We start from the raw sequence: 55,100 nt of genomic DNA, 5'->3' as shown, positions 1-55,100 counted from the left end.
GCGGCCACGCCCGCGCCCAGCAAGAAGCCGCGCGCGTCCACACCGGCCACCAGGTCCGCGTCCGGCGCGCAGGCGGCGAAGCAGTCCAGCACCGCGCGGAAGCCGTCGGCGTCCGCGAAAACCGGCGTCAGATCGGCGAAACGCACACCCGGGGTCGGGAAGTCGTCGTGCCAGCGGGTCAGCCGCTGCACCGCGTCCGAAGCGCGCGCACTGCGCTCCCCGGCGACCTCGGCGGTCTCTGCCATCTCGTGCTTGCTCATCTGCACCTACTCCTCGTCACCAACGCCGCCACGGCCCTCACCGTTTCAGTACCCAGCGATCCATATTCCATCCCGCACCCGCGCGGGTCGGGCTGGCGATGCCGTTCTCCATGCCGTCGCCGAACGCAATGGTGCGCGGGGTGGCGAACAGCGGGATGGCGGGCATCTCACTCCACAGCAGATTCTCCTGCTCGGTCAGCAGGTTCAGCACGGTGGCCGAATCCTGCTCACCGGCAAGCTGATCCGCGATGGCATCGTAGCGACCATTGCCGAAGCGGCCGTAATTCAAACCCTGCGCTGTGTGCAAGGCCGCAATCGCGTCGGCGCCGGTGAGCGAACCCGACGGGCCGGGCATGGCGGCGGTGCCGCCGAGCACGGCGTCCACCTTGCCCTCGGCCAGCTGGGCGGCGGCGAAATCGGGCGCGCCCGCGTCGACCACATTGATGCCGGCCGCCTTGCAGGACTCCGCGATCATCGACACGGTCTGGGCGCGCCGCTCATCGGGGGCCACGTAGCCGATGCGCACGGTCGGGTTCTGCACGCCCGAGGCTTTGAGCGCCTGTCCCGCCGCCGCGGCGTCCGCGTTCTTGTAGCGGTCGGACGCACCGGTGACCGCCGAGTAGTACAGCGAGTCCTGTTGCAGGGTGCGGGAATTCAGCGGTCCCGAACCGAGCGCGGAGTCGGCGTCGAAGCCCGGATGCCCGAGCTTGTCGAACAGTGACTGCCGGGGCGTGCACAGCGCGAGCGCGCGGCGGGCGTCGGTGGAGCTGAAGACGCCGCCGGTGCTCAGGGTCAGCGTTTCGGCGCCGCGGCCGGGCACACTGCCCCCGCTGAAGCCGTCCAGGCTCACCTCGCCGAGGGATCCGGCGCCGATGTCGAGGACGCCGATCGCGCCGTCGCCGACCTTCTTCTTCAGGTCGGAGTTCTTGTCCCACACCACGATGCGCGGCGTCTTGGCGGCATTGCCCCACCACTTGTCGTTCTTGACCAGGACCAGGCCGTCGTCCTTGCTGAACGACTCGACCCGGTACGGGCCCGAGGACGGCAGCGCGGACAGATCCAGCTTGCCCGGGGTGAGAATCCAGCCGGTGTTCCAGAAGTCGGCGACGCGCTCCATGACGGCCTGATCACCGGTCGTGATGGCCTGCACCAGATTCGGCACCTTGGCCGCCGTGGCGACCACGTGCGCGGGCATGATCTCGGTGGCATTGAACAGCGTCTTCCACGCCGAATAATGCTTGCCCGGACGGAAAGTCACCGTCGCGTCCTTGGACCCGGCCTGGCATTCCACCCGCTCGATATCGCGATAGCCGAGCGTGGAGGCGGCATCGAACATCGGAATCGGGCCGCCCGGACCGGCTTTGGTGAACCGGCCCGAGCGCGCCGCCCAGGCCAGCACCAGATCGTCGCACGAGGTGGGGGTGCCGTCGGAGTAGACGCCGTCCGGATTCAGCCGGTACTGGATGGTCTGCGACTCCCCCGGCACCTCCTTGGCGGTGCCGGTATCGGTGTCGGCCACCGGCTGCCCGTCCGGGCCGGTGTAGAAGAACCCGGTCAGCACGCGCGAGAACACCGCCGCCGCACCGCTATTGGCGCCCAGCGTGCTGCCGCCGTTGTAGCTGGCGACCGCCGTGTCCACGCCGTAGCCGATGGAGGGCACCTGGTTCTTGCCCGCACAACCGGCCAGCGCACCGGCGCCCAGCACCCCCGCCGCGGCCACGATCAGGCCGCGGCGGAGCAGGGCGCGGGGGCCGGCGGTCCGGCCGATCGATTCGTTGTCTCGCCGTCCCACCGTTGTCGACCCCCTGCGCATGCTCAGTGCCTTCTCTTGTGTCGTTTCCCGCTCGGCCGGGCGCCCGGTCGGGGACCGCCGCCGTCCCGGGTGCGTGGACCGTGGCTCTCCCGTCCGGCCGCGAAACCATCGAAGGAGGCGCTCTTCTCGAAGGAGGGGCGGCTGGCGGCGCCGGCACGCTGGGCGCCGACCTCACCCGCGCGGGCGCTGGCCGCGCCGGAGCGGCGGGCCATCACCTTGCGGGTGTGCTCGGCCACCGGGCCGAACCGCTCCTTGATCGATACCAGCAGCGGCACCGCGAAGAAGATCGAGGAGTAGGCGCCGACGATCATGCCGACCAGCTGCACCAGAGCCAGGTCCTTGAGGGTGCCCACGCCCAGCAGCCACACCGCGACCACCAGCATGCCGATGATCGGCAGGATGCCGATGATGGTGGTGTTGATCGACCGCATCAGCGTCTGATTGGCCGCCAGGTTGGCCTTCTCCGCATAGGTGTGCTTGCGCAGATGCAGCACGCCCTGAGTGTTCTCCTCGACCTTGTCGAAGACGACCACGTTGTCGTAGAGCACGAAGCCCAGAATCGTCAGCAGGCCGATGACCGCCGCGGGCGTCACCTCGAAGCCGACGAGCGAGTAGATGCCCGCGGTGACGACCAGGTTGAAGAACAGCGAGCCGATGGCCGCGATCGACATATCGCGTTCGAAGCGAATCGCGATGTACACCATGGTCAATGCCACGAACACCGCCAGCGCGATCAAGGCCTTCTGGGTGATCTGGCCACCCCAGGTCTCACTGATCTCCGCCACCGAGATGGCATTCGGATTCGGCTGGCCGTTCTTGTCCTTCGGCTGGAACGCCTCGTACAGCGCATTGGTCAGCGTGGTCGACTGCTGGTCGTCCAGCGACTCCGAGCGGATCTGAATGGCCGCCGCCGCACCGGAACCCACCTTCTGCACGGTCACCGGATCGTGGCCGAGCGCGGACTTGTACACCTCCTCCACCTGGGAGGTGGTGACATTGTCCGCGGCGGGCAGCTGGATGCGGGAACCGCCGGCGAAGTCGATGCCCAGGGTGAAACCCTTGATCGCGATGCTCGCGATGGCGATGACCACGAACAGGGCGCTCAAGGCGTAGAAGAACTTCCGGCGTCCGACGATCTCGAAACCGCCGGTGCCGGTGTAGAGCCGCTCGAACACACTGTGCTGCGGCGTGCTGCGATCCGATTCGAAATCGAGCTCGGAATCGATATCCAGCGCGGTGCCACTGGACTTGCGCATGATCACGCCTCCTTCACCAGGACGCCGGCCGCCGCCTTGCGTTCACGGGCAATCTGAGCAACGGCGCCGAGGCCGTTCACCGACGGCTTCGCCCAGAACGGCGAGCGCGAGGCCATCAGCATGAGCGGTCCGGTGACCAGGTAGAGCACGACGACGTCGAGCACGGTGGTGACGCCGAGAGTGAAGGCGAAGCCCTTCACCTGGCCCGCGGCCAGCAGGTACAGCACCGCGGAGGCGATCAGGCTGACCGTCTTGCCGGACAGGTTGGTGCGCTGGGCGCGCGCCCAGCCGCGCGGCACGGCCGAGCGGAAGCTGCGGCCCTCGCGCATCTCGTCCTTGATGCGTTCGAAGAACACCACGAACGAGTCGGCCGTCATGCCGATGCCGATGATCAGACCGGCGATACCGGCCAGGTCGAGGGTGAATCCGATCCACCTGCCCAGCAGCACGATGATCGCGTACACCGCCGCGCCCGCCGCGAGCAGCGAGAAACCGGCCAGGAAGCCGAGCATGCGGTAGTAGAGCAGGCAGTACAGCAGCACCGCGATCAGGCCGATGGCGCCCGCGATCAGGCCCGCGCGCAGCGAGGACAGGCCGAGGGTCGCCGAGACCGTCTCGGCCTCGGAGGTGGCGAAGGACAGCGGCAGCGAACCGTACTTGAGGGTGTTCGCCAGTTCCTTGGCCGTGGTCTTGTTGATGCCGGTGCCGGAGATGGCGGTGCTGCCGCCGTACTGGCCGGCCTGCTGCACCACCGGCGCGCTCACGACCTTGGAGTCGAGCACGAAGGCCAGCTGCTGGTTGTAGTACTCGGTGGTCAGCTTGCCCCAGGTGTCGGCGCCGCCGGACTTGAACTCGACGCTGACCATCCACTTGGATTCCTGCGCGTTGAAATCGCCGGTGGCGTTCTTGATTTCCTGGCCGTCGAGCTTGGAGACGTCGAGCAGGTAGACCTCGGTGCCCTCGGTATTGCAGGTGACCAGCGGCAGGTTCGGGTCGTCGTTGCCTTCCAGGGGATCCGGCTTGGAGCAGTCCATGCTCATCATGGCGATCTGCTGGATCGACGGATCGGTGCTCTGCCGCAACGCCTTCGCGGCCGCGATGTCCTGCGCTTGCTGCTGCTGCGGGTTCTGCGGCTGGTTGGCCGGGGTGGTCGGCGCGGCCGGTTCGGTGGTCGGAGCCGGTTCCGTTCCCGGCGCCGGCTCGGTGGTCGGAGCCGGTTCGGTGGTCGGGGCCGGTTCGGTCGGCTGCTGCGCCGGGAACACGCGGTTCTGCACGGCCGGGGCCTCGCCCGTGGTGGGCGGGGTCTGGGTCTCCGCGCCGGGCGCGGTGGTGTCGGCCGGCGGCACGGTGGCATTGGCGGGCGGGGCCGGTTGCTGCTGTTGCTGGTTGACCGGCTGGCCGTTCACCACCTGCGGCGGGATCGACTGCAGCACCGGGCGCACGTAGAGCTTGGCGGTGCTGGCCAGCGACTTGGCCTGTCCGCCGTCCTCACCCGGGACCGTGATCACCAGGTTCTCGCCCTCGATGACGACCTCGGACCCGGAGACGCCGAGGCCGTTGACGCGGCGCTCGATAATGTCCTGCGCCTGGCGCAGACTGTCCTGGCTCGGCTTGCCGCCGTCGACGGTGCGGGCGGTCAGCGTGACGCGGGTACCGCCCTGCAGGTCGATGCCGAGCTTGGGGGTCGCGGATTTGTCACCGGTGAAGAACACCAGGCCGAACATCACGGCCACCAGTGCGGCGTAGACGCCGAGCAGGCGCAGTTGGCGCGCCTTTCCCTGGGAAGGTGGCACAGTACTTATCTCCTAGGCGGAATCGAGGGGAGCGAGCGGGCACACCGCAGCGCCGTCGGCCGCCGGTGTGCCCGGCGGCGGACGGCGCTGGATGTGTCAGTCCTTGGACAGGCGCGTGGTGTCGTCGGCGGCGTCCGAGACGGCGTCGGCGACGCCGTTGGCGGCGGGCTCCGCGGCGGGGGCGGTCGTCGTGTCCTCGGTGGTGGTGGTCTCGACGTCGTCGGTGCGCACCTCACGGATCGCGGCGCGCGACCAGGTGGTCACGACCTCCTCGGCGATCTCGAGGTCCACGGTGGTGTCATCGACGTCCACCACGGTGCCGTACAGCCCCGACGTGGTGACGACCCGGTCGCCGGTCTTCAGGCTTTCCTGCATCTCCGTAACCTTGGCCATCTCGCGCTTCTGGCGGCGGACACCGAGGAACATCGGGATGAGCAGAGCAACCAGCAGCAGCGGCAGCAGAAGGTCCATCGTCGAAGTCAGCCCCTAGTCAATGGTCGGATGGGTGCGTGTCCCCCACAGTCTGCCAGCAATCCACCGAACAGGACGCGCCGACTCTCTATCCGACCGTTCCTCAGCATTCAATTGCGGCCCGAACGGTCTTGACCGCTGGCGTGTGTGCTTGCTGCCGCACCCGGCCGGCCTCCCGTGGGGACCAGGGGTGGGGCAGAGCTTTCCACACTCCATGCGCACTGGGGTCGACACTGCCACCAGGCTCGATAGTTGGCCCGTCACGCTCCTCTGTGCGTGACGGGGACCGGTCGAGTGACGCGACAGTTTAAACCCGAGTCCGCGTCGCCCGATCGCTACCGCCGCCCCGTGATGGACGGTGACCATGCGACCGGGAGTCTTGGTTTGTTTCTGCAATGGGGCGCGCCAGCACTTTCCACCAACCTTGCTGGTGTAGGCCGGATCGACCGCCACAACGGCTAGGTCGCGGCGTGCGGCCATGCCGCGCAGCCGTTCTCGGAACCTCGAGGTGGGAATGCCTGTGACAGCGCGTCGGAATCGTTTGCCGCGCTTACCTCGTCCTAAGGTTTCGCGACCCGTCTCGCGGGCTTCGGCGAAGTCGAGGTTCTCGATCACGATAGCCGCGCATCCGAAGTGTTCGGCGATGTCGAGAAGCGTAGTGATAGCGGCTCGCAGATGGCCGTCGCGCTGCGAAGCCGACAACCCACGTATCGCAACATCGATCGTGCCCGGCGCGCCGATCGGGTTCCCAGAGGTGTCGAGCACGCACGTGGCAAGGTGGCCATCGTTGAGGTCCACCCCCAGCACCCGCCCGGTACGGATCGTCGCGAGCGGGACAGATTGAGCTGGCTCGACGGCCCAGGACGCAGCCAGATACCACCGTTGCTTTCGCGGATCGTAGGAAATGTCATATCGGACAGCGCGATTCCCTTGGATACGGTCGCTCCACTCATCGAACCGATAGTTGAATTCCACTGGCGCCGCGATAGTCAGATGGGTACCGAACCGATCTGTCAACCCAGCGGGAACCTTGATCCGCAGCTGCTGGGTCTCAGGTGAGACGCGGATGGTTTCGTTCCCTCCGATCTTGCCTGTTTCACCGTCCGCGGCCAGAAATAGGCGAGCAGCATCCCACTCCTGCTGCCATTGATGCTCGGTGAGATCGGCGGTGTCGAGATGGTTGCGGCTGCGCCACAACCGTTTTCCACCCATTACGATCGACGGACACCCCGCCTCCAACCGCTGATGCGCTCTTTCGGCTTTGTCTCGCAACGCTGTCAGGCGACGAGTCTTCTGAAATCGTTCGGCGTCATCTCGGTAACCGGTGATTCTCCTGTCACGTTCGCCTGGGGCGAGTGCGCATCGCGCCGCGAGTGTCTGGATGGCCGAATCCAGGCTCCGCGCTCGCGCAGTGAGTGCGCGCATACCCAATTGGTACTGATCCTCCACCGCACGGGTGATCGTTCCGGCCCATCGTGACGAGGTATCTGCGGTGATAACGCGCTTACGCTCGGTCCGGTAGGCGACTTGCTGCCTGCGGTCCAGGTGCCCCTGTTCTATTCGTGCGGTCAGCTCGTGGCGATACAACCGGCCGTTGTACTCGCCAATCGCGGTCAGAACTGCGGCTTCCTCAGACGTGACGTGCAATCGAGTGCGGATGCTGACGGCCCCAGGCGCAGCGACAACGAACGGTTCCCTATGCCGACCCGACTTTGTCACCGCTCGACCCTAACTCAGTGCCCGAAAACATGTTCGATCGAAGGCGACAGTGGTCAGGAAACGCCCGATTCGTGTGCCACAGTGGCGTGTTGGCGCACAGGCGCCCTAGCCAGGCGCGTCTGAGGCACGTTCAGCCGCTTCCTGCCCATCCTCCTGATCCGGCGCGAAGGGCCACTCCTCGAACCACTCGCACTTGCCCTCCCCGTCGAACCGCAGCACCCAAAGGTCCCGCCACCTGCCCGGATCCTCGTCCTCGTACTCCACGAACACCCGCACGACCGCGGTGTTCCCGTCCACCGCGAGCACTTCCGACATCATCCGGAACCGCTCGTCGGCCCCCTTCCGCCCGGCTTCCCAGAACCCCCGCAACGCCTCGATCCCCACAATCGGCTTCGCCCAGGGCGAAACCAGATACCGGGCCTTGTCCGCGAACAACTCCCCCACCGCCGCGGTCCCGGCCGTTCGCCAAGCCCGTTCGTACGCACCGACCCACCGCGCGACACCCTCGCGATCCATACCCCGACGCTACGCTCGCCGATCACCGAACCGCGCCCACCCAGCCGTTCGCAGCCCCGAAATCACTCGGGCCGAAACCGCGTGGAGCGCGGCGGGCACGACGGTGATCCAGCACGGCGAACACGAGGGTCGCCAGCGCCGCCGCGACGGCTGCGCCCGATTACCGCGATCCGCTGCGTAGAACCACTCAGATTCCGGTGGAGGCAGCGCGGCGCGGTCGGGCTCACCGGTTGCGGCGCCTCGACCGGACGACGAGGCCGACACACACGGCGGCCGCCACGAGAAGGAAGGCGGTCGCAATCAGCACCGCGTAGCCGACGAACCTGCTCGGGATGCCGAATCCATCGGCTGCCGGGACCCCGGATTCGCCCGGTTCCGGGGCGATGGCGGTCATGCCCGGCGGCACGGTCAGGGCGGATCCGGCCGGGCGGTTGCCGGCGCCGCACGAGGTGTGGATGCGGTCGCCGGCACGTTCACCGAAGATGACGTAGCGCCGGCCGACCTCGCCGCTCCAGCCGCAAGCGGTCGATTGGGCGGTGGCAACGCCTTGCAGGCGGGCCGCCGAGCCCTTGTACACGGTGTCGACCTCGATGGTGAAGACCCCGCCGCCGTAGTCGTCGAGCTCCTCGACGCTCCGCACGGTTCCGATGAAGACCGTGTCCGACTGCGCGAAAGCCTCGGCGTCGGACGGCCGCGGACAGTGGCTGCAAGCACAGGCTGTAGGCGGTTGCGCCACAACGGAAATCGCAACCGTGAGCAGTGCTGCGACAGCCAGGCGGCATATCCACTTCATATGAATCAGTAGACCGTGTAGGACTCGCGGGACAGGTGGAAGCCGTGGCGGGCGAAGGGGTCCACGCACTCCAGGTAGGCGGGCTGAATGGTGCAGACGACGTTGCCGGCCTGGACGGTTTTGCCGTAGTCGATGATTCGGCCCTGGGTGGGGTCGAAGGGGCGGTCGGTGTGGCAGCGGATTTCGGCGTGGGTGCCGTCCCATTGGGAGAAGACGTCGCCGTAGGCGCCGGAGCAGGTCGCGGGGCGGTCCGGGGTGGCGTAGGTGTATTCGAGGATTTGGCAGACCACGCCTCGGTCGCTGGTGGCGCAGATGATATTGCCGCTGGGGGTGCGGAATTGGCCGGTGTCGCCGGCCTGGGCGGGAGCCGCGGCGGCGGTCAGAGCGGCCATGGCGGCGCCGGCGAGTATTGGAAACAGGCGTGACTTCATGGTGGTCCCCCCACTGTGAGTCCGGCGGCCAGCCGGACGGCATCCGGTTCCGGATGCCATTTCCATATCGCGCCCGGTGTCGCGGGCGGTAACGGCGGCGTCGCCGACTGAGCAATTTCGGTCATGCCGGGACGGCCGCGGGTCGGGAAGACTCGAAGGGTGCAGACAGGACGGGATCGGCTTCGGGAGTTGCTGGACGCGGTGCTCGACGAGGACAACGCCACGCTCGGTGACATGGCGGCGGATGCCTACGCCTCGCCGTTCCACTTCTCGCGGCAGTTCGCGCGGGGTACCGGGGAGACGCCGGTGGCGCTGCGGCGGCGGGTGCTGCTGGAGCGGGCCGCGTGGGAATTGAGCGGCGGCAAGAGCGTGACCGAGGTGGCGTTCGCCGCCGGATACGACTCGGTGGAGGGGTTCAGCCGGGCGTTCAGCCGGGCGTTCGGGCATCCGCCCAGCGGGACCACGAATGAGCGGAAGCAGCGCTGGCTGCCCGCTGTGAACGGAGTGCATTTCCATCCGCCGATGTCGTTGTGGGTGGAGAGCGAGCCGAGAGGACGGGCGGATATGGATCCCACGGCGGTCATGGTGCACAACGAATTGGAGGACACGCGGGAATTGCTCACCGCGGCAGCGGGGCTCGACGAGGAGCAGTATCGCCGGGTGCAGGCGGCGGGGTTGACGGTGTTGCCGTGGGACGGTGCCGAGGAATCCATCGCGGCCGTATTGCACCGGCACGTGCGGACGCGGGAGTTGTGGCTGGCCTCGATCGACGGGGCGGATACCCCGCCCGAAGGCGAGGACGATCCGGAGAGCCTGATCCTGCGCTTCAACGCCGTCGCGCCGCGCTGGCTGGAGGTAGTGCGGGAGATCGATCGGCGCGGCGGGTGGAGCGACACCCTCATCGACGCGCTGTGCGAACCGCCGGAGAGCTTCGTGCTCGGCAGCGTGATCGCGCACGTACTCACTTTTTCCGCGCACCGGCGACTGCTCGTCCGGCACTGGTTGCGCACCGAATCACCGGATATCGCAGAAAAACTCGGTTACGGAGACCCGATCATGTGGCTCCGCCAGAGAGGATGAGATGACCTTCGCCACCTATTACACCGCCGCCAGCCTGGACGGCTTCCTCGTCGACTCCGACAACTCCCTGGAGTGGCTGCTGCACCGCGAGAACGACGAGCGGGGACCGATGGGCCTGGCTCCGTTCGTCGACAGCATCGGTGCGATCGCCATGGGCGCCAACACCTATCAGTGGATCATCGACCACGACCCGGACACCTGGGCGTACGACGTCCCGGTCTGGGTGTTCACCCATCGCGAACTCACCGCCGCTCCCGGTCGCGATATCCGGTTCACCACCGATCCGGTGACCACCGTGTACGAGCAGATGGCGGCCGCCGCCGGGGACAAGAACCTCTGGGTCATGGGCGGCGGCGATCTGGCCGGGCAATTCGCCGATCACGGCCTGCTCGACGAGCTCGTCGTCTGGTTCGCGCCGGTCACCCTCGGCGCCGGGGCACCCCTGCTACCCCGGCGTCGCGAGTTGAAACTCACCGAGGTCGCGATGAACGGTGAATTCGCCTGCGCCCGTTATCAAGTGCTCCCGGCCTGACCGGGGCCGCGGGGTCCGGGACGCGCGGTCGGCCGCCGACTCTGCCGACCGCGCGCTCCCTGCTCAGGCCGACTGCACCCCGTAGGTGTAGTCGTCGAGCGGGAAGCTGGACGCCTCGCGGTGGGCATTGAGCGTGCTGGTGGGGCGGAGCAGCGCCGCCTCGCCGTGCTGGTTGAAGTAGTAGCTGCGGGCGGTGGCGCACTGGCCGCCGTAGAAGACCGACGAGCCGAGCTTGTCGGTGACGCGGTCCAGGAACTGGGCATTGGCCGACTCGGTGACCTCGAAGACCTGCTCACCGCGACGGAACATCTCACCGAAGAGGCGGCCGATGTGCTTCATCTGCGCCTCGATGGTGGTGAAGTAGGACAGGCCGCTGTAGGAGTAGGGGCTGTTGAGCGAGACGAAGTTGGGGAACTTCGGGATGGTCACGCCCTCGTAGGCCTGGAAGCGGTTGTCGCGCCAGAACTTTCCGAGATTGACCCCGTCGCGGCCGATGATCTCGATGGCCGGGAAGTTGACGTCCCACAGGTTGAACCCGGTGGCCAGCACGAGGGTGTCGATCTCGGTCTTGTGGCCGTCGGCGGTCACGATGCCGTCGGGCTCGATGTGATCGATGGAATTGGTCTCCAGCCGCACGTGCGGCTCGTTGAACGTCTTGAAGTACAGGTTCGAGAAGGTGGGCCGCTTGCAGCCGAAATCGTAATCGGGCGTGAGCTTCTCGCGGGTCTCCTTGTCCCGCACCGAGGCCCGCAGATGCGCCTTGGCCAGCACGCCGGCCGCCTTGTTGAGCGGCTTGGCCTCCTTGAAGTGCAGCACGCCGACCACCATGAGCGCTTCCAGCAGCGAGGTGTTGACCAGGCGGGCGGCCTTCTGCGTCACCGGAACTCGCGCGAACAGCTGCTGCACCGGCTTCGGAATGGCGGTGTCGATCTTGGGCACCACCCAGATCGGCGTGCGCTGGAAGACCGTCAGCGCGCGCGCCTGCTTGGCGATCTCCGGAATCAGCTGCACGGCGGTGGCTCCGGTGCCGATGATGGCGGCCTTGCGATCGGTCAGGTCGTAATCGTCCTCCCACGCGGTGGTGTGGATGATCTTGCCCTGGAAGGTGTCGATGCCCGGGAACGGCGGTGTGTACGGCTGCGACAGGAACCCGGTGGCGGCGAGAACATAACGCGCGGTGAGGGATTCACCGTTCTCCAGCGACACGGTCCAGTGCTGCTGCTCCTCGTCCCAGCGCGCCCCGCCGACCACGGTGTTGAACCGCATGCGCCGGCGCAGGTCGTACTTGTCGGCGACGTGCTCGGCGTACTTCTTCAGCTCCGCGCCCGGCGCGAACAGCCGCGACCAGTACGGATTGGGCTCGAAGGAGTACGAGTAGGTCACCGAGGCGATGTCCACGGCCAGCCCCGGATAGCGATTGACGTGCCAGGTGCCGCCGAGATCGTCCTCGCGCTCCAGGATCACGAAATTGCTCAGGCCGAGCCGATCCAATTCGATGCCCGCGCCCATACCGCCGAAGCCCGCACCGACCACGATGGCGTCGTACTGAGGTGCCACGCCGAACCTCCAAAGAAATGATGCCCATGTCACGGAATGACATCTCATTCCGTTTGTGATCACCGTATCATCGGGAGCGTGACGAAGCCATCCTCGAGAATCGAACGACGCAAGGCCGAGCTCCGCCAGGACATCATCGACACCGCCTTCGCGTGCTTCGCCGAGAAGGGCTACCACGCCACCGGCATTGCCGATATCGCCGCCGAGCTGGGCATCGGGCACGGCACCTTCTATCGCTACTTCGCCAATAAGCGCGACATCATCGATCACGTCATCGACGATCTGGCCGCCCGCATCATCGAGGCGCTGGGCACCGACAACGCCCCCGACGCGGCCGACACCCTGGAGTCCTACCGAGCCCAGACCGAGCGCATCGGCACCGCGCTGATCGGCATCTTCCTGGAGGATCAGCGGGTGGCGCAGCTGCTGCTGTTCCAGGCCACCGGCATCGACGCCGAGCTCACCATGCGCCTGTACGGCCTGCTGGACTCCGCCGACGCGCTCACCGCCGGCTATCTGGAGCACGGCGTGGAGCAGGGCTATCTGCGCGCCGATCTGGATACCGGCAATACCGCGAAGGCCGTCACCGGCATGATCCTGGCGGCCATCATCCACGGCCTGCGCGATCCGGATATGACCGCCGTCGAGGGCCTGGGCCAGGCCATTCGCCGGCTGCTCATCGACGGCGTGCGCAAGGACTGATCCGGCAAACCGGATTCGCCTCGGGGCGGCGGAGATTCGGACATGCGGGGATTGGCACAATGGCGCGGGTGACCCCCGAGGACGTCCGCCGCAAACGATTCGGCCATGCACCGTTCGGGCACCACGGCTATCACCCGGCCCAGGTGGACGCCTTCTGCGTGCGCATCGCCGAGACCATGTCCGGTCGCGACCACCTCACCGCCGCCGATATCCGGCTGGTGGAATTCGACGCGCCCCCGCGCGGGCAGCGCGGCTACGACATCGAGCAGGTCGACGACTTCCTCGACCAGGTGTGCACCGAGCTGGAATTCCTGCGCCGCGGGCGGGGGCGGGTCCCGTCGGGGCGCTTCGCGGATGTGCTCACCCATGACGATGTGCTGCGCATCCGGTTCTCCGCGCCGCCGCACGGCCTGTCCGGGTATGCGGCCGAGGAGGTCGGGGCGTTCCTGGATCGATTAGCCGCGACCCTGGCGCACCACAGTCCCAATGGCCTGACCGCGGAAGATGTGCGGCAGACCGCTTTTCACACTGCCGCCGCGGGCATGCCCGCGTATCACCGCGACGAGGTCGACGCGTTCCTGGACCTGGTCGCGCATCAGCTGGAGAAGCTGCCGCAGCATTGAACCCGCGCCGGGGTCGCTACCGCGAATCAGGACCCGGCGAGCGCAGGGGTCGAGCGGAAGGTGCGCCGATAGGCCAGCGGCGTGACGCCGATGGATTCGTGCAGATGTTGGCGCAGCGAGGTGCCCGTGGCGAAGCCGACCTCGGTCGCGATGCGGTCCACCGGCAGTTCGGTCGATTCGAGGAGTTCGCGGGCGCGGAAGACGCGCTGTTGGATCAGCCAGCGGCCGGGGCTCATGCCGACCTCGTCGCGGAAGCGGCGGGCGAAGGTGCGGCCGCTCATGTGCGCTTGTTCGGCCAGGTCGGCCATGGTGAGCGGTAGGTGCAGGTTTTCCAGGGCCCACTGCCGGGCTCCGGCGGTGCCGGCGGCGGCCGGTGGGGGCACGGGCTGCTCGATGAACTGCGCCTGTCCGCCGTCGCGCCAGGGCGGCACCACGCAGCGGCGGGCGACGCCATTGGCGACCTCGCTGCCGTGGTCGCGGCGGATGAGGTGCAGGCACAGGTCGACTCCGGCGGTGGCGCCGGCGGAGGTGAGGATGTCGCCGTCGTCGACGTAGAGGACGTCGGGATCCAGGTGGACGCGCGGGAAGGCGCGACGGAAGGTATCGGTGAACTTCCAGTGTGTGGTGGCGGCGCGGTCGTCCAGGAGTCCGGCGGCGGCCACCACGATCGCGCCGGTGCAGATGGATACGAGCCTGGCGTGCGCGGGGATTCGGGCCAGTGCTTGCGAAACAGCGTGTGGGAGACCGTCACTCAGCATCGACTCGACATCGCACGGCGGGATGATCACGGTGTCGGCGGTTTCCAGCGCCCGGCTGTCGTGCGCGACCGCGATATCGAAGTCGCAGTTGCTGCGCACCGGCCGCCCGTCGAGCGAGCAGGTGATCACCTCGTAGCGGCCGTCGGCGGTGCCGAACACCCGATTGGGGATGCCGAGTTCGAAGACGTACACCCCATCCAAGGCCAGGACCACGACCCGATGCGGCTGAGCTCCGTCCGACTGCATGGCACGATTCTATCGAATAATGGCTATCCTGCCATTTTCTCGGATGCGGCTCGGCGGGAGGCTGGAGGCATGACCGAGATCGAACTTCCCGAGACGATGCGCGTGATCAGCCAGGACGCCCTCGGCGGCCCCGAGGTGCTGCACGAGGCCCGGCGGCCCGTTCCACAGCCGGGGCCGAGCGAAATCCTCGTCCGGGTGCGCGCCACCGCACTCAATCCGACCGACTGGAAGCATCGGTCGATTCCGGGCCTGTTCCTGCCGGAACCGCCGTTCGTGCTCGGCTGGGACGTCTCCGGCGAGGTGGTCGCCACCGGCGTCGGCGTCACCCTGTTCCGGCCGGGCGACGAAGTGTTCGGCATGCTGCCCTATCCGTACGGCCACGGTGCGGCCGCCGAATACGTCACCGGGCCGGCGCGCGCCTTCGCCCGCAAGCCCGCCACTCTCGACCACGCGCGCGCGGCGGCCATTCCGCTGGCGGCCCTCACCGCCTGGCAGGCGCTGGTCGACACCGCCGATGTCCGTGCGGGCCAACGCGTCCTGATCCATGCCGCGGCCGGCGGCGTCGGCCATTTCGCCGTTCAGATCGCCAAGGCCCGCGGCGCGTACGTCATCGGCACCGCGAGCGCCGCCAATCACGGTTTCCTGCGCGAGCTGGGGGCCGATGAGGTAATCGACTACCGCGCGGTCGATTTCGCCGAGGTCGTCAGCGATGTCGACGTCGTGCTCGATCCGATCGACGAGGCGAACGCCATTCGCTCCCTGCCCACGCTGCGCCCGGGCGGGGTGCTGGTCACCTTGCGCCCCCTGGGAGTCGACGATCTGCTCGCCGCCGCCGAACGCCTCGGCCGGCGCGTGTTTCCACTGCTCGTCGAGGCCGATCACGCGGGCATGACCGCATTGGCCGAGCTGGCCGAATCCGGCGCTCTCTCCCCCACGCTCGCGGGCGTCTTCCCGCTCGCCGACGCCGCCAAGGCGCACGCCCTCGGCGACACCGGCCGCACCGTAGGCAAATTGGTGCTCACCGTGGACCGACCCTGAGGTGCGAACCGCGGCCCGTGGCGGTAGAAATTCCGCCATGGGTACGTGGGACGTAGGTCCGTTCGACAATGATTCCGCCGCCGACTGGTGCGGCGGGCTCCATGACGCCGCACCGGACAAGCGGCAGTTGATGATCCGGGAGGCGCTGACGGTCGTCGCGGGCAGCAAGGATTACCTCGACAGCGATGTCGCCTGCGATGCGATCGCCGCCGCGGCGATCATTGCCGCACAGCGCACTCGGACGGCGATCACCTCGTCGTATGCGCCGGACTTCCTGCTCGAGGGCGGAAGTGTGAGCGTCGACGACGATGTGGCGGCGCTGGCCATTGCGGCGCTGGATCGGATCGTGGCCGATGAGTCGGAGTGGCGGGATCTGTGGGAGGAGTCGGAATCCTTCGCGGCGGCGCTGGAGGTCATCGCGGAGTTGCGGGCCGATTTGGAGGACTGAGTCCGCGAGCCCGGATCGGGTTGCCGGTTTCCTTGACCTCGAGCGGGGTTGAGGGTCGATGGTGGTCATGAGGACGACGCGAAGGAGGGCTCATGACCCGCCCGACCATTGGAGTCGCGCTGCCGGGGCCCGCGAAGGACGACGGGGGCGAAAGCATTCGGAACGCGGCGATCACCGCGGAGCAGCTCGGACTGGATGCCATCGGCGCCGCGGATGTCTTGATCGGCGATGGGACGCCCGGGCTGGACGCGCGGCGGAGGCCGGGCGGGCGATGCCCCGGATTCATGTCGGGCTGCACGCCGTGCTCGGCGAGGAGCCCGAGGACCGGGCGGATCGAGAGGTCATGCGCGAGGAACTCGGCGGATTCTTCGAGATGTCCCCCGGCCAGGTGGACATGGTCACGGTCACCGGGACGCCGGAGGAGGCTGCGCAACGGTGTGCCGAGTATGCCGACGCGGGGGCCGACCACATCGGATTCGCGCTGGATGGGCGGGATTACGAGCGGCAACTGCGGCTCCTGGGGAGTGTAAGGAACATGCTCTGACCAAAACTTAGGTTTGACATAAAACTCTGCTGAGCCTATTTTTGCGGTAGTTGGACATTGCTGCCGTGGAAGGGGCGTAAACAGTGCGCAAGATTCAGTTCTCCAGCCGTGCGGAATCCATCGCCGTGCCGGAGCCCGAGCCTGGTCCGGGACAGTTGCTGGTGCGCACCGAACTGGTTGGCGTCGGGGTGCGGCTGGTGCAGTTGTGGCGCGAGGGGGCGCTGGGCGATCCCGGCGGGGAGATGGTCGGCGCCGTGGTCGCCGTCGGCCCCGGCGTGCCGGCCGGCTGGGTCGGAAAGCGGGTGGGCGGCCTGGTGTTCGAGGGCGTCTACGCCGAATATGTGCTCGCCGCACCACAGTTGATCACGGAGTTGCCCGCCGAGGTCGAGCCCGCGGATGCGCTCGCCCTGGTACGAGGGGGTCTTGTCGGCATGGGTGCATTGCGCGCATCGCACTTCGCGGCGGGCGAATCGGTCCTGGTCATCGGGGCCGCCAGTGGTGTGGGCCATCTCGCGGTGCAGTTGGCGCGGGCGCTCGGCGCCTCGCGGGTGCTCGCTGCGGCGGGATCCGCCGGCAAGGCCGGCTTCCTCCGGGAGTGCGGGGCCGACGCGGTGTTCACCTACGACGATCCGTGGAACGAATCGGTCGATGTCGTACTCGACGGGGTCGGCGGACCTTTCGTGCAGCGCGGGGTGAACACCCTTGCCCCACACGGCCGCTTGGTGGCCTTCAGCGCGGGCGGCGGCACGGTGGACGCCTCGGGCCTGCTGACGGATCTGAAGACCGTCACCGGATTCGCCGTCGGCCTGCTCGGCCGCACCCGCCCGGAGGTGCTCGAGTCCTACCGCGCCGAACTGTGGCGGCTGCTCGCGGCCGGCGAGCTCCGTCCGCAGCACACCGTGCTGCCCTGGGATCGCATGGACACGGCCATCGACCTGATCGAAACCCGACGCAACCTCGGCCGCGTCGCCGTGCGAACGGCCGCATAGCCCTCGCGGCCGATCGAGGGCCCGTTACTCGAACAAGTCCAGCGTCGGATGGGATTCGCGGGCACGCACTTCGATCGATCCGAAGACCAGATCCGGGGGCGGGACGAGGCCGAGGTGCTCCCAGGCGGCGGCGGTGGCGACGCGGCCGCGCGGAGTCCGGGCAACCAATCCTGCTCGGACAAGGAAGGGTTCGCAGACCTCCTCGACCGTGGCCGCTTCTTCTCCGACGGCGACGGCGAGGGTGGAGACGCCGACGGGACCGCCATTGAAGCTGCGGATGAGAGCGCCCAGCACCGCACGGTCCAGGCGATCCAGGCCGAGCGCGTCGACGTCGTAGACGGCGAGCGCGGCTTGGGCGACCGCGCGGGTCACGAGGCCGTCGGCCTTCACTTCCGCGTAGTCGCGGACGCGCCGCAACAGGCGGTTGGCGATACGGGGCGTGCCGCGGGAGCGACCGGCGATTTCCACGGCGGCTTCGACTTCCAACCGCACGCCGAGGATTCGCGCCGAGCGTTGCAGGATGTATTGCAGCTCATCGGGTTCGTAGAAGTCCATATGGCCGGTGAAGCCGAAGCGGTCGCGCAGCGGGCCGGTCAGTGCGCCGGAGCGGGTGGTGGCGCCGACCAGGGTGAAGGGGGCGATGTCGAGCGGGATCGACGTCGCGCCCGGGCCTTTGCCGACGACCACGTCGACGCGGAAGTCCTCCATGGCGAGGTAGAGCATTTCCTCGGCGGGCCTTGCCATGCGGTGGATTTCGTCGATGAAGAGCACATCGCCCTCGACGAGATTGCTGAGCATGGCGGCCAGGTCGCCGGCGCGCTCCAGGGCCGGGCCGGAGGTGAGGCGCAGGGCGGTGCCGAGTTCGGCGGCGATGATCATGGCCATGCTGGTCTTGCCCAGGCCGGGCGGGCCGGAGAGCAGCACGTGGTCGGGGGTGCCGCCGCGCAGTTTCGCGCCGCGCAGGACCAGGGCGAGCTGTTCGCGCACGCGGGGCTGGCCGATGAAATCGTCCAGGGATTTCGGGCGCAGGCTGGCTTCGATCTCGCCGTCGGAGGCGAGATAGCTGGGGCTGACGGCGGATTCGTCGGGTTCGGTGGGGGCGAAGTCGGAGTCGTCGGTCATGATCGCCTATCGGTTCTTGCCCAGCAGTCCCAGCGCGGCGCGCAATGCCTTGGAGGTGTCGGCGTCGGGTTGATCCAGCAGGACCGCATCGACGGCGGGTTCGGCGTGGCGAATGGGGAAGCCGAGGCCGATGAGGGCGTCGACCACCTGATCGCGGATGGGGGTGACCATGGGCGCGGGACCGGCGCCGGGTGGACCGGATTGCACGGGAACGAGATTCACCTTGTCGCGCAGTTCCACGCACATGCGTTCCGCGCCGCGCTTGCCGACGCCCGGGACCCGGGTCAGGGCGGCCACATTCGATTCGGCCAGGGCCTTGCGCAGGGCTTCGGGCTCGAGAACAGCGAGCACCGCCATGGCGAGTTTGGGGCCGACGCCCGAAACCGTCTGCAGCAGCACGAACAGTTCGCGCGCTTCGGTGTCGGCGAAGCCGAACAGCGTCATGGAGTCCTCGCGCACGATCATGGTCGTGTAGAGGCGAGACTCCGCGCCGCGGGTGAGCCCGGCCAGGGTGGCGGGGGTGGCATTCAAGCGGTATCCGACCCCGGCGGCCTCCAGGACCACATGGTCGAGCCCGATCTCGAGCACCTCGCCGCGTACCGACGCGATCACCGCGTTACCGCCTTCCGTTGCTGGGCAAGCCTTTCCTCGTACATGCGCCGTTGCTGCGCGGCCTGCGCCTCGGCCTTGGCCATGCGCTCGAGCATGGGCGCGCGCCAGCAGTGGCAGATGGCCAGCGCCAGCGCATCGGCGGCGTCGGCCGGTTTGGGCGCGACCGCCAGTCCGAGGATACGGGTCACCATGGCGGTCACTTGCGCCTTGTCCGCCGAACCGTTTCCGGTGACGGCGGCCTTGACCTGACTGGGGGTGTGGAAGTGCACCGGAATGCCGCGGCGTGCGGCCGTCAGCGCGATCACCCCGCCCGCCTGCGCGGTGGCCATGGCGGTGCGCACATTGTGCTGGGAGAACACCCGCTCGATGGCCACGGCCTCGGGCTTGTGGGTGTCCATCCACGCTTCGGCGGCATCGGCCACCCGCAGCAGCCGTTCGGCGAGATCCATATCCGGCGGTGTGCGAACCACATCCACGGCCAGGGCGGTGACCTGCCGGCCCACCCCGCCCTCCACCATGCTGAGGCCGCACCGGGTGAGCCCGGGGTCGACACCCATCACCCGCACGAAATCCCCTCTCCCAGCCAACGAACAACTGTTCGAGAGTCTAACGGACGCAGCGGGACTCCCCGGCCACCGACACGGAGCGGTCCGGGGCAGGGCATTCGTCACCGCACCACCATGGCAGCTGCCACCGACATGTTCGGGTCCCGGAGCAGACCCTCAGGGCTTTTCGCCGAGAATCGCGTCGAAGGCCACCCGCAGCGCGCGGCATGCGCGTGCTGTTCGGTGATGTCTCCGCGTACCGCGATCAGATCCGCCATATCCGGATTCTCGCACCCGTTTGTGCCTGCCCCCGCCGGGTATGCGGCGGAACAAGCCGGTGTGGATCACCGCAGTGTCCTACGGGATCTCCACACCGGAGGGAGAAAGGCGAACGGACAATGGTGACTTCACGTACAACCACCCGGTGGACGCCGGTACAACTGGGTGCGGCCGTGGTCGGCGCGGTCTTCCTGCTGGCGGGAGTGCTGGGATTCATTCCGGGCATCGTCACCGACTACGACAGCCTGGGCTGGGCGGGGCACGAATCCCATGCCGAACTGCTCGGTATTTTCCAGGTTTCGGTGCTGCACAACATCGTTCATCTGATTTTCGGCGTGGCCGGACTGCTGGCCGCGCGCACGATCGGCTACGCCACCTACTTCCTGCTCGGCGGCGGCGTGCTGTATCTGCTGCTGTGGATCTACGGCCTCGTCATCGACAAGACCGGCGATGCCAACTTCGTTCCGGTCAATACCGCCGACGATTGGCTGCACTTCGCGCTCGGCGCGGGCATGGTCGTGCTGGGCCTGGTACTGCCGCGGCTGCAACAGCGGTCCAGCATCAATCCGATGCGCTGACCCTCGCCCCGGTACGGCGAAGGCCGCCTCCGACAGCGGAGGCGGCCTTCGTCTGGTCGCTGGGCTCGATCAGGCGTCGAGTTCGGCGAGCACCTCGTCGGAGATATCGACATTGGTGTAGACGTTCTGCACGTCATCGCTGTCTTCGAGGGCGTCGACCAGCTTGAAGACCTTGCGCGCGGTATCGGCGTCCACGGCCACCGACATGGACGGCTGGAAGCCGGACTCGGCGGACTCGTAGTCGATGCCGGCGCCCTGCAGCGCGGTGCGGACGGCGATCAGATCACCGGGCTCGGAGATGACCTCCCACTCCTCGCCGAGATCGTTGACCTCTTCGGCGCCGGCGTCCAGCACGGCCATGAGCACATCGTCCTCGGAGAGACCGTTCTTCTCCAGCGTGATGACGCCCTTGCGGCTGAACAGGTAGGCGACCGAACCCGGGTCGGCCATATTGCCGCCATTGCGGGTCATGGCCACGCGCACCTCGCCGGCGGCGCGGTTGCGGTTGTCGGTGAGGCATTCGATCAGCACCGCAACACCATTGGGGCCGTAGCCCTCGTACATGATGGTCTGCCAGTCGGCGCCGCCGGCCTCTTCACCGGAACCGCGCTTGCGGGCGCGCTCGATGTTGTCGTTCGGGACCGACGACTTCTTCGCCTTCTGAATCGCGTCCCACAGGGTCGGGTTGCCGTCCGGGTCACCACCACCGGTCCGGGCCGCCACCTCGATGTTCTTGATCAGCTTGGCGAACAGCTTGCCGCGCTTGGCATCGATCGCAGCCTTCTTGTGCTTGGTGGTGGCCCATTTGGAGTGGCCGCTCATTCCCTACTTCCTCGGTTCAGGGGGCAACGTCGCCCGCGGACGGACAGCGAGGCCCCAGTCTACTGCGCGCCGTCGGGACGGCCGCGCACCCATGATCTTGTACCAGTCATACTCCGGCGCGCGGCCGAACCACGGTGTCGACGAACAGCTTGTGCACGCGCAGGTCACCGGTCACCTCGGGATGGAAGGACGTGGCCATCACGGTGCCCTGGCGCACCGCGACGATCCGCCCGGCCGCCGGGCCCGAGGGCACCGTGGCCAGCACCTCGACGCCGGCACCGGCCCGCTCCACCCAGGGCGCCCGGATGAACACCGCACGCACCGGGCCGTCGTCCAGGCCGGTGAACTCCAGATCGGTCTCGAAGGAATCGACCTGGCGGCCGAAGGCATTGCGCCGCACCGTCATATCGATGCCGTGCAGCGGCTGCATATCCGGGCGGGTGTCGAGCACCTCGGAGGCCAGCAGGATCATGCCCGCGCAGGACCCGTAGGCGGGCAGTCCGTCGCGCAGCCGCTGCCGCAGCGGTTCGAGCAGATCGAAGACCTCGAGGAGCTTGCTGATGGCGGTGGATTCACCGCCCGGGATGACCAGGCCGTCGATCGCGGCCAGCTCGGATTCACGGCGCACGGCCACCGGCTCGGCCCCGCACGCCGCCAGCGCGTGCACATGTTCGCGCACGTCACCCTGCAATGCCAGCACACCAATCCTCGGAGTCACGCCGTCGAGCATACTTTTCGCGGGCGGTGTGGCCCTGCTCACCCAGGGTGTGAAGGAATCGTTAGGACGGATGACCAGTCTGGTAGGGGGCGCGCACACTCGCCCGAGTGACTGATGCGTTACCGCAATCCACGCCCGGCCCGCGCGGTGGAGTAGGCATGCCGCCGCCCCGTTCCCGGGGAATGATCCGAGCCGAGCGAACCATCGCCCGAAACGGGCTGAACCAGAATCCGGACGGGCACTCCGACACCACGGGCGCGACCAACTCGAGCGCGGCCGAACCGCACCCGGCCGCGCATCGAGTCGGAGACTCGCATTCGGATCCGAGCGGACGAGGCGGCGACTGGCATCCGGATTCCGGCGGGAGCGGCGATGCGGGCCGTTGGCCGGAGTCTCGCCGCACGCGGGGGCCAATCAGGTTGCGGCGCAAGGCGGGTCACGGGCTGACGGTGTCCACCGGATTGGCCGGGCTCTCGCTCGACGCCATGGCGTCGGTCTCCTACGGTCCGGAAGCCATCGTGCTGGTGCTGGCCACCGCGGGTGCGGCGGGGCTCGGCTTCACCCTGCCGGTGACGGCGGCCATCGTGGTGTTGCTGGCGGTGCTCATCGCGTCGTATCGGCAGGTCATCGCCGCCTTCCCGAACGGCGGCGGCGCGTACGCGGTGGCCAAGGAGCGGCTCGGGCATCGCACCAGCCTGGTGGCGGCGGCCTCGCTCATCGTCGACTACGTGCTGAATGTGGCGGTGTCGATCGCCGCCGGCGTGGCCGCGCTGACCTCCGCGTTCCCCGGGCTGCACGCCTACACCGTGGAAATCTGTCTCGCGGTGCTGGTGGGCATCACGGCGCTGAATCTGTACGGGATCCGGGAGAGCGCCCGCGCCTTCATGATTCCGACGATCGTGTTCGTGCTCGGCATCTTCGCGGTGATCATCGGCGGGCTGCTGCGGGCGGAACCGGCCGGCGTGGCGACCGGCGCGGCGGTGGTGACCGATGCGCACACCATTGGAATTCTGTTGCTGCTCAAGGCTTTCTCCAGTGGTTGTGCGGCGCTGACCGGGGTGGAGGCGATCGCGAACGCGGTGCCGAGCTTCGCGCAGCCCAAGGCGCGGCGGGCGCAGCGCGCGGAAGTGGCGCTGGGTGTGCTGCTGGGCGTCATGCTGCTCGGGCTGGCGACGCTGATCGAGAAGTTCGAGGTGCATCCGCTCGAGGGCACGACCGTGCTGTCGCAGCTCACCGAGGCGGCGCTGGGGCATGGAATCGCCTACTACGTGGTGCAATTCGCGACGGTGATCCTGCTGGCGCTGGCGGCCAACACCTCCTACGGCGGGCTGCCGACGCTGACCAAGATCCTGGCCGACGACAACTGCCTGCCGCACCGGTTCGCGGTGGCCTCACCGCGGCAGGTGTATCGGTTCGGCGTACTGGCGCTGGGTGTTTCGGCGGCGGTGCTGCTGGCGGCGTCGAACGGCAATATGAACGCGCTGGTGCCGTTGTTCGCGATCGGCGTGTTCGTGGGGTTCACCATCGCGCAGGTCGGGATGGTGCGGCATTGGCCGGCCACGCGCGGACAGGGGTGGAAGTGGCGGATAGGGCTCAACGGGTTCGGTGCGCTGCTGACCTTCGTGGCGGCCATCGTGACCACGGCCATGAAGTTCACCGAGGGCGCGTGGCTGATCGTGGTGGTGCTGCCGCTGCTGGTGGTGGCCATGGAGCGAATTCGCAAGACCTACCGCAAGATCGACGGCTGCCGGGGTGCGGGGTGCGTGCCGGAGACGCCCAAGGCGAGCGAGACCGCGATCGTGGTGCCGGTCTCGGAGGTGTCGGAGCTGAGCCGCGAGGCGCTGTCGGCGGCCATGTCGCTGGGGCGGGATGTGGTCGCGGTGCACGTGTGCCTGCCCGGGGAGAACATCACCGTGTTCACCAAGGAGTGGGAGGCGTGGCATCCCGAGGTGCGGCTGATCCTGCTGGAGGACGGCGATGCCACCGTCGGCGGACCGGTCGCGCGGTATGTGCGCGATACGTTCCCCGGGCGGCGCAAGGTCGTGGTGATCGCGGAGATCGAACCGCCGGCGGGATGGAACAAGGTGCTGCCCAGTCATCGCAGTGATGAGCTGGAGCGGGTGCTGCGGAAGATGCCGGACACGGTGGTCTGCCATCTGCGGGTGCAGACGGCCTGACCACTGACGGCGGCTTCACACCCCGTCATCCCGACGCGATACCCCCGTCATCCCGACGCGATACCCCCGTCATCCCGGCGCGCTCTTGGCCGGGATCCACACCGTCTGTGCATCAACGGTTTCGTGGATTCCGGCCAAAAGCATGCCGGAATGACGGGGGGACGGTCGCCGCCTCGACCTGAGGAGTAGTCAGTTGGTGCCCGGCGGGTACGACTTCGCGTTCTTGTCGCGCGGGGTGCGGATCAGCCCCTCCTGCACGACGGCCGCGACCAGTTCACCCTTCTGATTCCAGATGCGGCCGCCGGTGAGTGCGCGCCCGAATCCGGCCGAGGGCGACTGCTGGTCGTAGAGCAGCCAGTCGTCGGCGCGGAACGGGCGCAGGAACCACATGGCGTGATCGAGGGAGGCGTTCTGGGTCGGCTCGTCGGGATGCGGCACCTTCGAGGATCCGAGCAGCGTCATATCGCTCATGTAGGCGAGGGTGCACACGTGGAACAGCGGGTCGTCGGGCAGCGGGTGCCGGTAGCGGAACCACACCTGTTGCTGTGCGGCCAGCCCGCCGCGACGGTCCACCTGCTCCTGCGGGATGGTGCGGATATCCCAGTGCTCCCACTCCCGCATGGCCCACAGCCGCTCCGGGCTCATGGAGGTGCGGGCGTCCGGAAGATCCTGCGGCACAGGCACGGTCGGCATATCGTCCTGATGCTCGGGCCCCTCGTCGCCGCGATGGAAGGAGGCCGACATGGTGAAGATGGCCTCGCCGTTCTGCACGCCGGTGACGCGCCGGGTGCAGAACGAGCGCCCGTCGCGAATGCGATCGACCAGGTATACGGTGCGCTCCTGCGGGTTGCCCGGCCGCAGGAAGTACCCGTGCAGCGAATGCACCTGGAACTCCGGCTCCACCGTCCGCACCGCCGACACCAGCGCCTGCCCGGCGACCTGCCCGCCGAATGTGCGCGGCAGCTGCGTCTTGGTCGACGCGCCCCGGAAGATGTCACGCTCGAGCCGCTCGATCTCCAGCGCCTCTTCGATCGTCGCCATGCACCCGTTCCCTTCCGAATCGTCGGCTCAGGTTAACAGCCGTTCACTGAACCCACCCGCAGGACCTGCCACAACACCATCCGCCGCCACTCCCGCCCATCGATCATGATGGACCCGTGCCCGCCTTCGCCGCCATCACCCCCGACGCTTTGCTCGATCTGCTCGCGCAGCGCGCCGCCGACCTGCCGGGCCACGCGGTGATCGCCGTCGACGGCGCCGACGCCGCCGACCCCCTCTCCGTCGCCCGCGCGGTCGCCGACCTCCTGCGCGCCGCGGGCCGCCCCGCCGACATCGTCTCCCTGCACGATTTCGTCCGCCCCGCCTCCCTGCGCTACGAGCACGGCCACGCCGACGAACTGTCCTATCGCACGCTGTGGTTCGACTACGCCGGTCTCGATCGCGAAGTCCTGCAAGCACTTCGCGAACACGACCGCTGGCTCCCGGCGCTCTGGAACGAACGCACCGACCGCTCCGCCCGCGCGCGCATCCGTCCCGCCGCCGCCGGGACGGTTCTCCTCGTCGCCGGCCCCATGCTCCTGGGCCGCGGCCTCACCTTCGACCTCACCGTCGGCCTGCGCATGTCCGAAGCCGCGCTGCGACGCGGCACCGACCCGGACGAGCAATTCACCCTCGCCGCACTGCGCGAACACCATGCGCAGGCCGGAGAACCCGATCTGACGGTCGCGTGGGACCACCCGGATCGCCCCGCCGTACGCGTCGGCTAGGCGGTTCGGCGAGGTCGGCCGCCGGGTACTGGAAGTGCGGAGCAGCGGGCAGCGGGGAGTGCCGGGCAGCCAGGCACCGGAGTGTGGGACCGGCGGTGGCGGAGCATCGATCCCCCACCATGGGCTACTGTCGCGATCCGGATACCGCCATCGACAGGAACTCCTATGACTTCCGAGAGCCGGGCACAGCACTCCTCCGCCTTCACCTACGTCCCGGTCGGCGTCACCGCACCCGCTGCCGTCGAGTGGCCTGCCGCGATCGCGGGTTACCGCCGGTTCGAGCGGACCGTGGTCATCGGCGAGGGCGATGCCGACTGGCAGGCCGCTTCGACCGCCGTGCGCGAGTGGGGCGTCAAGCGGCGCAGCGGTTTTCGGGTCACGCCCTTGACCACTGACGGTGTTCGCGCGGTCGAGGGCGCGGACTACCGCATTACCGCCGGATTCGGGCCGTTCACCGTGCACGAGCCGGTGCGAGTGGTCGCGGTGGTCGACACGCCGGAGCGGGCGGGCTTCTCCTACGGGACATTGCCCGGCCATCCCGTGTCCGGGGAGGAGGCGTTCATCGTGCATCGGGCTGCCGACGGCACGGTCTGGCTGACGCTGCGTTCCCACACCGGCCCCGCGCCCGCCGGACTGTGGCGCACCCTGTTTCCGGTCCTGCTCCTGGCCCAACGCGTCTACCGCCGCCGCTACCTCCGCGCGCTCCGCACCCGCCGGGCCTGAGATCCCGGCGCAGTCACCGCGCGGGTTCTCGGGAATCGGCCCGAGCGCCTCGGCGTGGCACTCGCCACTGCCGACCGCCGACGCTCCCTCCCGGTGAGATGATCGATCCAGTCTGCGAATTCAACAGGCGCGCATCGCAAGCCGCTGCGCGAGAACGGAGGGGCGCATGACCATCGGAATCCCCGGAGTCCGCATCGGCCACTGGTCGGACCCGGTCGCGGAAACCGGCTGCACCGTCCTCACCCTGCCGCAGTGGACCATCGCCTCCTGTGAGGTCCGCGGCGGCGCCCCCGCCACCCGCGAACTCGACGCCCTCGCCCCCGACAAGACCGTCGCCACCGTCGACGCCATCCTGCTCACCGGCGGCTCCGCCTTCGGCCTGGCCGCAGCCGACGGCGTCATGCGCTATCTCGAGGAACAGGGCCGCGGCGTCCCCACCCCCGGCGGCGCGGTCCCCATCGTCCCCACCATGGCCCTCTTCGACCTCGCCGTCGGCGATCCGGCCACCCGTCCCACCGCGGCCGACGGCTACGCCGCCGCCCTGGCCACCACCGGCGAGCAAATCCTGCACGGCCGCATAGGCGCCGGCTCCGGCGCCTACACCTCGCACTGGCGCGGCCCCGACCTCCGCCGCCCCGGCGGCATCGCCTACGCCGAACGCCGCCTCGACGACGTCATCGTCGGCGCCCTCTGCGTGGTCAACGCCTTCGGCGACATAGACCCCGGCACCTCCGACATCTCCCTGGACGCCGTAGCCCAACTCAACCGCCCCTTCGACTTCGCAAACCCCCGCGCCCACACCACGATCGGCGCCATCCTCACCAACGCCCGCCTCGACAAGACCGCCTGCCACATAGTCGCCCAAGGCGCCCACGACGGCCTCTCCCGAGCCCTCACCCCACCCCACACCCGCTTCGACGGCGACGGCTTCATCGCCGCCGCAACCGGTCAGGTCGAATCCAACGTCGACGTGATCCGCTTGATGGCCCTGGCCACGGTCACCGAGGCCATCCGCTCATTGGCGACTCAGCACGCGGGTGACTGACACCACTTAAACTGGTGCACGGCAGAACCAATCGATCGAGGGACTGGCACGCAGTGCATCCAATAGCGCTGTACTACCCGTACGTTCATATTCAGGACGAGAACTGGCTGAAATACGCCGCCCTGTATTGGCCCAAGCTGGCACGCCTGCGTCCATCTCCATATACCACCTACGATTCACCGACCGCGCAGGTTCTCCACCAGGAAGCAGGATGGCTACTCGACATCGAGCCCCCGCATTCGGTTATACAAGCAGTCGGGCACGCCTTCACCGACGCCATCGTGGCACACACCATTGCTCTTGAGCAGCGGTTCGGAATCAATCATCTACAGGAATGGCACATTTCGCCGAAGTTTGGCGCGACCCCTGAAGGCTATGCGGCAAGCCCCAATATCGAAACCGCCTCCCTGAATCGGCAATTGGGGTACGTTCACGTCGGCGAGCTGACTCCCGCCACAATCGACGCCGCGGTCGCCGCCGGCCTGGCAGTCCCGACTCGCGGCCGAACCACAGAGTGGCTCGGCATGCACCCGGCGCTCGCGACTACGTACACCTGTGCGCTGGTGGAGCGAATCGCACTCGAAAACCACCTTCATCCGATTACCGACGAAGAATTGGCGCTCTCGGCTCTGTACCGATCATCCCTCGACCGGAATATCGAGATACTCCTCGATAGTCAATTCCGAGAAACACCGACGGCGCGGCCCGGGATCGCGAACTCCTGCGTCATGCTGGCATTCGCCACTGCGATCCCTGACCAATTGGATCGGGTTCCTGTCGAGCGAATCCTGGAAGTCCGCGAGAAATTCAAGGGGGAGCTCGATTCCTTCCGCCTATACGTGACGGAACAAGCCGAGGGTCTCGCGGCGCTCGAGAGCGTCCGAGACGTTCGATTGTACATGGAATACCTCAATTCCGAGGTCCGTTCCACACTCGAAAAACAGTTGAACGATCTCGGTGATCGCTTGAGAAGCGTGAACCTTGGGTGCGTTCGTGGGTTGGTAACGATCAAATCCGTCGCGCTACCGACCTTGGCGGCAGCAGCAGCCGACTTCGTGGGACTCCCACCCGCAGTTGCAGGTCCGGCCGTGTTGGCGGCACATTTGGTCAATTCCCCGGTCCAGTGGCACAGGCAACGCGAAGACGTGATCCGTGAGAGCCCGGTTGGCTACCTGCTCCGACTCCGACGATCCTTGAAATCCCCGTCAGGTCCCGAACGCCTGCGCCGATTCCCGCCATCGAGAGCTATCAGAGACTTGACCTGAAGCTGTCGTCGCACAACGAAATCCACATCGCTCAGGGCGAGGCCGCCACGGCCGCGAGCGCGCAGTCGATGGCCTCGGGCGTCGGATCGCGGGATGCCCTCGGCCCACGAGGGCTTCGATCCGGGTGGCGGTTTCACCGCTCAGCCTGCTCGACCAGCACCACCGCGCGCGCTAGCGTGGCCTTGGCGTAGCGGCGCCACAGTGGGGCGGCCACGGTTTGGATCAGCAGGCGGCGGCCGGGGCGGGGGAAGAATGAATATGTCCAGCGCACTACGGAGTTCGGGCCGTCGGGGGTGAAGGTCCACTCCCCGCGCACCCGGGCGATGAGCCAGCGCAGCGGGCCGGTGAATCCGGTGAGCTCGTAGGCGAAGCTGTGCGGGGGTGTGTATTCGATGAGGCGCTCGGTTGCGGTGGTGCCGTCCGAGAGTAGTGGTTGGCGGGTGCGGCCGGTTTCGGTCCAGGGACCGGACTGGTTGCGGACGCTGGCAGCGGGCCCATTCCGGTGAAGATGAGTGACAGATTGATCGGGACGATTACGTCGAAGGCGGTTTTCGTCGAAGCGCGGCAGGGCGATTCGACTGTGACCGGCACGTACTTCATGGGTACATCGTGCCAGTCGGTTTGCTATCACGCCCTCTCACAAGGGGTTACGACACATTCCGGCAAATTCTGGGGCTGCGGTGGGTACAACGGAGTGGTGACCGGTTTCAAGATCTGGGCTTTGTTCGCGTGTATAGTCGCTGCCTCCGTCATCCTGGTCCAGCCTGCCGCGGCTGCTCCGCAGGGGGCGCGGGTGGTCGGAGAAGTTCCTATTGGGGAACGTATTTCGCAGGTTGACGTGTATTCGCCCGCCATGGATCGGGTGGTGTCCAATCGGGTGATCCGGGCCGCTGGCGGTGGGGCTGCGCCGACGTTGTATCTGCTCACGGGGGCGGGTGGTGGGGAGGATGGGATTTCTTGGTGGGATGACACCGATATTCGAGAGTTCTTCGCGGACAAGAACGTCAATGTGGTGTTGCCTACGGGAGGGGCTTTCAGTCTCTATACCGATTGGGTTGCGGATGATCCGATTATGGGGAGGAATCGCTGGCAGACGTATCTTGTGTCGGAGTTGCCGGGGGTGATCGACGAGCGGTTCGGGACTACGGGGCGCAATGCTGTCGCGGGGGTTTCGATGAGTGGGGGGTCGGCGATCGATCTGGCTGTGCAGGGCGGTGAGAAGTACAGTGCGGTCGCGTCTTACAGCGGGTGTCCGTGGAGTTCCGATTCGGCGGGGGTCGCCATGGCGAGTGCGGTGGTGCTGCGCGGAGGTGGGAATCCGGGGAATATGTGGGGCGCGCCGGGTGGGGAGGTGTGGCGATCGCACGATCCGTTCCTGAGCGCGGAGCGGTTGCGCGGCAAGGCGGTTTATCTGTCGGCCGCGTCGGGGATTCCGGGGGCGATCGATCAGGGCGGGCTGCCGTCACCGGTTATCGAGGCGATCGCGGCTTCGTGCACGGGGAAGTTCGCGGCGCGATTGTCACAGCTCGGGATGGCGCCGGTGTATGTCAACAGGCCGGTGGGGTCGCATACGTGGGGGCAATTCCAGACTGATCTGCACGATTCGTGGCCGCATTTGGCTCGGGCTATCGGGGCCTGAGCGCTCGGGCCGAGTCGAGGCCGGCGCGCCGGCGTTCCGCGGATCGGATGATGTCGTTGCCGACTTGTTCGAGGAATTCGGCGGCTGCCGCCAGGCGGGCGCCGGCGGGGGTGTCGGGGCCGAAGGTGTGCGCGGCGCGGTGGGCAGTGGCGGCGAGGCGCTGGTTGGCGCGGGCGCTGGCCAGGACGGTGCGCATGCCGGCGTCGTCGTCGAGGAAGTAGCGCTGGCGTCTGCTGTGGGGGTCGCGGCCGCGCAGGAGCAGGCCCTGCGCTTCCAGCAGGCCGACCGCTTGGGACACGGTGGCGGCGCTGACCTGGAGGTGCTGCGCGAGTTCGGCGGCGGTGCGGCTGCCGGATTCGGCGGTGAAGAGGCAGGCCAGGATGGCGGCGGCGGTGCGCGGCACGCCGGTCTCGACGAGGGCCGCGGTGAGGTCGCGCATGATCGCGGCCGCCACCTCGGGGGCGGGGCCGGCGGGTTCGCTGATCGGCGGTGGGGCGACCGGGCGGGGTGTGCGACGGGCGCGGTGGGTGGTGGCGAGCTGCGCCAGATCCGCGCGGTAGCGGCCCGGGCCGCCATTGCGGGCGACCTCGCGGCTGATCGTCGAGGTGGGACGGCCCAGACGCCTTGCGATTTCGGCGTGGTCGAGCCCTTGCGCCAGACCGGCGGCGATCTGCCGGCGGTCGTTCGCGGTCAGTCTGCGTCCCGGCATTCGGCCGCCTTCCCGGTCGGATCGTCTCCGCGCCAGTATGCGATCAGCGCGTATGTCGTTGCAACGCACTCGCATTTCAGCGAGCATTAACCGGCACCGTCGTTGCAATTGGGCATCACCGCCCTGAACTGCGCAGACACGGCAATTTGCGGGAGTGGTTCGTTGTATTGAATTTCGATTCCTGCCTAAGGTCCGGATTGTTCAACGGGCCCCGCACGATTCGAGGAGCACACCATGCGAGCACGAGGCATCACCTACGACACGGGCTTCGCCCCCGGCGGCCGCGGATCGCGTCCGGTCCTCGACTCCGACACCGTGCGAAGGGAATTGCGGATCATCGCCGAGGACCTGCACTGCGATGCGGTCCGCATCACCGGCGGCGATCCGGAACGCCTGACCATCGCCGCGCGGCATGCCACCGATGCCGGGCTGGAGGTCTGGCTCTCCCCCTTCCCCTGCGAATTGTCCGCCGAGCAGATGCTGCCGTACTTCGCCGAGTGCGCGGATCGCGCCGAGACGATCGGCGCCGCGGTCCTCGTCACCGGCTGCGAGCTGAGCCTTTTCGGTTCCGGATTCCTCCCCGGCGCCGACACGTTCACCCGGATCGCGACCTTCACCAATGGCGACCCATCGAACCTCGCGGGCCTGCCCGAAATGAGCGCCCGAATCAACGCCGCCCTGGCCGATATCGCCGCAGCCGCCCGGAAACGCTTCGGCGGCAAGCTCACCTACGCCGCAGGCACCTGGGAGAACATCGACTGGACTCCCTTCGACATCATCGGCATCGACGCCTACGGCGATCCCGCCCACCCCGCCTACCGCGAGGGCCTGCGCGCCTTGCGACAGTTGGGCAAACCGATCGCGGTGACCGAGGTCGGCTGCTGCACCTACCGCGGCGCGGCCGAACACAATGGAATGGGCTGGAACATAGTCGACTACGACGCCGATCCCCCGTACATCGAAGGCGACTACATTCGCGACGAGGAAGAACCGGCCCGCTACATGCGAGAGCTCTTCCGCTTCTTCGAGGAGGAATCGGTGGACACCGCCTTCTGGTACACCTTCGCCGGCTACACCCTCCCCCACGACCCCGACCCCCATTTCGATCTCGACCTCGCCTCCTTCGGCGTCTGCAAGGTCATGTCCGACGGCACGCTCACCCCGAAACGCGCCTTCCGCGCCCTCGCCGACATCTGCCGCCCGACCAGCCCCGCCTCGACCGCAGCGATCTGAAAGCCCGGCGAGAGCCCCGATCGGCCGTCGCCGTCCATCGCCCGGATTTCGCGGCACAGCGAAGCGCTCAGGCCGGGAATTGGGTCACCCGGGTGTTCTGGAAGCTGGTGAACAGCCAGGTTCCATTGGCGCGCACCGCCACCCGGGTCTGGATGGACTGCTCGTCGGGGCCAGCCGGGTTGTCGGGGCGGCTGGGCCGGACGCCCTGGGTGATCATGATTGCCGTATCGGGTGCGGGGAAGCGGATTTTCAGGGTGGCGGGCTCGGACATCCGGGTGCCCTTCATGAAACCGTCGAAGCCCTGCTGCATCTCCGTGGTCATTTCGGCCCGGCCTTGAATGAATTCACCGATGACCGAGACGAAGTCGGCGTCGTCGGTGAAGGTGGCGGCGAAGGCCGCGCCGTCGCCGGCCGCCCACGCGTCGGCCTGGGCGCGCAGGAGGGCGCGCAGGGCTGTTTCGTCATGCTGGTTCGTGGTCATGGCGCTACTTCTCCTCACGCTGCAGGCCGACATATTCGATGGCGCCGAAGACGGCGACGACCGCGGCTCCGACGAGCAGGAACGCACGCCCCCACGCGGTCAGGGGAATCAGGTCGGCGAAGGCGAGCAGGGTCAGCGCGACCGCCGACAGCGCGTTGACGGCCACGACCGCCGTCGCGAGACGAGCGGGGACGGCCGGATATCCCGCAATGAGCAACAGGGCGATGGCACCGCCGAGCATGGCGACGCCGAAGGGGATCGACCAGGAGGTCGGCAGGCCGAGGGGCTCGCTCAGGATCGGCGCGGCGGCCAGCAGGACGGCGCCGAAGACGCCGGTGCTCCAGCCGTCCAGCCTCAGTGCGGTGCGGAGGAAACCGGGTGCGGCCCCGATGTCCGGGAGGGTCGTCGTTGTCATGGGATCGACCGTGCCAGTCGCGTGGTCATGGTCTCAATGACCTCGGAGGTCATGGAGGGGTTCACCTCGGATGGATAGGCTGGGCGGGTGACGGGTCAGGGGTCTGCGGTGGGCACATTGTTGCGGGAGTGGCGGCAGCGGCGGCGGTTGAGTCAGCTGGATCTGGCATTGGCGGCCGATAGTTCGGCGCGGCACGTGTCCTGTATCGAGACCGGGAAGGCGCAACCCAGTCGCGCCATGGTGCTGCGGCTCAGCGAGGTGCTGGATGTGCCGCTGCGCGAACGCAATACGCTGCTGATGGCGGGCGGGTTCGCGCCGGAGTATCGGGAGAGCAGTCTCGACGACGCCGAAATGGCCGCGGCGCGAACGGCCTTGGAGACCATGCTGGCCACGCACGAGCCGTATCCGGCGGTGGCGGTGGACCGGTATTGGAACGTGGTGACCACCAATCGGGCGATGGGGCTGTTCGAGGGCGCGGTGCCCGAGCCGATCGCGGACCGGACGCCGAACATGTACCGGCTCGCCCTGTATCCGGAAAGCCCCTCCGCTCCTTCGCATCTGGTCAACTATCGGCAGGTGCGGGAGAACCTGCTCGATCGCCTGCTCCGGCAGGTCAAGTCCACCGGCGACCCGGTGCTGCGCGAGCTGTACGACGAGGTGTCCGGGTATCCGTACCCGCCCGAACTGGAAGAAGACGACGAGGAGATCGCGGGACCGTTCGCGGTGCCGCTGCGCATTCGCACCCCGCTGGGTGAGCTGCGATTGTTCAGCACCATGGTGGCGTTCGGCGCGCCCGCCGATGTCACCCTGTCGGAGCTGGCGATCGAATTGTTCTACCCCCTGGATGATTTCACCGCGAACGCGCTGCGCGTCCTCGCCGGCGAACCGGCTCCCGATGGGGTCCCCGCACCGCGATGACCCTCACTCGCGACGGCGCTTGGCCGGGAAGGTCTCGGTGGGAAAGTCGTCGGGATCGAACCGGCGGTGCGCGCCGCGGCCGCCCGTGCTCGGCCAGTACCGGCTGGCGTACTGCCCGCGGATGCGGCTGAGATCCGGCTCGTCCACATCGGTGATGCCCACCTGCAGCAGCATCAGCAGGGTGACCATGCTGACCGCGATGATGAGCGGGGTCAGCAATTGCGCCGGCTGCGCCCCCGACGGCATGTGCATGTGCTCGGCCATATGGGCGCGCATGGAGAACATGCCCGTGTAATGCATGCCGCACACCGCGATTCCCATGATCAGCGCCGCGCCCACGGTCGCCACGATCCCCTGCACGTGCAGCGCGAACCACAGCGCCGCCGTCGCCGCCACCACCGCGATCAGCAGCGACAGCAGCACGATCCACGAGTCGTATCGCACCGCCGCATCGGTTTTCATGGCGTACATGCCCGAGTAGTGCATGGCCCCCACCCCGAGTCCGGTGACGGTCCCGCCCACCAGCAGCGCGAATCCCTCACCGCCGTGCCGGTGCACCACGATCGACAGCCCCATCCACACCACGCCCATGGCGATGAGCGCACTGGCCACCGTGATCGGCACGTTGTATCGAATGTGGGCTTCGCGCACCGAAAACCCCAGCATCGCAATGAAATGCATGACCCAGATCCCGGTGCCGCCCAGGGCCACCGCCCCGATGGCCACCCAACCGCCGTGCCCGTGCTGATTGCGCGCCCGCACCATGCAGCGCAAGGCCAGCAACGATCCGGTGACGGACATGAGATAGGCCAGCAGCGGATTCAGCCAGCCATAGGTGAATTGGTCGATTTCCAGCATGCGGACTCCTTGCCAGAAGCTCTGATGTCGACTGTTCACCGGTGATAGCGCCGAACATTAACCACAAAGCTCCAGGTAGTAAATTTGCCGCAGCACAATCCTGGAAAAGATTTGGAGTTTGCTGAGCCGCATGCGCGCAGGTAGCGGGACTGCATGCACCCGTACCGCCGCCCGCGATTCCCCGTCTAGCGCCCTGGACGGCTCGCGCCCGGCCCGCAACTTCCGGGCGGCCCTGAAACCTGCTGCGGCACAGGACGGCCCGGGCGGTGACTCTCAGTCGCCGAGCGGTGCACCGGCTCGGACGACCGTGCGCGCGCCCTTCCAGAGCACGGCCGGATCGGTGAACGGGTCGCCGTCGACAATGAGCAGGTCCGCGGCGCACCCGGGGCGGACGCGGCCGAGGTCGGGGCGGCCGAGCAGATCGGCGTTCACCGAGGTCATCGATTGCAGGGCGAGGAAGGGGCCGTCGATCTCGACCTGGAGCCGGATGCCTTGCAGCTGTTCGTCTTCCAGTGCGCCCATCAGATCGGTGCCGAAGCCGACGCGCACGCCGGCCGCCCGGGCCAGGGCGACGGCCTCGGCGCCGGCGTCGAGAACCTCGAGGTTCTTCTCCGCCGACACGGGCGCCAGGCCGACCTCTCGACCGCGGCGCGCCATGGCGTCGTAGGTGGCCAGGGTCGGCACCAGGAACGCGCCGTGTTCGGCCATCAGAGCGGCGGTTTCGGCGTCGAGGAGGTTTCCGTGCTCGATCGAGCGCACGCCGTTGCGGACCGAATGGCGGATGGCTTCGGGCGAATAGGCGTGGGCGGCAACATAACTGCCGCGGCGGGCGGCTTCATCGGTGGCGACGCGGATCTCCTCGGCCGAATACTGCGGTATCCGAATCGGATCGGTCAGCGACATGACGCCGCCGGAGGTCATCATCTTGATCGCGTGCGCGCCGCGGCGGAACCGATCGCGCACGGCCAGGCGCACCGCGTCGACGCCGTCGACCACCTCGGTCATATTCGAGTGACACCCGCACACGTCCATGTCGACCCCGCGCGGATCGCCGTGTCCGCCGGTCTGACTCAGCGCCGCACCGGTGTACAGGTAGCGCGGCGACTCGATGAGGCCTTCGCTGATGGCGCGCGCCAGCCCGGCATCGCCGCCCGCCACGTCCCGCACGGTCGTGAACCCGCGATACAGCGCCGCGCGCAACCGGCGCGCCCCCAGCAGGGCGATGTAACTCAGCGGGCTGCTCTCGATGCCGAGCAGGTCCAGGGAGGTGCCGTAGGCGTGGCAGTGGGCGTCGATCAATCCGGGCAGGACCGTGCGCCCGCGCGCGTCGATCACCCGCTCGGCGTCGAAACCGCCGCCAACGGCGACGATCCGGCCGTCCTCGATGTGCACCGGCCCCTCCACCAGCTCCGCCGACTCACCATCGAAGACCGCGGCGTTGACAATCGACAGGCTCACTGCGTACTCCCGAATCGGCGTGTGGGCGGACAAGATCCACCTCGAAACTAGCAGTCGCCGCTATCGCTCAGTGACCGATCGGGCTGTCTCCGGCGCGGCGGTCGTAGCGGGTTCGGGCGCGATCATGGGCGGCGCGCAACAGGTCTCGCAGTGGCTCGGCGGTCGTCGAATCAGGGTTGACCACGGCCAGCCAGGCGGCCCCGCCGTAGACCGGGTGCGCCACCAGGGTGTCCGGCAGGCTCGGATCGGCGCCGCGGTCGGCGGTTTCGCGCGGGGTGTGGCCGGTCCAGCGGGTGAAGGCGTCCCTGCCCGCGTTCACATTGACGCGGAAGGCGCCGGGGCGGTCCAGGCGGGAGGCGGTGTCGTCCGGGTAGTCCTTGGTGACGATGGTGGCGAACGGTTGCCCGGCCGGGACCTGGCCGTCCGGGGCGTAGTAGAAGAAGCGATCACCCCAGGCGATCTCGGGGGTGCCGTCGCCCGGACCCGGCTTCAGGGTCAGCACTCCGCCCAGGGCTTCGATGAACTCGGTGATGTCGTCGACTGTCATGTGTTCCAGCGTTACATTGAAGTGCATGTGGAGAGTTTCGAGCGGCTATCGGGAGATATGGGAGTGAAAAGTCTCAACTCTGCTCCGCTGCGGACTGCCGAGGTGGCGCGCCGGGCGGACTACTCGGTCCAGCAGATCCGCAATCTCGAGCGGGACGGCGTGCTCCCGCCGGCCGGGCGCACGCCCAGCGGGTACCGGGTGTACGGGGACGTCCATGTGCGGGCCGCTCGGGCGTACCGCGTGCTCGCGGCGGGGGTCGGGCCCGTCGAGGCCAAACGCATCGTGCGCACGGCCCGCACCGAACCCCGGCCGGTGCTGCTGGCCCTGCTGGACGCGGCGCACGCGCGGCTCGACCGGGAGCGCCGGGACCTCGAATCCGCCTGCGCCGCCGTCGAATCGATCTCGGCGGAGCCGATCGCCGATGTCCGGCCGTCGGATTCGATGACCATCGCGGAGCTGGCCGCCGCCCTGGGCGTCCGCACTTCCACGCTGCGGCATTGGGACGCAACCGGACTCGTCACACCCGCGCGCACCGCTCCGCGCGCGCCGCGCACCTATGCCCCCGCCGACGTCCGGGATGCCCGCGTGGTCCATCAGCTCCGGCTCGCGGGCTACGGGATCACCACGCTGCGAACCCTCATGCCCCATCTGCGCGACGCCCGCCGTTGGGCCGACGTCCACGCCGCCCTGGACACCCGGCGAGCCACCATCGAATCGCGATCCCGGGCGCTGTTCGAAGCGTCCGCGGAGCTGGTTCCCCTGCTCGAGTCGTTTCAGCGAACGCCGGTCAGCTTGTCCGGATTGGTCACCGAGTAGATGCCGCGGACGGTGTTGTCGAGAGTCACAACGAAAACCGCCGGATGGTCTCGGAAGACCTTCCGGCGGTTCGGGTTCGAAGAGCGAACGGGCTGGTTACCAGCCGCGCTCGGCGAGGCGGTGCGGCTGCGGGATCTCGTCGACGTTGATGCCGACCATGGCCTCGCCCAGGCCGCGGGAGACCTTGGCCAGCACGTCCGGGTCGTCGTAGAAGGTGGTGGCCTTCACGATGGCGGCGGCGCGCTGGGCGGGGTTGCCGGACTTGAAGATGCCGGAGCCGACGAAGACGCCCTCGGCGCCGAGCTGCATCATCATGGCGGCGTCGGCGGGGGTGGCGATGCCGCCGGCGGTGAACAGCACGACGGGGAGCTTGCCGGTCTCGGCGACCTCGCGGACCAGTTCGTAGGGGGCCTGGAGTTCCTTGGCGGCGACGTAGAGCTCGTCCTCGGGGAGGGAGGACAGGCGGCGCAGTTCGTCGCGGATCTTGCGCATGTGGGTGGTGGCGTTGGAGACGTCGCCGGTGCCGGCCTCGCCCTTGGAGCGGATCATGGCCGCGCCCTCGGTGATGCGGCGCAGGGCCTCGCCCAGGTTGGTGGCGCCACAGACGAAGGGAACGGTGAAGTTCCACTTGTCGATGTGGTTGGCGTAGTCGGCCGGGGTGAGGACCTCGGACTCGTCGATGTAGTCGACGCCCAGCGACTGCAGGATCTGCGCCTCGACGAAGTGGCCGATGCGGGCCTTGGCCATGACCGGGATGGAGACGGCGCTGATGATGCCGTCGATCATGTCCGGATCCGACATGCGGGACACGCCGCCCTGGGCGCGGATATCGGCGGGCACCCGCTCGAGGGCCATGACGGCGACGGCGCCGGCGTCCTCGGCGATCTTGGCCTGCTCCGGCGTGACGACATCCATGATCACACCGCCCTTCAGCATCTCGGCCATACCGCGCTTCACGCGGGCGGTGCCGATGGTCGGGGTGGACTCGGGCGTAGTCACGGCAAACTCCTGTGTCATCTGGGCCAATCGGATCGCTCGGAATCGAACAACCCGATTCTAGGCGTCCACATCAGGCCACTTCATAGCCAGTCGGATACGACTGGACTGCTACCGCGGGCGGAGTAGGACTGCCGCCACCGGCAGAGTAGCCCGCATCACAATGCCCGCTCGAGGATGCCGGGTAGGGCGGCTATTCTGCCGCTACGGCTGACCGGCCGCGTCGGTGGCGAGCTGCGGACCAGGGAAGATACCGTTCAGGTATGGATTCCGGAGAGGAGATCTCGGTGAGCGGCAGTGCCGAGGCGGCGGACGCGCCGGATCCGGTGCGGCGCGGATATCCGGACGCGTATTCGGTGTGGCTGGGTCCGGCGCACCCGGAACCGCGGCGGCACCGGCCGCGCATCTCCACGCTGATCATGCTGGCGGTGTGGGCCGGGGCGTGGGCCGCCTACATCTGGCTGCCGGGCGGCTAGGTCACGAGTTGCACCGCGGTCGAACCCCCGGCGGATGCGCCGCGTAGCTCCGCGGTATGACGATCACCGAATCCGTAACTCCCACCACCGACTGGGTCGCCGCGGCCACCGCCGTCGGGACCGCGCTGGCCGAGGGTGTCGCCGAGCGCGACGGCAGCGGCGAACTCTCGCTCGCGGCCTACGATCTGCTCCGCTCGTCCGGGCTCAGCCGGGCGCTGGTGCCGGCCGAGGCGGGCGGCGGCGGGGCCACCCATCGCGAAATGGGCGATGCGCTGCGGGAATTGGGCCGTCACGATCCGTCCACCGCGGTGGCTTTCGCCATGCACACGCATCTGGTGGCCCTGCAGGTGTGGCGGCATCGGCACGGGATGGACGCGAGCGCGGTGTTCGAGAAGGTGGTCGCCGGGGCGATTCTGGCCAGCACCGGGGCCTCGGACTGGGTGGAGTCCAATGGCAGCGCCGTCAAGGTCGACGGCGGCTACCGGGTGAGCGCCCGCAAGGCGCCGGCCAGCGGCTGCGAGGCCGGCACCGTCGCGGTGACCAGCATCCGCTGGGACGACGCGCCGGACGGGCCGCAGGTCCTGCACTGCGCGATCCCCCTGAGCGCACCCGGCGTGAGCGTCGAAAAGACCTGGAACACCATCGGTTTGCGCGCGAGCGGATCGCACACCATCGTCTTCGACGACGTCTTCGTCCCCGACGCCGCCGTCTCCCTGATCCGCCCGGCCGATCTGTGGCCCCCGATTCTCAATTCGGTGATCGGCGCGGCCCTGCCCCTGGTCATGGCCGCCTATCTCGGAATCGCCGACCGCAGTGTCGAATTGGTCGCCCAGCTATTGCGCGGCCGCACCGAACCGCACATGGTGGCACTCGCCGGCGAGATGATGAACGCCTACACCACGGCCACCGACCTCATCGGCGCCATGTTCACCGATGCGGACAACCTCCGCTTCCCCAATACCGACGCCCATGCCGCCCGCACCCTGAGCCGCAAGACGGTGGTGGCGGACTCCCTGGTCGCCACCGTCCGCCTGGCCATCGAAACCATAGGCGGCGCAGGCTATTCCCGCGCCCTGCCCTTGGAAATGTGGTACCGAGACATCCACGGCTGCCTGTTCCATCCCCTCCCCCGCGCCAAGCAGACCCGCTTCACCGGCCGTGTCCTGCTCGGACACAGCCCGCTCGGCTGACCGATCAGCGCCAGCCGACCACCAGCATGGTCGCCCAGTACTCGGCGCCCGAGGGCCCCAGATACGGCACCAGGAAGTCATACAACAGGTAGGACAAAGCCACTCACCTCCACACAGGGGCCCGCCACGTCCGGCGAACCGCCACCGACCCTAACCGAGAAGGGCGGCGGTCACATCCCGATCAAACGAACCGACCGCCCTTGACACTGTTCCCGCGCGCCGGTGGCGTAAACGTCCCGGCAGCGACCGATCCGCGAACTCGGTTGCCGCCGACCGAGTTCTCCCGCAAGATCGAACGCGATGACAACTGAATTGCATGAAGCCCGGCGCTTGCTCGCCGAGGGGGATATCGCCGGATCGGTACAGGCCGTGCGTCACGCCGTGAACTTCGCCGCCGAGCCGCCGCCGCTGCCGGATCTGGCGGCCGTCCTGGCCGATCTCGCGGCGGCCGCGGATTTCGAGGACCTGGCGACAGCCGCCCGCGCCGTGCGCGACGCACCGGCGGATACCGGAGCGCTCACCGTACTCGGCTACGAGTGCGTCGAATACGGCCTGTCGTTCGCCGCGATTCCGGTACTACGCGAAGCACTCCGGGTGGGACCTCCGACCCGGCAGGCGCTCAATGAACTGGCGACCGCCTTCGAGGACGAGTACCGCCACGGCGAGGCGGTCGAGGTGCTGACGCGGTACGAGCCCATGCTCGAACCCTGGCCGGACCGCTATCTGCTGGTCTACAACGCGATTCTGGCCGCGGATCTGCCGCGCGCCCGCGCGGAGTTCGACCGGCTGCCCGAACCGGATGAGGACTGGCGCTTCCCGCGCGACCGGGTCGCCGGCATGCTGGCGCGCGCGGACCGCGCCCAGCCCGTCACCGCGCTCGACCAGCAAGATCTGCGCGGGTGGCATTTCGTCCTGACGGGCGGCTATCTCGCCACCTTGTCCCCGTTCGGCTTCGACGCCGGAATGACCGGGCGCTGGGCCTACTTCGGCGACAGCACGCAATCGTGCCGGCACGGCCTGGATCGGCTGGCGCTGATCCTCTCCGCGTCCGGACGCCGGCCACGCTCGATCTCGCTGCTGCCGGGCCGGTCGAATCGCATTCTCGGGCTGGCCGCCGCGGAGTTGTTCGGGCTGCCCGCCGAGCCGTTCGCACCGGACACCACCGACACCGTCGTGATCGCCTATGACCTGGACGATCTGGACGACGACCTGGCACACGCGCTGCGCGAGCGCACCGCGGGCCAGATTCTCTACGAGCACGCCACCTGCTGGACGCGGCCGCCCCGAGTGAGCGCCGATGTCACCGGGCTGCTGCACCAGATGATCGTCGAGCCGTGGGGACCGGGACTGCGGATCGGCGCGGACGGCAGTCCCGAGCAGACGCCCGCCGATGAACGCCCGGAGGCCGAGATCGCCGCCGAGATCGCGCGCGCCGACGGTGCGCCCGATCCGGGAGACGGGCAGACGCCCCCGGATCCGGACACCGCGCTCGCCGCCTTCGTCGCGGGCACCCGTGACAACTGGCTCGGCGGTCCGCGCACACCGATGCGTTCGCCGGGACCGGTGCGCAGTTCCTCGTTCTTGTGACGGCCGGAGGCGCCGGTGAATTCCCCAGGGCCGGTCCGAAGTTCGGCCTTCTGCCAGCGCTTTCTACAGGAGTGCGGGCGTGAGGCGTTCGCAGAGGTCGATATGGGGGTGTTGTTGCGGGGGCATGTCGGTAACCGTAGGCTGCGGGCATGCCCATTGCCGCTCGTCTCGCCCGTGGCTGCCGGCCGCGTGGCTGCCGGGCGCCTGCGCGGCGGGTGCACGGGCGGCGGGTTCGGTGGGTTATCGGGGCGGAGCCCGGTCAGGTGAATGGGATGCGATGGCTTTGCGCGCCGCGCATCGTGCGGGGTGTGTGAGGGAGAAGCTTCTCCCCTGCGCTGTTTCTCGAATCGAGGATGACGTGTCCCGGCTGGGCCGGGGGCGCCTTGTCGTGCGTTGGCGCGTGTTCGCGAACCTGACCAGATCTGTAGCCGGGATGCGTGTCCCGGCCTAGGAGCGTTCCGATCATGACAAACGAGTTCTTCCTTCCGGATCCGGAGGGGCAAGTGCCCGGTGCCGGAGGGTATTTCGGCAGGTTCGGGGGCAAGTTCATTCCGGAGGCGCTGGTCGCCGCGGTGGACGAGGTTGCCGTCGAATACGAGAAGGCGAAGGTGGATCCCGGATTCGCCGGCGAGTTCGAGGGGCTGTTGCGCAATTACGCGGGGCGGCCGAGTGCGCTCACCGAGGTGCCTCGATTCGGTGAATATGCCGGTGGGGCACGGGTTTTCCTCAAGCGCGAGGATTTGAACCACACCGGGTCGCACAAGATCAACAATGTGCTGGGGCAGGCGTTGCTCACCAAGCGGATGGGCAAGACCCGGGTGATCGCGGAGACCGGGGCCGGATCGCACGGGGTCGCGACCGCCACGGCGTGCGCCCTGTTCGGCTTGGATTGCACCGTCTACATGGGCGAGGTCGACACCCAGCGCCAGGCGCTCAATGTGGCGCGCATGAGAATGCTGGGGGCACAGGTCATTCCGGTGACGACCGGGTCGCGCACGCTCAAGGACGCGATCAATGAGACGTTCCGGGACTGGGTGGCCAATACCGAGACCACGCATTACATTTTCGGGACGGTGGCGGGGCCGCACCCGTTCCCGGCGATGATTCGCGATTTCCAGCGGGTCATCGGGGTGGAGGCGCGGCGGCAGCTACTGGAGCGCACCGGGCGGCTGCCCGATGCGGCGATCGCCTGTGTGGGCGGCGGATCGAATGCGATCGGCCTGTTCCATCCCTTCCTCACCGATGCGGGCGTGCGGCTGATCGGTTGTGAGGCAGCGGGATACGGGATCGAGACCGGCAAGCACGCGGCGACGCTGTCCGCGGGCGAGCCGGGGATCCTGCACGGTTCGCGCTCCTATGTGCTCCAGGACGACGAGGGGCAGATCACCGAGGCCCACTCCATTTCGGCGGGACTCGACTATCCCGGTATCGGGCCGGAACACGCCCATCTCTTCGAGACCGGGCGGGGCGAATACCGGCCGATCACCGATGATGCCGCCATGCGGGCCTTCCGCCTGCTGTCCGCCACCGAGGGCATCATCCCGGCCATCGAGAGCGCGCACGCGTTGGCGGGCGCTCTCGAGGTCGGCCGGGAACTCGGCCCGGACGGCCTGATCCTGGTCAACCTGTCCGGCCGCGGCGACAAGGACATGGACACGGCCACACGCTATTTCGAGAACGAGGCCGCCACCGCGGCCGAAGGGAGCGCTGCCGAATGAGCGGCAATATCCAGCTCTTGACCGATACCCTGGCCAAGGCGAAGCAGGAGAACCGGGCAGCGCTCATCGGATACCTTCCGGCGGGCTTCCCCACCGTGGACGGCGGCATCGCCGCCATCGAGACCGTCCTCACCAGCGGCGCCGACATTATCGAAGTCGGCCTGCCGCACAGTGATCCGGTGCTCGACGGTCCGGTCATCCAGACCGCCGACGATATCGCCCTGCGCGGCGGCGTCCGCATCGCCGATGTCATGCGCACGGTTCGCGCGGCGTATCGATCCACCGGCAAACCGGTTCTGGTGATGACCTACTGGAATCCGGTGGACCGCTACGGAATCGAGCGCTTCGCCGCCGAACTGGCCGACGCGGGCGGCGCCGGCTGCATCCTGCCCGACCTCCCGGTCCAGGAGTCCGAGGAGTGGCGACGCCATGCCGCCGCACACGGACTCGCCACCGTATTCGTGGCCGCGCCCAGCAGCACCACCGAGCGTCTGGACGAAATCGCCAGGGCCGGTTCCGGTTTCATCTACGCCTCGGCCCTGATGGGAGTCACCGGCACCCGCACCTCCGTCGGCGCGACGGCCGGCGAGCTGACCCGCCGCCTGCGATCCGTCACGGACCTCCCGATCTGTGTCGGCATCGGCATCTCCGACGCCGCCCAGGCCGCCGCGGTCGCGACCTTCGCCGACGGCGTCATCGTGGGCTCCGCGCTGGTCAAGGCCATGCTCGACGCCCCCGGCGCGGAGGCGGGCCACACCGCGATCGCGGCACTCACCGCCGATCTCGCCACCGGCGTGCGCGCACGCGGCTAGCCCGTCCGTGCGGGGTGCCCGCGCCGGGCATCCCGCACCCGCGGCCCTCAGTGCAGCTTGTACACATAGCGGCTGGTGGGCACGATATCGAGGTCGAGATGCGCGCCGAACCCGACCACGCTCTCCATCATGCGGGTCATGCGGCGTTGCAGTTCGGCATCGTCTCCGCCGCTGCCGTAAAACGCGTGCAGGCTGGTCATGGCGGCCATCGGGAAGAGCTCTTCGACCAGGGCGTCGACGCGATTACCGGCGGTAATGGCCGCGCGAACGGTGTTCTGGACGTAGCCGAAGGTGTCCTGGGTTTCGATGGCGACCGGCGTGTGCAGGTCGTGCCAGCGATGCAGCCACTCCTCGCGGGTGAGCTCGGCGGGAATGCGCAGCAGCGCGATATTGGCCAGCGCGTCGGTGCGCACCCCGTTCTCGACCGGCGGCGGCACGATGGGCACGCGCTCGTCGACGATCCAGCCGTTCACCGTGTCGGCCACCGAAGCCAGTGCGGCGCTGACGGTTTCGTGGTCACCGCCGGTGCGGATGCTCACGATGGCATCGATCGGCTCGGCATAGGTCGTGTGCCGCAGCTGCGCGCCGGCCACCTCGGCGTCCCGCACGTTCACCTGTAGCTCGGTCGCGCCGAGGTCCGCCAATCGGGTCCGCAGCTCGGCGGCGTGCAACCGCTCCCCCGTCTCGGCGCCCCACAGCGCGTACATCAGTTTCATGCCGGAACCGTAGACCCGCGTATGGCTGCGTCCGCATGGTTTCGGCATCCGATCCCACCCATCGGACCGGGAAAGATGCACATTCAGTGAAACGCATCACGTTTTGCTGGAGATTAACTCCATACCCGCATACCGCGGGGAAGCACGAAAGGAAAACCAATGATCATCGATCTCGTGGTTGCGGCAATCGTGTTTGCGGTTGTCGTAGCGCTCACCGGAATCGGCATATTCCTCTGAGCCACCCGCGCGCGGCTCCGAAAAGCCGGAGCCTGAATTAATCCAGCCCGAACGCCACCAATGGTAACCACCGGTTATCTGGTTGGCGCTCGGCCATTATCGGATGGAACGTACTTCCGGATCGATGTCGGCGTCGGCAGCTGTGACGGCCTCGTCCAGCAGCTGGTCGAGGTGATACGGGTAAACGGTTTCGCCGGAGTGATCCAGGGCGGCGATATCGGCGGGCGTGCACCATTTGCTGCCATTGATGGAGCGGCGTTCAACGTAGTCGAGATTGGCCGGAACCGGATCGAAGTTCTTGGCACGGAGGGCGAAGAAGAGTTCCTCGGAGCGGATCAGCTCGCCATTGAACGGGAAAACAGCGACCCGGCGCCACAATGGCCCGCGCAGCATGGACGAATCGGCGGGATAACCGGTTTCCTCGTAGAGTTCCCGAATCGCGGCCTCACGCAAGGTCTCCCCCGGATTCACGCCGCCGCCGATGGTGAACCAGAACGGCACATCGGGGACTTTCGGATCGCATCCGCGCAGCAGCAGCACCCGGTTGTCCTCGTCGAGCAGGACGACGCGCGCCGAGGTGCGGACAGTATCCACATCCAAACCGGTCGAGGCCGCAGGAGTCACGCGCTCGGCGATCTCGAAATAGGTCGGCAGCGGCGCGGTACCGCCGAGGTGCAGGATGCGGACCAGGCGGCGGGTGCGCAGCGCGAGGGTGTCGCGCACGGCGTCATTGTGGAAGCGGCGGGCGATGAGCACGCGCGCCTCGGCATCGGCGAGCTCGGCCACCAGCTGCGGCGGCAGCAGCGCGATATCGACAGCGGAAAGGGCTGCGGCGAGCTGGTTTTCGACGGCCTCGCGGTCGCGCCAGTTGGCGCGTTCGGCGCGATCGGCCAGCGCCACCAGGCGGCGGGCCTGGTCGAGGAGCTCGGGATCGGAGCCGAGCCCGGACAGGGTGGTGGCCACCGAGCGCGCCACCACGGCCCGCCGGGCGAGCGCCGCGTCCAGCGCGTGCCGGGCCTGGTCGGTGCGCACGTGCAGGCGGTCGAGGCGGTTGGCGGTGGTGTAGGCCCAGACGCCGATGGTGATGACGATCGCCGCGATGAGTGCGACGACCAGAATGCCGGTCGCGGAGAAAGTGATCATCCGGCGGTCCGCACGCGCACGTCACCGACGGTGACGGTCTCGTAGACGCGCAGGATCTGCTCGGCGACCACGGGCCAATCGTATTCGCCGACAACCTGATTCGCAGTACGAATGAACTCCTCGCGGCGGGCGGTGTCGGTGAGCATGGTGTCGAGGGCGGTCGCCAGCCGGGCCGAGTCGCCGACGGGAACCAGCATGCCCGCGGTGCCGTCGCGCAGCACCCGGCGGAAGGCGTCGAGCTCGCTGGCGACCACCGCGGTACCGGCGGCCATGGCCTCCACCAGCACGATGCCGAAGCTCTCACCGCCGATATTGGGCGCGCAGTACACATCGGCGCTGCGCATGGCCGAGGCCTTCTCGGCATCGGAGACCTGCCCGAGGAAGCGCAGGTGCGAGGCGTTCACCCCGGCCTCGCGGCGCAGCCGCTCCTCATCGCCGCGGCCCACGATCAGCACTTCCACGCCGGGATGGCGGGCCACCAGCGCGGGCAGCGCCCCGAGCAGCACCTCCATCCCCTTGCGCGGCTCGTCGTAGCGGCCGAGGAACAGCACCGTGCCGCCCGCCCGCGGATACCCTTCCAGCAGCGGCGCGTGGGCGAAGAAGGGCACGTCGACGCCATTGGGGATTTCGACGGCATCCCCGCCGAGCGCCTCCACCTGCCAGCGTCGCGCCAGCTCCGACACCGCGATCCGCCCGCTGATCTTCTCGTGATACGGCCGCAGCACGCCCTGAAAAGTGCTGAGCACCAGCGATTTCGTGGTCGAGGTGTGGAAGGTGGCCACGATCGGCCCCTCGGCGATCTTCAACGCCAGCATGGACAGGCTCGGCGCGTTCGGCTCGTGAATGTGCAGCACGTCGAAATCGTTCTCGGCGATCCAGCGCCGGATACGGGTATATGCCGTGGGCCCGAAGGACAATCGCGCCACCGACCCGTTGTAGGGGATGGCCACCGCCCGGCCCGCCGACACCACGTAATCGGGCAGCGGCGTGTCCTCGGCGGCGGGCGCGAGCACGCTCACCTTGTGCCCGCGCTCGATGAGCACCTGCGCCAATTCCACGACATGGGCTTGCACACCGCCCGGAACGTCGAACGAGTACGGGCAGACCATGCCGATTCTCATAGCGCGCCGTCTCCCCTGTGCCCCTCGGTTCCGGTGTCGGCGGCCGGTTCCCGATACCCCAGTGCTTGTTGCGCCGCCGCGATCCGATCCCGCCGGGCCTGCGACAAGTCACTGTCCCACAGCGGTTGCAGCATGTGCCAGTCGGCGGGATGGGCGGCGATATTGGCCGCGAACCGGTCCGCCAATGCCTGGGTTGCCGCGGCCACGCCGGCCGAAACATCCAGGGGCGCCTCGGTCTTCATACCCCAGGATTCCCCGCCGCGGCCGTCGGAGGTGAACCAGCAGTGCACCGGAATCAGCGCCGCCCCGGTCTCGATGGCGAGTTTGGCCGCGCCGGCGGGCATCCAGGTGCGCTCGCCGAAGAAGTCGACGGGCACGCCCTTGCCGGTGAGGTCGCGTTCGCCCATCAGGCACACGACTTTGTTCTGCCGCAGGCGATCCGCGAGGATCGGGAAGGGCGGCTGTTCGCCGCCGGTCAGGGGGAAGACCTCGAAGCCGAGGCTCTCGCGGTATTCGATGAAGCGCTCGAACAGCGATTCCGGTTGCAGCCGTTCGGCGACGGTGGACAGCCCACCGTGGTTCTGCACCAGCCACACGCCGGCCATATCCCAGTTTCCGGAATGCGGCAGCACCAGCACCGCACCGCGGCCGCGGTCCAGGGCGGCTTCGAGATTCTCGACGCCGTCCACCGTCAGGCGGCCGATGGCGGCGTAATCCATGGCGGGCAGCCGGAACGCCTCGCGCCAGTAGCGGGCATAGGAGCGCATGCTGTCGCGAATCAGGCTGTCCGGCACCTGTTCCGGCGTCGTGCCCAGCACGCGGGCGAGGTTGCGCCGCAGCTGATTCCGCTCCCCGCGGTGCGCCGCCCGATTGGCCTTGCGGGACGCGAAGTCGGCTCCGGCGTCGAATCCCTTGCGCGCCACCTGCTCCGGGAGGGCGCGCACCAGCCGCCACCCGGCCGCGTACGCCTTGTCGGTCATCGCGGACGTGAAAGAGGTGCTCACCGCTGCGGTTCCTCCGGAGCCTTGGCCGCCATCGGAATCACATCGCGCGCGCCCGGCGAATTGCGTACCGCCAGCACCCGCTGGAAGACGGTGACGATGCTCAGCACCGCCAGGATGTACATGGCCGCGTACACGGCGTAGCTCAGCCACTCGATGCCGAAATGCCCGCCGATACCGGTGAATCCGGCGCCGACCAGCACGATCACGAGGCGGTCCGGCCGCTCGATGATGCCGCCGTCGGCGGACAGCCCGCTGGCCTCGGCGCGCGCCTTGGCGTAGGAGATGACCTGCGAGGTCACCAGCACCACCAGCGTCGCCGCGAACAGGTGCTTCGAACCCTCGTGGTAGACCGCCCACCAAGCCAGCCCGGCGAAGATGGCCCCGTCCGCTACCCGGTCACAGGTGGCGTCCAGTACCGCACCGTATTTGGTGCCGCCGCCGCGGGCGCGCGCCATGGCGCCGTCGAGCATGTCGAACATGACGAACAGCCAGATCACCATGGTTCCCCAGAACAGGTGACCGGTGGGGAACAGAGTCACCGCCGCGGCGATCGAGGCGGTGGTGCCGATGAGCGTCATCGCGTCCGGTGTGAGACCGGTGCTCACCAAGGCTTTGCCCAGTGGCGCAGTCGCTTTGGCGAACGTTTCGCGACCGAAGAAGCTCAGCACGCTACTCGGATTCCTTCCATGCCTCCGCCAGCAGCGCCCGGGTTTCCCGCAGCAGCTGTGGCATGACCTTCACTCCGCCGACGACGGTAATGAAGTTCGCGTCTCCACTCCAGCGGGGCACGATGTGTTGGTGCAGGTGATCGGCGAGTGAACCCCCGGCGACGCCACCGAGATTCAGGCCGACATTGAAGCCCTCGGGCCGCGAGACCCGCTTCATGACGCGAATGGCCCGCTGGGTGAACGCCATCAGCTCGGCGCTCTCCTCGGCGGTCAGATCCTCCAGATTGGCCACGCGGCGGTAGGGCACCACCATCATGTGGCCGGGGTTGTACGGGTACAGGTTCAGTACCGCGTACACCCATTGGCCGCGCGCCAGGATGAGCCCGTCCTCATCGGTCATCTGCGGGATGTCGGTGAAGGGATGCCCGGTCTTCTTGGGCGCGTCGGCATTCGGCTCCACGCGCTCCTCGGCCGCCCCGGTGATGTAGGACATGCGGTACGGCGTCCACAGCCGCTGCAGCCGATCCGGATCTCCCGCACCGGTGTCCACGATCTGCTCACCGGAGAAGTGGCCGGACGCCGTACGTTCACTCATGCCTGCGCGCTCCGAACTTCGAAACCCTCCGCGGTGGGAGAGGTGTTCTCGCGCCGCTGAATCCAATCGACAATGGTGGCGATGGCGTCGGCCACCGGCACGCCGTTGACCTGGGTGCCGTCCCGGAAGCGGAAGCTCACCGCATCGGCCTCCACATCGCGGGCGCCGGCCAGCAGCATGAAGGGGATCTTCTGCGCGGTCTGGTTGAAGATCTTCTTCTGCATGCGGTCGTCGCTGCGGTCGACCTCGGCCCGAATGCCCTGCGCCGCAAGCTCTTCGATCACATTGTCGAGGTGCTCGGCGAAGGCCTCGGCGACCGGGATGCCCACCACCTGCACCGGCGACAGCCAGGCCGGGAAGGCGCCGGCGTAGTGCTCGGTGAGCACGCCGAAGAACCGCTCGATGGAACCGAACAGCGCGCGGTGGATCATGACCGGGCGATGCTTGGCGCCGTCGGAGCCGGTGTACTCCAGCTCGAAGCGCTCGGGCAGGTTGAAGTCGAGCTGAATGGTCGACATCTGCCAGGTGCGGCCGAGGGCGTCCTTGGCCTGCACCGAGATCTTCGGGCCGTAGAAGGCGGCCCCGCCCGGATCCGGCACCAGCTCCAGGCCGGAGTCGGTGGCCACCTTGCGCAGCGTCTCGGTGGCCTCCTCCCACAGCTCGTCGGAGCCGACGAACTTCTTCGGGTCCTTGGTGGACAGCTCGAGGTAGAAGTCGTCGAGGCCGTAATCGCGCAGCAGCGAGAGCACGAACTGCAGCGTGGAGGTGAGCTCCGCGTGCATCTGCTCCTTGGTGCAGTAGATGTGCGCGTCGTCCTGGGTCATGCCGCGCACGCGGGTCAGGCCGTGCACCACGCCGGACTTCTCGTAGCGGTACACCGAGCCGAACTCGAACATGCGCAGCGGCAGCTCGCGGTAGGACCGGCCGCGCGAGCGGAAGATCAGATTGTGCATCGGGCAGTTCATCGGCTTGACGTAGTAGTCCTGGCCGGGCTTGCGCACGGTGCCGTCCTCATTGAGTTCGGCATCGAGGTGCATGGCCGGGAACATGCCGTCGCGGTACCAGTCCAGGTGGCCGGAGACCTCGAACAGATGGCCCTTGGTGATGTGCGGGGTATTGACGAACTCGTAGCCCGCGGCGATGTGGCGGCGGCGCGAGTAGTCCTCGAGCTCCTTGCGGATGATGCCGCCCTTGGGGTGGAACACCGGCAGGCCCGAGCCCAGCTCGTCGGGGAAGGAGAACAGGTCCAGTTCCAGGCCCAGCTTGCGGTGATCGCGCTTCTCGGCCTCCTCCAGCAGGCGCAGGTACTCGTCCTGGGCCTCCTGCGATTCCCACGCGGTGCCGTAGATGCGCTGCAGATCCTCGCGGCTCTGATCGCCGCGCCAGTAGGCGGCCGAGGAGCGGGTCAGCTTGAACGCCGGAATGTACTTGGTGGTCGGGATGTGCGGGCCGCGGCACAGATCGCCCCACACCTTCTCGCCGGTGCGCGGATCCAGGTTGTCGTAGATGGTCAGCTCTTTACCGCCGACCTCCATGACCTCCGGATCGTCGATGCCCGACTTATCGGAGATGAGCTCCAGCTTGAACGGCTCCTTGGCCAGTTCGACGCGGGCGTCCTCGACCTCGACCACGCGCCGCGAAAAGCGCTGCGCGCCTTTGACGATCTTCTTCATCCGGGATTCCAGCTTGGCCAGATCCTCGGGGGTGAAGGGGCGGTCGACCTGGAAGTCGTAGTAGAAGCCGTCCTTGATGAACGGGCCGATGCCCAGCTTGGCCTCCGGGAACTCCTGCTGCACGGCCTGCGCCAGCACGTGCGCGGCCGAATGCCGGATCACGCTGCGGCCGTCCTCGGAGTCGGCGGTGACGGCCTCGACCTCGACATCGGTGTCCGGAATCCAGGACAGGTCCTTGAGGTTGCCCTCGTCGTCCCGCACCACGATGACCGCGTTCGGGCCCTTGCTGGGCAGGTCCGCCTCGCGCACCGCGGCACCCGCCGTAGTCCCGGCCGGCACCCGGACGAGGGCGGCTGGGGTCTTCGGGGGTGAGGTGTTCACGGCTGCGCACTCCTTGGCAGTGTCGTAGGCGAGGGGGCGCCTCGCCGATCTTGTTCGGATGGCCGGTCCTGCCTCGTGGCGGTGCACGACAGGCAAGACTCCGGCGCGCACCATGCTATCGGCATGGTCCCGGCCCCGCGTCGATGGACCATGCCGTCGCGTCGCCGCCGGGGGGCGCAGCGATCCGGCGCACGTGCCGCGAAGACGATCCGCCCACGCCGCCGAGACCTTCCGACCGTCGCGCCGCGATCGAATCCGACCGTCCCGGCCCCGTCTCCGCGGTCCCGCCCCGCACCGCGTCCAAGCAGCTCAGCCGCGCGCCGCCAACTCCGCCAGCAGCTGTTCCCGTTGCGCCGCAGGACGTTTCGGGCAGCTGGTGCACATCTCGCAGCCCGGCACCTCGAAGACCAGGCAGCAGGAGATGCGACGCACAAAAGTGCGCCCGCCGATATCACTGAAGCGCGGTACCGGCAGCCGTCCGGCCACCTCGCGCGCCAGATGCGCCCCCACCTCGTCATCGCCCGCGTCCAGGGCGCGATTGCCGATGGCGTCGGCGACGATCGCCCACAGCGACGCCTCGCCCGCGCCCGACACGCGCGACACCACCGGAATGACCTGCGAGAGGGTGTGCCGCAGCAGCGGCCCCGCACCGGTGCGCGGAATCTCCCAGCCGAGCGTGTCGCACGCGCGGTCGGCGCAGGCTCCCGCCTGGGCCGCGGTCATTTCGCCCGAGGGCGACGCGACCGCCGGTTCCGGCACGACGGGCTCGAGTTCGATACCCGGCTCGAGTTCGACGCCCGGCTCGAGCCGGACCCCGGCCTCCGGGTGTGTGCCGGAGGCGAGCGCGGCCACCGCCTCGGGGGTGATCTGCAGGACCTGCTCGATCCCGCCGTCGGGGCGAATCTCGAGGGCCAGGTGTTCGAGGGTGGGGTCGAAGTCCTCGTCATCGTGCGCATAGGCGACCACGATCGGTTTCACCAGCGAGGAGGCGGCCATGCACCACCACAGGGTGCCGGAGACGCGGACGTCGCCGGTGCCCCAGGAGATCCCCATATCGGCAATGCGCTCGCCCAGCCATTCCGGGCGCAGCAATTCCGTGCCGGGCACGAGCACCGGCCCGGTGTTCACTGGAACAGCGGACTGCGCAATGGTTCCCATTCGACTCCGATCAGGTCGCCGACGACACCGAAGGTTCCGAGCAGCCACAGCGTCACGAGCACGACGGCCAGGGTGAGTACCGCACCGAGCCCCTTGACCAGCCATCCCTGCGCGGAATACCAGTCCATGACCCGCCGATACCGCCCGTGCGTCCAGTGCAGCGTCCGATGCGCCCAGGCGAATTCGGTGGCCAGGATCCCCAGCCCCGCGAAAACGATCAGCCAGCCCGGGCCCGGATACGGAATCGCGAGAATTCCGACCACCAGCACCGCGACACCGAGCACGCCCACCGCGATGCGGTAGACGACGTTCAGCGTAGGGCGATCCGCCACATGTCCACGCAAGGCGCGCCAGCGCCGCCACTTCCCCGTCGCACTTTCCGGCGACTCCCCCACGGTCCGCGGACCCGGATCAATCTCGGTGCTCACACAGGCCAGGTTACGTCCGTCCGCCCGGCCCGGCCTCCGGGAAAGCCCCCACACCGGCATCCACCTGGAGGAGGCATGCGAACGGCCGCACACCCCGGTTCGGAGTGCGCGGCCGCGCGTATTCGGTTGTCGGAGCGTCAGCTCATGGCCGCGGCCAGTTCCGCGGATAGCTCGACATCGTCGATCTCGGCGATACCGTCGGCCGTCACCTCGAGGACGCGGGCGGTGCCGATATCGAAGAACAGGCCCGAGAGCGTGACTCCGCGTTCGTGCACGGCCCGGCGCACCACCGGATGGGCGGCGAGCGTTTCCAGCTGGACCGCCACGTTCACCATGGCCAGCTGGTCCGGGACGCCGAACCCGGCCCGGGCGGCGGCGAAGGCCACCGGGTGGCCGCGCCGGAAGCGGTCCAGGCTGGGTGCGGCATTGCGCAGCCAGGCGCCCAGGCCCGGGCCGCTCGGCGCGCCGGCGAGCAGGGCGTTCATCGCGCCGCAGGACGAATGTCCGCACACCACAAGGTGATCGACGTGCAGTTCGTCCAGCGCGAAGGACAGCGCCGCTTCGATGGAGCTGTCCCGTCCCTGTGGGGGCACCAGGTTGCCGACATTGCGGACGGTGAACAGGTCGCCCGGACCGGTATTGGTGATGACATTGGGCACGATCCGGGAATCCGCGCAGGTGAGGAAGAGCGAGTGCGGGTTCTGGCCGTCGCGCAATTCGTCCAGGTGCGGGCGGACCACATGGGCGTGGCGGCGATGGTATTCGGCCACACCGGCGGTGACCGGGTTGCCCTCGCCCTTGCGCCAGGGGCGCAGCACATCGTGCAGCAGGTTGCGGGCGTGGCCGCGCACCGGCGGGCCGGTCACCGCATCGGCCATGGGCACGGTGCCCAGTTCCACGAA

The 55,100-nt window shown here is 68.2% G+C and carries 60 protein-coding genes (2 of these 60 cut by a window edge); 24 read left to right on the top strand and 36 right to left on the bottom strand.

Annotated features, from left to right (window positions below; genetic code table 11):
• From ACFVIV_RS11575 to ACFVIV_RS11535, 9 genes are all read right to left on the bottom strand, one after another.
• Positions 1-260, bottom strand: the 5' end (the start) of a protein-coding gene (locus tag ACFVIV_RS11575; protein ID WP_379195158.1) for an adenine phosphoribosyltransferase. The gene continues 316 nt to the left of window position 1, outside the view; only the first 260 of its 576 coding nucleotides appear in the window; the start codon lies at positions 258-260; the stop codon falls past the left edge of the window.
• Positions 261-297: 37 nt separating this feature from the next.
• Entirely contained in the window at positions 298-2,073 is a 1,776-nt protein-coding gene (locus ACFVIV_RS11570; RefSeq protein ID WP_379195156.1) for an ABC transporter substrate-binding protein, read from the bottom strand.
• A gap of 2 nt (positions 2,074-2,075) precedes the next feature.
• Positions 2,076-3,329: a protein translocase subunit SecF gene (gene secF / locus ACFVIV_RS11565; protein WP_379195154.1), complete on the bottom strand. Its 1,254-nt coding sequence runs from the start codon at positions 3,327-3,329 to the stop codon at positions 2,076-2,078.
• A gap of 2 nt (positions 3,330-3,331) precedes the next feature.
• The gene (gene secD, locus ACFVIV_RS11560) at positions 3,332-5,122 is read right to left on the bottom strand and encodes a protein translocase subunit SecD (RefSeq protein WP_379195152.1); all 1,791 of its coding nucleotides are present in this window, start codon (positions 5,120-5,122) and stop codon (positions 3,332-3,334) included.
• Positions 5,123-5,218: 96 nt separating this feature from the next.
• On the bottom strand, positions 5,219-5,593 hold the full coding sequence (gene yajC / locus ACFVIV_RS11555; RefSeq protein ID WP_379195150.1) for a preprotein translocase subunit YajC: 375 nt from the start codon (positions 5,591-5,593) through the stop codon (positions 5,219-5,221).
• A 15-nt stretch (positions 5,594-5,608) separates the two neighbouring features.
• The gene (locus tag ACFVIV_RS11550; RefSeq protein WP_379195149.1) at positions 5,609-7,240 is read right to left on the bottom strand and encodes a hypothetical protein; all 1,632 of its coding nucleotides are present in this window, start codon (positions 7,238-7,240) and stop codon (positions 5,609-5,611) included.
• Between the two features lie 177 nt (positions 7,241-7,417).
• A complete protein-coding gene (locus tag ACFVIV_RS11545) occupies positions 7,418-7,828 on the bottom strand; it encodes a nuclear transport factor 2 family protein (protein WP_379195147.1) in 411 nt (136 codons plus the stop codon).
• A gap of 223 nt (positions 7,829-8,051) precedes the next feature.
• Positions 8,052-8,468, bottom strand: coding sequence for a hypothetical protein (locus ACFVIV_RS11540; protein ID WP_379195145.1), 417 nt, complete (start codon positions 8,466-8,468; stop codon positions 8,052-8,054).
• A gap of 158 nt (positions 8,469-8,626) precedes the next feature.
• Positions 8,627-9,052, bottom strand: a complete 426-nt coding sequence (locus ACFVIV_RS11535; RefSeq protein WP_379195143.1) for a DUF6636 domain-containing protein — start codon at positions 9,050-9,052, stop codon at positions 8,627-8,629.
• A gap of 159 nt (positions 9,053-9,211) precedes the next feature.
• Here ACFVIV_RS11535 and ACFVIV_RS11530 point away from each other — a divergent pair, with 159 nt between their 5' ends.
• Together ACFVIV_RS11530 and ACFVIV_RS11525 are read left to right on the top strand one after the other, a co-directional pair.
• On the top strand, positions 9,212-10,132 hold the full coding sequence (locus ACFVIV_RS11530) for a helix-turn-helix transcriptional regulator (protein WP_379195141.1): 921 nt from the start codon (positions 9,212-9,214) through the stop codon (positions 10,130-10,132).
• Position 10,133: 1 nt separating this feature from the next.
• Positions 10,134-10,664 (top strand): dihydrofolate reductase family protein, encoded by a 531-nt coding sequence (locus ACFVIV_RS11525; protein ID WP_379195139.1) that lies wholly within the window; start codon positions 10,134-10,136, stop codon positions 10,662-10,664.
• 63 nt (positions 10,665-10,727) lie between these two features.
• Here ACFVIV_RS11525 and ACFVIV_RS11520 read toward each other — a convergent pair whose 3' ends face one another.
• Entirely contained in the window at positions 10,728-12,221 is a 1,494-nt protein-coding gene (locus ACFVIV_RS11520; RefSeq protein WP_379195137.1) for a flavin-containing monooxygenase, read from the bottom strand.
• Between the two features lie 36 nt (positions 12,222-12,257).
• On the opposite strand from ACFVIV_RS11520, the gene ACFVIV_RS11515 reads away from it, so the two are divergent.
• Together ACFVIV_RS11515 and ACFVIV_RS11510 are read left to right on the top strand one after the other, a co-directional pair.
• Positions 12,258-12,923, top strand: coding sequence for a TetR/AcrR family transcriptional regulator (locus ACFVIV_RS11515; protein WP_379195135.1), 666 nt, complete (start codon positions 12,258-12,260; stop codon positions 12,921-12,923).
• A gap of 59 nt (positions 12,924-12,982) precedes the next feature.
• A complete protein-coding gene (locus tag ACFVIV_RS11510; RefSeq protein ID WP_379195133.1) occupies positions 12,983-13,546 on the top strand; it encodes a DivIVA domain-containing protein in 564 nt (187 codons plus the stop codon).
• A 26-nt stretch (positions 13,547-13,572) separates the two neighbouring features.
• Here ACFVIV_RS11510 and ACFVIV_RS11505 read toward each other — a convergent pair whose 3' ends face one another.
• On the bottom strand, positions 13,573-14,550 hold the full coding sequence (locus tag ACFVIV_RS11505; RefSeq protein ID WP_379195131.1) for a GlxA family transcriptional regulator: 978 nt from the start codon (positions 14,548-14,550) through the stop codon (positions 13,573-13,575).
• Between the two features lie 69 nt (positions 14,551-14,619).
• Here ACFVIV_RS11505 and ACFVIV_RS11500 point away from each other — a divergent pair, with 69 nt between their 5' ends.
• The 4 genes from ACFVIV_RS11500 (at position 14,620) to ACFVIV_RS11485 (ending at position 17,569) form a co-directional block, all read left to right on the top strand.
• Entirely contained in the window at positions 14,620-15,588 is a 969-nt protein-coding gene (locus ACFVIV_RS11500; protein WP_379195129.1) for an NADP-dependent oxidoreductase, read from the top strand.
• A 37-nt stretch (positions 15,589-15,625) separates the two neighbouring features.
• Complete coding sequence (locus tag ACFVIV_RS11495; RefSeq protein ID WP_379195127.1) at positions 15,626-16,036, top strand: DUF4259 domain-containing protein; 411 nt, start codon at positions 15,626-15,628, stop codon at positions 16,034-16,036.
• Between the two features lie 271 nt (positions 16,037-16,307).
• Entirely contained in the window at positions 16,308-16,580 is a 273-nt protein-coding gene (locus ACFVIV_RS11490; protein ID WP_379195125.1) for a hypothetical protein, read from the top strand.
• A gap of 83 nt (positions 16,581-16,663) precedes the next feature.
• Positions 16,664-17,569: a zinc-binding alcohol dehydrogenase family protein gene (locus ACFVIV_RS11485; RefSeq protein WP_379195123.1), complete on the top strand. Its 906-nt coding sequence runs from the start codon at positions 16,664-16,666 to the stop codon at positions 17,567-17,569.
• 24 nt (positions 17,570-17,593) lie between these two features.
• On the opposite strand, the gene ruvB is transcribed toward ACFVIV_RS11485, so the two are convergent.
• The 4 genes from ruvB to ACFVIV_RS11465 form a co-directional block, all read right to left on the bottom strand.
• On the bottom strand, positions 17,594-18,691 hold the full coding sequence (gene ruvB / locus ACFVIV_RS11480) for a Holliday junction branch migration DNA helicase RuvB (protein ID WP_379195121.1): 1,098 nt from the start codon (positions 18,689-18,691) through the stop codon (positions 17,594-17,596).
• 6 nt (positions 18,692-18,697) lie between these two features.
• On the bottom strand, positions 18,698-19,303 hold the full coding sequence (gene ruvA / locus ACFVIV_RS11475; protein WP_379195119.1) for a Holliday junction branch migration protein RuvA: 606 nt from the start codon (positions 19,301-19,303) through the stop codon (positions 18,698-18,700).
• Positions 19,300-19,869: a crossover junction endodeoxyribonuclease RuvC gene (gene ruvC, locus ACFVIV_RS11470; RefSeq protein ID WP_379195634.1), complete on the bottom strand. Its 570-nt coding sequence runs from the start codon at positions 19,867-19,869 to the stop codon at positions 19,300-19,302. The genes ruvA and ruvC overlap by 4 nt, the downstream gene beginning before the upstream one ends.
• A 101-nt stretch (positions 19,870-19,970) precedes the next feature.
• Positions 19,971-20,126 carry a hypothetical protein gene (locus ACFVIV_RS11465; protein ID WP_379195117.1) on the bottom strand — a complete coding sequence of 52 codons (156 nt, stop codon included), beginning with the start codon at positions 20,124-20,126 and terminating at the stop codon, positions 19,971-19,973.
• Positions 20,127-20,246: 120 nt separating this feature from the next.
• On the opposite strand from ACFVIV_RS11465, the gene ACFVIV_RS11460 reads away from it, so the two are divergent.
• Positions 20,247-20,705, top strand: coding sequence for a DUF4383 domain-containing protein (locus ACFVIV_RS11460; RefSeq protein WP_379195115.1), 459 nt, complete (start codon positions 20,247-20,249; stop codon positions 20,703-20,705).
• Positions 20,706-20,774: 69 nt separating this feature from the next.
• Here the strand turns inward: ACFVIV_RS11460 and ACFVIV_RS11455 are convergent, their stop codons facing one another.
• Together ACFVIV_RS11455 and pdxT are read right to left on the bottom strand one after the other, a co-directional pair.
• On the bottom strand, positions 20,775-21,527 hold the full coding sequence (locus tag ACFVIV_RS11455; protein ID WP_379195113.1) for a YebC/PmpR family DNA-binding transcriptional regulator: 753 nt from the start codon (positions 21,525-21,527) through the stop codon (positions 20,775-20,777).
• 106 nt (positions 21,528-21,633) lie between these two features.
• The gene (gene pdxT / locus ACFVIV_RS11450; RefSeq protein WP_379195632.1) at positions 21,634-22,257 is read right to left on the bottom strand and encodes a pyridoxal 5'-phosphate synthase glutaminase subunit PdxT; all 624 of its coding nucleotides are present in this window, start codon (positions 22,255-22,257) and stop codon (positions 21,634-21,636) included.
• Positions 22,258-22,730: 473 nt separating this feature from the next.
• Here pdxT and ACFVIV_RS11445 point away from each other — a divergent pair, with 473 nt between their 5' ends.
• Entirely contained in the window at positions 22,731-24,422 is a 1,692-nt protein-coding gene (locus ACFVIV_RS11445; RefSeq protein ID WP_379195630.1) for an APC family permease, read from the top strand.
• Positions 24,423-24,611: 189 nt separating this feature from the next.
• Here the strand turns inward: ACFVIV_RS11445 and ACFVIV_RS11440 are convergent, their stop codons facing one another.
• Complete coding sequence (locus tag ACFVIV_RS11440) at positions 24,612-25,463, bottom strand: acyl-CoA thioesterase (protein ID WP_379195111.1); 852 nt, start codon at positions 25,461-25,463, stop codon at positions 24,612-24,614.
• 116 nt (positions 25,464-25,579) lie between these two features.
• Here ACFVIV_RS11440 and ACFVIV_RS11435 point away from each other — a divergent pair, with 116 nt between their 5' ends.
• The 4 genes from ACFVIV_RS11435 to ACFVIV_RS11420 all read left to right on the top strand — a co-directional run bounded on the left by ACFVIV_RS11435 (position 25,580) and on the right by ACFVIV_RS11420 (position 29,221).
• On the top strand, positions 25,580-26,188 hold the full coding sequence (locus tag ACFVIV_RS11435) for a hypothetical protein (RefSeq protein ID WP_379195109.1): 609 nt from the start codon (positions 25,580-25,582) through the stop codon (positions 26,186-26,188).
• A gap of 165 nt (positions 26,189-26,353) precedes the next feature.
• Positions 26,354-26,911 carry a DUF1990 family protein gene (locus ACFVIV_RS11430; RefSeq protein ID WP_379195107.1) on the top strand — a complete coding sequence of 186 codons (558 nt, stop codon included), beginning with the start codon at positions 26,354-26,356 and terminating at the stop codon, positions 26,909-26,911.
• A 166-nt stretch (positions 26,912-27,077) separates the two neighbouring features.
• A complete protein-coding gene (locus ACFVIV_RS11425; protein ID WP_379195106.1) occupies positions 27,078-27,956 on the top strand; it encodes a P1 family peptidase in 879 nt (292 codons plus the stop codon).
• 53 nt (positions 27,957-28,009) lie between these two features.
• Complete coding sequence (locus ACFVIV_RS11420; protein ID WP_379195104.1) at positions 28,010-29,221, top strand: DUF6236 family protein; 1,212 nt, start codon at positions 28,010-28,012, stop codon at positions 29,219-29,221.
• 133 nt (positions 29,222-29,354) lie between these two features.
• On the opposite strand, the gene ACFVIV_RS11415 is transcribed toward ACFVIV_RS11420, so the two are convergent.
• Positions 29,355-29,852, bottom strand: coding sequence for an SRPBCC family protein (locus ACFVIV_RS11415; RefSeq protein ID WP_379195102.1), 498 nt, complete (start codon positions 29,850-29,852; stop codon positions 29,355-29,357).
• Positions 29,853-29,918: 66 nt separating this feature from the next.
• Here ACFVIV_RS11415 and ACFVIV_RS11410 point away from each other — a divergent pair, with 66 nt between their 5' ends.
• Positions 29,919-30,860, top strand: coding sequence for an alpha/beta hydrolase (locus tag ACFVIV_RS11410; protein WP_379195100.1), 942 nt, complete (start codon positions 29,919-29,921; stop codon positions 30,858-30,860).
• On the opposite strand, the gene ACFVIV_RS11405 is transcribed toward ACFVIV_RS11410, so the two are convergent.
• Positions 30,847-31,569, bottom strand: coding sequence for a helix-turn-helix domain-containing protein (locus ACFVIV_RS11405; protein ID WP_379195098.1), 723 nt, complete (start codon positions 31,567-31,569; stop codon positions 30,847-30,849). The two genes, ACFVIV_RS11410 and ACFVIV_RS11405, sit on opposite strands and share 14 nt — an antisense overlap.
• A 234-nt stretch (positions 31,570-31,803) precedes the next feature.
• On the opposite strand from ACFVIV_RS11405, the gene ACFVIV_RS11400 reads away from it, so the two are divergent.
• The gene (locus tag ACFVIV_RS11400; protein ID WP_379195096.1) at positions 31,804-32,802 is read left to right on the top strand and encodes a hypothetical protein; all 999 of its coding nucleotides are present in this window, start codon (positions 31,804-31,806) and stop codon (positions 32,800-32,802) included.
• Positions 32,803-32,869: 67 nt separating this feature from the next.
• Here the strand turns inward: ACFVIV_RS11400 and ACFVIV_RS11395 are convergent, their stop codons facing one another.
• Both ACFVIV_RS11395 and ACFVIV_RS11390 read right to left on the bottom strand, forming a co-directional pair.
• On the bottom strand, positions 32,870-33,283 hold the full coding sequence (locus ACFVIV_RS11395; protein WP_379195094.1) for an SgcJ/EcaC family oxidoreductase: 414 nt from the start codon (positions 33,281-33,283) through the stop codon (positions 32,870-32,872).
• Positions 33,284-33,287: 4 nt separating this feature from the next.
• A complete protein-coding gene (locus tag ACFVIV_RS11390) occupies positions 33,288-33,698 on the bottom strand; it encodes a hypothetical protein (RefSeq protein WP_379195092.1) in 411 nt (136 codons plus the stop codon).
• A 108-nt stretch (positions 33,699-33,806) separates the two neighbouring features.
• On the opposite strand from ACFVIV_RS11390, the gene ACFVIV_RS11385 reads away from it, so the two are divergent.
• The gene (locus ACFVIV_RS11385) at positions 33,807-34,616 is read left to right on the top strand and encodes a helix-turn-helix domain-containing protein (RefSeq protein ID WP_379195090.1); all 810 of its coding nucleotides are present in this window, start codon (positions 33,807-33,809) and stop codon (positions 34,614-34,616) included.
• A 3-nt stretch (positions 34,617-34,619) separates the two neighbouring features.
• Here the strand turns inward: ACFVIV_RS11385 and ACFVIV_RS11380 are convergent, their stop codons facing one another.
• The 3 genes from ACFVIV_RS11380 to ACFVIV_RS11370 form a co-directional block, all read right to left on the bottom strand.
• Positions 34,620-35,474 carry an MHYT domain-containing protein gene (locus ACFVIV_RS11380; RefSeq protein WP_379195088.1) on the bottom strand — a complete coding sequence of 285 codons (855 nt, stop codon included), beginning with the start codon at positions 35,472-35,474 and terminating at the stop codon, positions 34,620-34,622.
• 273 nt (positions 35,475-35,747) lie between these two features.
• Positions 35,748-36,932, bottom strand: coding sequence for an amidohydrolase family protein (locus ACFVIV_RS11375; RefSeq protein WP_379195086.1), 1,185 nt, complete (start codon positions 36,930-36,932; stop codon positions 35,748-35,750).
• A gap of 67 nt (positions 36,933-36,999) precedes the next feature.
• The gene (locus ACFVIV_RS11370; RefSeq protein WP_379195084.1) at positions 37,000-37,479 is read right to left on the bottom strand and encodes a DUF6194 family protein; all 480 of its coding nucleotides are present in this window, start codon (positions 37,477-37,479) and stop codon (positions 37,000-37,002) included.
• 57 nt (positions 37,480-37,536) lie between these two features.
• On the opposite strand from ACFVIV_RS11370, the gene ACFVIV_RS11365 reads away from it, so the two are divergent.
• Positions 37,537-38,295 (top strand): MerR family transcriptional regulator, encoded by a 759-nt coding sequence (locus ACFVIV_RS11365; RefSeq protein ID WP_379195082.1) that lies wholly within the window; start codon positions 37,537-37,539, stop codon positions 38,293-38,295.
• A 96-nt stretch (positions 38,296-38,391) separates the two neighbouring features.
• Here the strand turns inward: ACFVIV_RS11365 and pdxS are convergent, their stop codons facing one another.
• Positions 38,392-39,312, bottom strand: coding sequence for a pyridoxal 5'-phosphate synthase lyase subunit PdxS (gene pdxS, locus ACFVIV_RS11360; protein ID WP_379195080.1), 921 nt, complete (start codon positions 39,310-39,312; stop codon positions 38,392-38,394).
• A gap of 242 nt (positions 39,313-39,554) precedes the next feature.
• On the opposite strand from pdxS, the gene ACFVIV_RS11355 reads away from it, so the two are divergent.
• From ACFVIV_RS11355 to trpA, 6 genes are all read left to right on the top strand, one after another.
• A complete protein-coding gene (locus tag ACFVIV_RS11355; protein WP_379195078.1) occupies positions 39,555-39,767 on the top strand; it encodes a hypothetical protein in 213 nt (70 codons plus the stop codon).
• Positions 39,768-39,823: 56 nt separating this feature from the next.
• Entirely contained in the window at positions 39,824-40,957 is a 1,134-nt protein-coding gene (locus ACFVIV_RS11350; RefSeq protein WP_379195076.1) for an acyl-CoA dehydrogenase family protein, read from the top strand.
• 300 nt (positions 40,958-41,257) lie between these two features.
• Positions 41,258-42,544 (top strand): hypothetical protein, encoded by a 1,287-nt coding sequence (locus ACFVIV_RS11345; RefSeq protein ID WP_379195074.1) that lies wholly within the window; start codon positions 41,258-41,260, stop codon positions 42,542-42,544.
• A 149-nt stretch (positions 42,545-42,693) separates the two neighbouring features.
• Positions 42,694-42,858: a tryptophan biosynthesis modulator TrpM gene (trpM, locus tag ACFVIV_RS11340; RefSeq protein ID WP_379195072.1), complete on the top strand. Its 165-nt coding sequence runs from the start codon at positions 42,694-42,696 to the stop codon at positions 42,856-42,858.
• Positions 42,859-43,008: 150 nt separating this feature from the next.
• Positions 43,009-44,262 (top strand): tryptophan synthase subunit beta, encoded by a 1,254-nt coding sequence (gene trpB / locus ACFVIV_RS11335; protein WP_379195071.1) that lies wholly within the window; start codon positions 43,009-43,011, stop codon positions 44,260-44,262.
• Positions 44,259-45,074, top strand: a complete 816-nt coding sequence (trpA, locus tag ACFVIV_RS11330) for a tryptophan synthase subunit alpha (protein ID WP_379195069.1) — start codon at positions 44,259-44,261, stop codon at positions 45,072-45,074. The genes trpB and trpA overlap by 4 nt, the downstream gene beginning before the upstream one ends.
• 47 nt (positions 45,075-45,121) lie before the next feature.
• On the opposite strand, the gene ACFVIV_RS11325 is transcribed toward trpA, so the two are convergent.
• The 10 genes from ACFVIV_RS11325 to ACFVIV_RS11280 form a co-directional block, all read right to left on the bottom strand.
• A complete protein-coding gene (locus ACFVIV_RS11325) occupies positions 45,122-45,790 on the bottom strand; it encodes a hypothetical protein (RefSeq protein ID WP_379195067.1) in 669 nt (222 codons plus the stop codon).
• Positions 45,791-46,123: 333 nt separating this feature from the next.
• Positions 46,124-47,167 carry an NUDIX domain-containing protein gene (locus tag ACFVIV_RS11320; protein WP_379195628.1) on the bottom strand — a complete coding sequence of 348 codons (1,044 nt, stop codon included), beginning with the start codon at positions 47,165-47,167 and terminating at the stop codon, positions 46,124-46,126.
• Positions 47,167-48,291, bottom strand: coding sequence for a glycosyltransferase family 4 protein (locus ACFVIV_RS11315; RefSeq protein ID WP_379195065.1), 1,125 nt, complete (start codon positions 48,289-48,291; stop codon positions 47,167-47,169). Before ACFVIV_RS11315 ends, ACFVIV_RS11320 begins: the two co-directional genes overlap by 1 nt.
• Positions 48,288-49,295 (bottom strand): phosphatidylinositol mannoside acyltransferase, encoded by a 1,008-nt coding sequence (locus tag ACFVIV_RS11310; RefSeq protein ID WP_379195063.1) that lies wholly within the window; start codon positions 49,293-49,295, stop codon positions 48,288-48,290. Before ACFVIV_RS11310 ends, ACFVIV_RS11315 begins: the two co-directional genes overlap by 4 nt.
• The gene (gene pgsA / locus ACFVIV_RS11305; RefSeq protein ID WP_379195061.1) at positions 49,292-49,963 is read right to left on the bottom strand and encodes a phosphatidylinositol phosphate synthase; all 672 of its coding nucleotides are present in this window, start codon (positions 49,961-49,963) and stop codon (positions 49,292-49,294) included. The genes ACFVIV_RS11310 and pgsA overlap by 4 nt, the downstream gene beginning before the upstream one ends.
• Before the next feature lies 1 nt (position 49,964).
• Positions 49,965-50,558 (bottom strand): HIT family protein, encoded by a 594-nt coding sequence (locus tag ACFVIV_RS11300; RefSeq protein ID WP_379195059.1) that lies wholly within the window; start codon positions 50,556-50,558, stop codon positions 49,965-49,967.
• On the bottom strand, positions 50,555-52,612 hold the full coding sequence (thrS, locus tag ACFVIV_RS11295; protein WP_379195057.1) for a threonine--tRNA ligase: 2,058 nt from the start codon (positions 52,610-52,612) through the stop codon (positions 50,555-50,557). Before thrS ends, ACFVIV_RS11300 begins: the two co-directional genes overlap by 4 nt.
• Positions 52,613-52,921: 309 nt before the next feature.
• On the bottom strand, positions 52,922-53,740 hold the full coding sequence (locus tag ACFVIV_RS11290) for a (2Fe-2S)-binding protein (protein WP_379195055.1): 819 nt from the start codon (positions 53,738-53,740) through the stop codon (positions 52,922-52,924).
• Positions 53,737-54,198 (bottom strand): TIGR02611 family protein, encoded by a 462-nt coding sequence (locus tag ACFVIV_RS11285; protein WP_379195053.1) that lies wholly within the window; start codon positions 54,196-54,198, stop codon positions 53,737-53,739. Before ACFVIV_RS11285 ends, ACFVIV_RS11290 begins: the two co-directional genes overlap by 4 nt.
• Before the next feature lie 137 nt (positions 54,199-54,335).
• Positions 54,336-55,100, bottom strand: partial view of a SulP family inorganic anion transporter gene (locus ACFVIV_RS11280; protein ID WP_379195051.1) — the end only. The gene runs 1,449 nt beyond the window's last position; 765 of the gene's 2,214 nt are visible here — the last part of the coding sequence; its start codon lies beyond the right edge, outside the window — the gene reads right to left on this strand; its stop codon occupies positions 54,336-54,338.

The sequence above is a fragment of the Nocardia sp. NPDC127526 genome, from assembly GCF_042672265.1.
Classification (GTDB): Bacteria; Actinomycetota; Actinomycetes; order Mycobacteriales; family Mycobacteriaceae; genus Nocardia.
The sequence above is the reverse complement of the archived record's forward strand: the minus strand, read 5'-3'. Positions and strand labels throughout refer to the sequence as shown.

What these genes read in the sequence shown, in the direction of transcription:
- ACFVIV_RS11570 (WP_379195156.1), bottom strand. Translation starts at nt 2,073, where the DNA reads ATGCGCAGGGGGTCGACAACGGTGGGACGGCGAGACAACGAATCGATC.
- secF (WP_379195154.1), bottom strand. Translation starts at nt 3,329, where the DNA reads ATGCGCAAGTCCAGTGGCACCGCGCTGGATATCGATTCCGAGCTCGAT.
- yajC (WP_379195150.1), bottom strand. Translation starts at nt 5,593, where the DNA reads ATGGACCTTCTGCTGCCGCTGCTGCTGGTTGCTCTGCTCATCCCGATG.
- ACFVIV_RS11545 (WP_379195147.1), bottom strand. Translation starts at nt 7,828, where the DNA reads ATGGATCGCGAGGGTGTCGCGCGGTGGGTCGGTGCGTACGAACGGGCT.
- ACFVIV_RS11535 (WP_379195143.1), bottom strand. Translation starts at nt 9,052, where the DNA reads ATGAAGTCACGCCTGTTTCCAATACTCGCCGGCGCCGCCATGGCCGCT.
- ACFVIV_RS11525 (WP_379195139.1), top strand. Translation starts at nt 10,134, where the DNA reads ATGACCTTCGCCACCTATTACACCGCCGCCAGCCTGGACGGCTTCCTC.
- ACFVIV_RS11515 (WP_379195135.1), top strand. Translation starts at nt 12,258, where the DNA reads ATGACATCTCATTCCGTTTGTGATCACCGTATCATCGGGAGCGTGACG.
- ACFVIV_RS11510 (WP_379195133.1), top strand. Translation starts at nt 12,983, where the DNA reads ATGGCGCGGGTGACCCCCGAGGACGTCCGCCGCAAACGATTCGGCCAT.
- ACFVIV_RS11505 (WP_379195131.1), bottom strand. Translation starts at nt 14,550, where the DNA reads ATGCAGTCGGACGGAGCTCAGCCGCATCGGGTCGTGGTCCTGGCCTTG.
- ACFVIV_RS11500 (WP_379195129.1), top strand. Translation starts at nt 14,620, where the DNA reads ATGACCGAGATCGAACTTCCCGAGACGATGCGCGTGATCAGCCAGGAC.
- ACFVIV_RS11495 (WP_379195127.1), top strand. Translation starts at nt 15,626, where the DNA reads ATGGGTACGTGGGACGTAGGTCCGTTCGACAATGATTCCGCCGCCGAC.
- ACFVIV_RS11490 (WP_379195125.1), top strand. Translation starts at nt 16,308, where the DNA reads ATGCCCCGGATTCATGTCGGGCTGCACGCCGTGCTCGGCGAGGAGCCC.
- ruvB (WP_379195121.1), bottom strand. Translation starts at nt 18,691, where the DNA reads ATGACCGACGACTCCGACTTCGCCCCCACCGAACCCGACGAATCCGCC.
- ACFVIV_RS11465 (WP_379195117.1), bottom strand. Translation starts at nt 20,126, where the DNA reads ATGGCGGATCTGATCGCGGTACGCGGAGACATCACCGAACAGCACGCG.
- ACFVIV_RS11460 (WP_379195115.1), top strand. Translation starts at nt 20,247, where the DNA reads ATGGTGACTTCACGTACAACCACCCGGTGGACGCCGGTACAACTGGGT.
- ACFVIV_RS11455 (WP_379195113.1), bottom strand. Translation starts at nt 21,527, where the DNA reads ATGAGCGGCCACTCCAAATGGGCCACCACCAAGCACAAGAAGGCTGCG.
- pdxT (WP_379195632.1), bottom strand. Translation starts at nt 22,257, where the DNA reads ATGCTCGACGGCGTGACTCCGAGGATTGGTGTGCTGGCATTGCAGGGT.
- ACFVIV_RS11445 (WP_379195630.1), top strand. Translation starts at nt 22,731, where the DNA reads ATGGCGTCGGTCTCCTACGGTCCGGAAGCCATCGTGCTGGTGCTGGCC.
- ACFVIV_RS11440 (WP_379195111.1), bottom strand. Translation starts at nt 25,463, where the DNA reads ATGGCGACGATCGAAGAGGCGCTGGAGATCGAGCGGCTCGAGCGTGAC.
- ACFVIV_RS11430 (WP_379195107.1), top strand. Translation starts at nt 26,354, where the DNA reads ATGACTTCCGAGAGCCGGGCACAGCACTCCTCCGCCTTCACCTACGTC.
- ACFVIV_RS11425 (WP_379195106.1), top strand. Translation starts at nt 27,078, where the DNA reads ATGACCATCGGAATCCCCGGAGTCCGCATCGGCCACTGGTCGGACCCG.
- ACFVIV_RS11405 (WP_379195098.1), bottom strand. Translation starts at nt 31,569, where the DNA reads ATGCCGGGACGCAGACTGACCGCGAACGACCGCCGGCAGATCGCCGCC.
- ACFVIV_RS11400 (WP_379195096.1), top strand. Translation starts at nt 31,804, where the DNA reads ATGCGAGCACGAGGCATCACCTACGACACGGGCTTCGCCCCCGGCGGC.
- ACFVIV_RS11395 (WP_379195094.1), bottom strand. Translation starts at nt 33,283, where the DNA reads ATGACCACGAACCAGCATGACGAAACAGCCCTGCGCGCCCTCCTGCGC.
- ACFVIV_RS11390 (WP_379195092.1), bottom strand. Translation starts at nt 33,698, where the DNA reads ATGACAACGACGACCCTCCCGGACATCGGGGCCGCACCCGGTTTCCTC.
- ACFVIV_RS11380 (WP_379195088.1), bottom strand. Translation starts at nt 35,474, where the DNA reads ATGCTGGAAATCGACCAATTCACCTATGGCTGGCTGAATCCGCTGCTG.
- ACFVIV_RS11370 (WP_379195084.1), bottom strand. Translation starts at nt 37,479, where the DNA reads ATGACAGTCGACGACATCACCGAGTTCATCGAAGCCCTGGGCGGAGTG.
- ACFVIV_RS11365 (WP_379195082.1), top strand. Translation starts at nt 37,537, where the DNA reads ATGGGAGTGAAAAGTCTCAACTCTGCTCCGCTGCGGACTGCCGAGGTG.
- pdxS (WP_379195080.1), bottom strand. Translation starts at nt 39,312, where the DNA reads ATGACACAGGAGTTTGCCGTGACTACGCCCGAGTCCACCCCGACCATC.
- ACFVIV_RS11355 (WP_379195078.1), top strand. Translation starts at nt 39,555, where the DNA reads ATGGATTCCGGAGAGGAGATCTCGGTGAGCGGCAGTGCCGAGGCGGCG.
- ACFVIV_RS11350 (WP_379195076.1), top strand. Translation starts at nt 39,824, where the DNA reads ATGACGATCACCGAATCCGTAACTCCCACCACCGACTGGGTCGCCGCG.
- ACFVIV_RS11345 (WP_379195074.1), top strand. Translation starts at nt 41,258, where the DNA reads ATGACAACTGAATTGCATGAAGCCCGGCGCTTGCTCGCCGAGGGGGAT.
- trpM (WP_379195072.1), top strand. Translation starts at nt 42,694, where the DNA reads ATGCCCATTGCCGCTCGTCTCGCCCGTGGCTGCCGGCCGCGTGGCTGC.
- trpB (WP_379195071.1), top strand. Translation starts at nt 43,009, where the DNA reads ATGACAAACGAGTTCTTCCTTCCGGATCCGGAGGGGCAAGTGCCCGGT.
- trpA (WP_379195069.1), top strand. Translation starts at nt 44,259, where the DNA reads ATGAGCGGCAATATCCAGCTCTTGACCGATACCCTGGCCAAGGCGAAG.
- ACFVIV_RS11325 (WP_379195067.1), bottom strand. Translation starts at nt 45,790, where the DNA reads ATGAAACTGATGTACGCGCTGTGGGGCGCCGAGACGGGGGAGCGGTTG.
- ACFVIV_RS11315 (WP_379195065.1), bottom strand. Translation starts at nt 48,291, where the DNA reads ATGAGAATCGGCATGGTCTGCCCGTACTCGTTCGACGTTCCGGGCGGT.
- ACFVIV_RS11300 (WP_379195059.1), bottom strand. Translation starts at nt 50,558, where the DNA reads ATGAGTGAACGTACGGCGTCCGGCCACTTCTCCGGTGAGCAGATCGTG.